This is a genomic window from Streptococcus oralis Uo5 (assembly GCF_000253155.1).
Taxonomy (GTDB): Bacteria; Bacillota; Bacilli; order Lactobacillales; family Streptococcaceae; genus Streptococcus; species Streptococcus oralis_L.
The window spans coordinates 1,327,277-1,383,699 of record NC_015291.1 but is presented as its reverse complement, the minus strand read 5'-3'; the positions used below and the strand labels follow the sequence as shown (position 1 = coordinate 1,383,699).

Annotated in this window: 59 protein-coding genes, 1 tRNA gene, 1 pseudogene and 3 riboswitches (2 of these 64 running past the window's edge); of the genes and pseudogenes, 53 read left to right on the top strand and 8 right to left on the bottom strand. The window is 41.0% G+C overall.

Features of this window, described 5'->3' with window-relative positions; translation table 11 throughout:
* The 8 genes from SOR_RS06980 to SOR_RS06945 form a co-directional block, all read left to right on the top strand.
* Positions 1–349 carry the 3' portion of a hypothetical protein gene (locus SOR_RS06980; RefSeq protein ID WP_000344039.1) on the top strand. Its footprint begins 2 nt before the window's first position, so 349 of the gene's 351 nt are visible here — the last part of the coding sequence; the start codon is cut by the window's left edge — 1 of its three bases falls inside, at position 1; it ends in the stop codon at positions 347–349.
* A gap of 14 nt (positions 350–363) precedes the next feature.
* Positions 364–570 carry a hypothetical protein gene (locus SOR_RS06975; RefSeq protein WP_001096802.1) on the top strand — a complete coding sequence of 69 codons (207 nt, stop codon included), beginning with the start codon at positions 364–366 and terminating at the stop codon, positions 568–570.
* 314 nt (positions 571–884) lie between these two features.
* Positions 885–1,877 (top strand): ABC transporter ATP-binding protein, encoded by a 993-nt coding sequence (locus tag SOR_RS06970; RefSeq protein WP_001240816.1) that lies wholly within the window; start codon positions 885–887, stop codon positions 1,875–1,877.
* A 1-nt stretch (position 1,878) separates the two neighbouring features.
* Positions 1,879–2,697 (top strand): ABC transporter permease, encoded by an 819-nt coding sequence (locus tag SOR_RS06965; protein WP_000240158.1) that lies wholly within the window; start codon positions 1,879–1,881, stop codon positions 2,695–2,697.
* Between the two features lies 1 nt (position 2,698).
* Positions 2,699–3,484: an ABC transporter permease gene (locus tag SOR_RS06960; RefSeq protein ID WP_000760729.1), complete on the top strand. Its 786-nt coding sequence runs from the start codon at positions 2,699–2,701 to the stop codon at positions 3,482–3,484.
* A gap of 99 nt (positions 3,485–3,583) precedes the next feature.
* Positions 3,584–3,656, top strand: a tRNA-Thr gene (locus SOR_RS06955).
* 294 nt (positions 3,657–3,950) lie between these two features.
* Positions 3,951–4,850 carry a DUF6287 domain-containing protein gene (locus SOR_RS06950; protein ID WP_001034436.1) on the top strand — a complete coding sequence of 300 codons (900 nt, stop codon included), beginning with the start codon at positions 3,951–3,953 and terminating at the stop codon, positions 4,848–4,850.
* A 225-nt stretch (positions 4,851–5,075) separates the two neighbouring features.
* Positions 5,076–5,393: a LiaF transmembrane domain-containing protein gene (locus SOR_RS06945; protein ID WP_000734662.1), complete on the top strand. Its 318-nt coding sequence runs from the start codon at positions 5,076–5,078 to the stop codon at positions 5,391–5,393.
* A 30-nt stretch (positions 5,394–5,423) separates the two neighbouring features.
* Here the strand turns inward: SOR_RS06945 and SOR_RS06940 are convergent, their stop codons facing one another.
* Positions 5,424–7,223: an N-acetylmuramoyl-L-alanine amidase gene (locus SOR_RS06940; protein ID WP_000722522.1), complete on the bottom strand. Its 1,800-nt coding sequence runs from the start codon at positions 7,221–7,223 to the stop codon at positions 5,424–5,426.
* Between the two features lie 44 nt (positions 7,224–7,267).
* Positions 7,268–8,176, bottom strand: coding sequence for a LysR family transcriptional regulator (locus tag SOR_RS06935; RefSeq protein ID WP_001222584.1), 909 nt, complete (start codon positions 8,174–8,176; stop codon positions 7,268–7,270).
* 102 nt (positions 8,177–8,278) lie between these two features.
* Here SOR_RS06935 and SOR_RS06930 point away from each other — a divergent pair, with 102 nt between their 5' ends.
* The 3 genes from SOR_RS06930 to SOR_RS06920 all read left to right on the top strand — a co-directional run bounded on the left by SOR_RS06930 (position 8,279) and on the right by SOR_RS06920 (position 9,215).
* Entirely contained in the window at positions 8,279–8,512 is a 234-nt protein-coding gene (locus SOR_RS06930) for a YqgQ family protein (protein ID WP_000646473.1), read from the top strand.
* Positions 8,509–8,889 carry a rhodanese-like domain-containing protein gene (locus SOR_RS06925; protein WP_000158118.1) on the top strand — a complete coding sequence of 127 codons (381 nt, stop codon included), beginning with the start codon at positions 8,509–8,511 and terminating at the stop codon, positions 8,887–8,889. Before SOR_RS06930 ends, SOR_RS06925 begins: the two co-directional genes overlap by 4 nt.
* Positions 8,890–8,975: 86 nt before the next feature.
* Positions 8,976–9,215 (top strand): hypothetical protein, encoded by a 240-nt coding sequence (locus SOR_RS06920; RefSeq protein WP_001088144.1) that lies wholly within the window; start codon positions 8,976–8,978, stop codon positions 9,213–9,215.
* A 43-nt stretch (positions 9,216–9,258) separates the two neighbouring features.
* On the opposite strand, the gene SOR_RS06915 is transcribed toward SOR_RS06920, so the two are convergent.
* Entirely contained in the window at positions 9,259–9,984 is a 726-nt protein-coding gene (locus tag SOR_RS06915; RefSeq protein WP_001235081.1) for a 16S rRNA pseudouridine(516) synthase, read from the bottom strand.
* Positions 9,985–10,142: 158 nt separating this feature from the next.
* On the opposite strand from SOR_RS06915, the gene typA reads away from it, so the two are divergent.
* The 16 genes from typA to thiE all read left to right on the top strand — a co-directional run bounded on the left by typA (position 10,143) and on the right by thiE (position 25,708).
* Complete coding sequence (typA, locus tag SOR_RS06910; RefSeq protein WP_000164111.1) at positions 10,143–11,984, top strand: translational GTPase TypA; 1,842 nt, start codon at positions 10,143–10,145, stop codon at positions 11,982–11,984.
* Positions 11,985–12,003: 19 nt separating this feature from the next.
* Positions 12,004–12,258, top strand: coding sequence for a DUF3165 family protein (locus SOR_RS06905; RefSeq protein WP_000262660.1), 255 nt, complete (start codon positions 12,004–12,006; stop codon positions 12,256–12,258).
* 117 nt (positions 12,259–12,375) lie between these two features.
* On the top strand, positions 12,376–13,728 hold the full coding sequence (gene murD, locus SOR_RS06900) for a UDP-N-acetylmuramoyl-L-alanine--D-glutamate ligase (RefSeq protein ID WP_000863063.1): 1,353 nt from the start codon (positions 12,376–12,378) through the stop codon (positions 13,726–13,728).
* 1 nt (position 13,729) lies between these two features.
* Positions 13,730–14,788, top strand: a complete 1,059-nt coding sequence (locus tag SOR_RS06895) for a UDP-N-acetylglucosamine--N-acetylmuramyl-(pentapeptide) pyrophosphoryl-undecaprenol N-acetylglucosamine transferase (RefSeq protein ID WP_000724795.1) — start codon at positions 13,730–13,732, stop codon at positions 14,786–14,788.
* 9 nt (positions 14,789–14,797) lie between these two features.
* On the top strand, positions 14,798–15,952 hold the full coding sequence (locus tag SOR_RS06890; protein WP_000031120.1) for a cell division protein FtsQ/DivIB: 1,155 nt from the start codon (positions 14,798–14,800) through the stop codon (positions 15,950–15,952).
* Positions 15,953–16,198: 246 nt separating this feature from the next.
* The gene (gene pyrF / locus SOR_RS06885; RefSeq protein WP_001206745.1) at positions 16,199–16,900 is read left to right on the top strand and encodes an orotidine-5'-phosphate decarboxylase; all 702 of its coding nucleotides are present in this window, start codon (positions 16,199–16,201) and stop codon (positions 16,898–16,900) included.
* A gap of 33 nt (positions 16,901–16,933) precedes the next feature.
* Positions 16,934–17,566 carry an orotate phosphoribosyltransferase gene (gene pyrE, locus SOR_RS06880; RefSeq protein ID WP_000170902.1) on the top strand — a complete coding sequence of 211 codons (633 nt, stop codon included), beginning with the start codon at positions 16,934–16,936 and terminating at the stop codon, positions 17,564–17,566.
* 243 nt (positions 17,567–17,809) lie between these two features.
* The gene (gene lctO, locus SOR_RS06875) at positions 17,810–18,946 is read left to right on the top strand and encodes an L-lactate oxidase (RefSeq protein WP_000120744.1); all 1,137 of its coding nucleotides are present in this window, start codon (positions 17,810–17,812) and stop codon (positions 18,944–18,946) included.
* Between the two features lie 158 nt (positions 18,947–19,104).
* Positions 19,105–19,193: riboswitch (TPP riboswitch) on the top strand.
* 218 nt (positions 19,194–19,411) lie between these two features.
* On the top strand, positions 19,412–20,080 hold the full coding sequence (locus SOR_RS06870; protein WP_000405339.1) for a TenA family protein: 669 nt from the start codon (positions 19,412–19,414) through the stop codon (positions 20,078–20,080).
* Positions 20,081–20,203: 123 nt separating this feature from the next.
* Positions 20,204–20,292: riboswitch (TPP riboswitch) on the top strand.
* A gap of 158 nt (positions 20,293–20,450) precedes the next feature.
* Positions 20,451–21,011: an ECF transporter S component gene (locus SOR_RS06865; protein WP_000915267.1), complete on the top strand. Its 561-nt coding sequence runs from the start codon at positions 20,451–20,453 to the stop codon at positions 21,009–21,011.
* A complete protein-coding gene (locus SOR_RS06860) occupies positions 21,012–22,397 on the top strand; it encodes an ATP-binding cassette domain-containing protein (protein WP_000522142.1) in 1,386 nt (461 codons plus the stop codon).
* 1 nt (position 22,398) lies between these two features.
* The gene (locus tag SOR_RS06855) at positions 22,399–23,049 is read left to right on the top strand and encodes an energy-coupling factor transporter transmembrane component T (protein WP_000598429.1); all 651 of its coding nucleotides are present in this window, start codon (positions 22,399–22,401) and stop codon (positions 23,047–23,049) included.
* A 10-nt stretch (positions 23,050–23,059) separates the two neighbouring features.
* Complete coding sequence (gene tenA / locus SOR_RS06850; RefSeq protein ID WP_000397184.1) at positions 23,060–23,752, top strand: thiaminase II; 693 nt, start codon at positions 23,060–23,062, stop codon at positions 23,750–23,752.
* A 3-nt stretch (positions 23,753–23,755) separates the two neighbouring features.
* Positions 23,756–24,280: an energy coupling factor transporter S component ThiW gene (gene thiW, locus SOR_RS06845; protein WP_001244051.1), complete on the top strand. Its 525-nt coding sequence runs from the start codon at positions 23,756–23,758 to the stop codon at positions 24,278–24,280.
* Positions 24,280–25,083, top strand: a complete 804-nt coding sequence (thiM, locus tag SOR_RS06840) for a hydroxyethylthiazole kinase (protein ID WP_001155201.1) — start codon at positions 24,280–24,282, stop codon at positions 25,081–25,083. The genes thiW and thiM overlap by 1 nt, the downstream gene beginning before the upstream one ends.
* Positions 25,076–25,708 (top strand): thiamine phosphate synthase, encoded by a 633-nt coding sequence (gene thiE, locus SOR_RS06835; protein ID WP_001078203.1) that lies wholly within the window; start codon positions 25,076–25,078, stop codon positions 25,706–25,708. The genes thiM and thiE overlap by 8 nt, the downstream gene beginning before the upstream one ends.
* A 47-nt stretch (positions 25,709–25,755) precedes the next feature.
* Here thiE and thiD read toward each other — a convergent pair whose 3' ends face one another.
* On the bottom strand, positions 25,756–26,547 hold the full coding sequence (gene thiD, locus SOR_RS06830) for a bifunctional hydroxymethylpyrimidine kinase/phosphomethylpyrimidine kinase (RefSeq protein ID WP_000221729.1): 792 nt from the start codon (positions 26,545–26,547) through the stop codon (positions 25,756–25,758).
* An 82-nt stretch (positions 26,548–26,629) separates the two neighbouring features.
* A riboswitch (TPP riboswitch) is annotated at positions 26,630–26,728 on the bottom strand.
* Positions 26,729–26,910: 182 nt separating this feature from the next.
* Between thiD and SOR_RS06825 the strand changes: the two genes are divergently transcribed.
* The 7 genes from SOR_RS06825 (at position 26,911) to manA (ending at position 34,102) form a co-directional block, all read left to right on the top strand.
* A complete protein-coding gene (locus SOR_RS06825) occupies positions 26,911–27,306 on the top strand; it encodes a CopY/TcrY family copper transport repressor (RefSeq protein WP_001167186.1) in 396 nt (131 codons plus the stop codon).
* Between the two features lie 10 nt (positions 27,307–27,316).
* Positions 27,317–27,688, top strand: coding sequence for a cupredoxin domain-containing protein (locus tag SOR_RS06820; protein ID WP_000933322.1), 372 nt, complete (start codon positions 27,317–27,319; stop codon positions 27,686–27,688).
* A gap of 9 nt (positions 27,689–27,697) precedes the next feature.
* Positions 27,698–29,920 carry a heavy metal translocating P-type ATPase gene (locus SOR_RS06815; RefSeq protein ID WP_000136342.1) on the top strand — a complete coding sequence of 741 codons (2,223 nt, stop codon included), beginning with the start codon at positions 27,698–27,700 and terminating at the stop codon, positions 29,918–29,920.
* A gap of 324 nt (positions 29,921–30,244) precedes the next feature.
* Complete coding sequence (spxB, locus tag SOR_RS06805; RefSeq protein WP_000191805.1) at positions 30,245–32,020, top strand: pyruvate oxidase; 1,776 nt, start codon at positions 30,245–30,247, stop codon at positions 32,018–32,020.
* 87 nt (positions 32,021–32,107) lie between these two features.
* Positions 32,108–32,455: a VOC family protein gene (locus SOR_RS06800; protein WP_001052636.1), complete on the top strand. Its 348-nt coding sequence runs from the start codon at positions 32,108–32,110 to the stop codon at positions 32,453–32,455.
* A gap of 216 nt (positions 32,456–32,671) precedes the next feature.
* Positions 32,672–32,932 carry a SemiSWEET family transporter gene (locus tag SOR_RS06795; RefSeq protein ID WP_001291476.1) on the top strand — a complete coding sequence of 87 codons (261 nt, stop codon included), beginning with the start codon at positions 32,672–32,674 and terminating at the stop codon, positions 32,930–32,932.
* 177 nt (positions 32,933–33,109) lie between these two features.
* Complete coding sequence (gene manA / locus SOR_RS06790) at positions 33,110–34,102, top strand: mannose-6-phosphate isomerase, class I (RefSeq protein WP_001294302.1); 993 nt, start codon at positions 33,110–33,112, stop codon at positions 34,100–34,102.
* Here the strand turns inward: manA and SOR_RS06785 are convergent.
* Entirely contained in the window at positions 34,095–35,435 is a 1,341-nt protein-coding gene (locus SOR_RS06785; protein WP_013670260.1) for a sodium-dependent transporter, read from the bottom strand. The two genes, manA and SOR_RS06785, sit on opposite strands and share 8 nt — an antisense overlap.
* A gap of 252 nt (positions 35,436–35,687) precedes the next feature.
* On the opposite strand from SOR_RS06785, the gene SOR_RS06780 reads away from it, so the two are divergent.
* The gene (locus SOR_RS06780) at positions 35,688–36,428 is read left to right on the top strand and encodes a MerR family transcriptional regulator (RefSeq protein ID WP_000274779.1); all 741 of its coding nucleotides are present in this window, start codon (positions 35,688–35,690) and stop codon (positions 36,426–36,428) included.
* A gap of 28 nt (positions 36,429–36,456) precedes the next feature.
* On the opposite strand, the gene SOR_RS06775 is transcribed toward SOR_RS06780, so the two are convergent.
* Genes SOR_RS06775 through SOR_RS06765 form a run of 3 tightly spaced genes read right to left on the bottom strand, consistent with a single transcriptional unit; the run spans position 36,457 to position 39,010 of the window.
* On the bottom strand, positions 36,457–36,912 hold the full coding sequence (locus SOR_RS06775; protein WP_013670258.1) for an 8-oxo-dGTP diphosphatase: 456 nt from the start codon (positions 36,910–36,912) through the stop codon (positions 36,457–36,459).
* A gap of 19 nt (positions 36,913–36,931) precedes the next feature.
* Positions 36,932–38,107, bottom strand: a complete 1,176-nt coding sequence (locus SOR_RS06770) for a BaiN/RdsA family NAD(P)/FAD-dependent oxidoreductase (RefSeq protein ID WP_013670257.1) — start codon at positions 38,105–38,107, stop codon at positions 36,932–36,934.
* 57 nt (positions 38,108–38,164) lie between these two features.
* A complete protein-coding gene (locus SOR_RS06765) occupies positions 38,165–39,010 on the bottom strand; it encodes a DegV family protein (protein WP_000219957.1) in 846 nt (281 codons plus the stop codon).
* Positions 39,011–39,134: 124 nt separating this feature from the next.
* On the opposite strand from SOR_RS06765, the gene SOR_RS06760 reads away from it, so the two are divergent.
* From SOR_RS06760 to SOR_RS06670, 18 genes and pseudogenes are all read left to right on the top strand, one after another.
* On the top strand, positions 39,135–39,692 hold the full coding sequence (locus SOR_RS06760) for a TetR/AcrR family transcriptional regulator (protein WP_000003897.1): 558 nt from the start codon (positions 39,135–39,137) through the stop codon (positions 39,690–39,692).
* Between the two features lie 18 nt (positions 39,693–39,710).
* On the top strand, positions 39,711–40,178 hold the full coding sequence (locus SOR_RS06755) for a deoxycytidylate deaminase (protein ID WP_000136982.1): 468 nt from the start codon (positions 39,711–39,713) through the stop codon (positions 40,176–40,178).
* A gap of 88 nt (positions 40,179–40,266) precedes the next feature.
* Positions 40,267–40,896, top strand: a complete 630-nt coding sequence (gene upp / locus SOR_RS06750) for a uracil phosphoribosyltransferase (protein WP_000515974.1) — start codon at positions 40,267–40,269, stop codon at positions 40,894–40,896.
* A 173-nt stretch (positions 40,897–41,069) separates the two neighbouring features.
* The gene (gene clpP, locus SOR_RS06745; RefSeq protein ID WP_000613467.1) at positions 41,070–41,660 is read left to right on the top strand and encodes an ATP-dependent Clp protease proteolytic subunit ClpP; all 591 of its coding nucleotides are present in this window, start codon (positions 41,070–41,072) and stop codon (positions 41,658–41,660) included.
* A gap of 78 nt (positions 41,661–41,738) precedes the next feature.
* Positions 41,739–41,990 carry a DUF2129 domain-containing protein gene (locus tag SOR_RS06740; RefSeq protein WP_000462102.1) on the top strand — a complete coding sequence of 84 codons (252 nt, stop codon included), beginning with the start codon at positions 41,739–41,741 and terminating at the stop codon, positions 41,988–41,990.
* 105 nt (positions 41,991–42,095) lie between these two features.
* Complete coding sequence (locus tag SOR_RS06735) at positions 42,096–43,256, top strand: ABC transporter substrate-binding protein (protein ID WP_000726134.1); 1,161 nt, start codon at positions 42,096–42,098, stop codon at positions 43,254–43,256.
* Positions 43,257–43,375: 119 nt separating this feature from the next.
* Positions 43,376–44,245: a branched-chain amino acid ABC transporter permease gene (locus tag SOR_RS06730; RefSeq protein ID WP_000941410.1), complete on the top strand. Its 870-nt coding sequence runs from the start codon at positions 43,376–43,378 to the stop codon at positions 44,243–44,245.
* A gap of 3 nt (positions 44,246–44,248) precedes the next feature.
* On the top strand, positions 44,249–45,205 hold the full coding sequence (locus SOR_RS06725; RefSeq protein ID WP_000856256.1) for a branched-chain amino acid ABC transporter permease: 957 nt from the start codon (positions 44,249–44,251) through the stop codon (positions 45,203–45,205).
* Entirely contained in the window at positions 45,205–45,969 is a 765-nt protein-coding gene (locus tag SOR_RS06720; RefSeq protein ID WP_001186014.1) for an ABC transporter ATP-binding protein, read from the top strand. The genes SOR_RS06725 and SOR_RS06720 overlap by 1 nt, the downstream gene beginning before the upstream one ends.
* Positions 45,969–46,679 carry an ABC transporter ATP-binding protein gene (locus tag SOR_RS06715; RefSeq protein ID WP_000062207.1) on the top strand — a complete coding sequence of 237 codons (711 nt, stop codon included), beginning with the start codon at positions 45,969–45,971 and terminating at the stop codon, positions 46,677–46,679. The genes SOR_RS06720 and SOR_RS06715 overlap by 1 nt, the downstream gene beginning before the upstream one ends.
* Before the next feature lie 517 nt (positions 46,680–47,196).
* Complete coding sequence (locus tag SOR_RS06710; RefSeq protein ID WP_000255709.1) at positions 47,197–48,975, top strand: phosphotransferase; 1,779 nt, start codon at positions 47,197–47,199, stop codon at positions 48,973–48,975.
* Between the two features lies 1 nt (position 48,976).
* Complete coding sequence (locus SOR_RS06705) at positions 48,977–49,162, top strand: hypothetical protein (RefSeq protein ID WP_001260989.1); 186 nt, start codon at positions 48,977–48,979, stop codon at positions 49,160–49,162.
* A 1-nt stretch (position 49,163) separates the two neighbouring features.
* Positions 49,164–50,592, top strand: a pseudogene (locus SOR_RS06700) (cytosine permease).
* A gap of 152 nt (positions 50,593–50,744) precedes the next feature.
* A complete protein-coding gene (locus tag SOR_RS06695; protein WP_000268644.1) occupies positions 50,745–51,401 on the top strand; it encodes a CBS domain-containing protein in 657 nt (218 codons plus the stop codon).
* A 110-nt stretch (positions 51,402–51,511) separates the two neighbouring features.
* A protein-coding gene (gene prfB / locus SOR_RS06685) for a peptide chain release factor 2 (protein ID WP_096753628.1) occupies positions 51,512–52,607 on the top strand; the annotation gives its coding sequence in 2 pieces (ribosomal slippage) (positions 51,512–51,583 and positions 51,585–52,607; 1,095 coding nt in all).
* 17 nt (positions 52,608–52,624) lie between these two features.
* Positions 52,625–53,317 (top strand): cell division ATP-binding protein FtsE, encoded by a 693-nt coding sequence (gene ftsE / locus SOR_RS06680; protein ID WP_000022275.1) that lies wholly within the window; start codon positions 52,625–52,627, stop codon positions 53,315–53,317.
* A complete protein-coding gene (gene ftsX, locus SOR_RS06675) occupies positions 53,310–54,236 on the top strand; it encodes a permease-like cell division protein FtsX (RefSeq protein ID WP_000625566.1) in 927 nt (308 codons plus the stop codon). The genes ftsE and ftsX overlap by 8 nt, the downstream gene beginning before the upstream one ends.
* 212 nt (positions 54,237–54,448) lie before the next feature.
* Positions 54,449–56,423, top strand: partial view of a PTS transporter subunit IIBC gene (locus SOR_RS06670; RefSeq protein WP_000973829.1) — the 5' portion only. 212 nt of this gene lie beyond the right edge of the window; the window shows 1,975 of its 2,187 coding nt (coding positions 1–1,975); its start codon is at positions 54,449–54,451; the stop codon falls past the right edge of the window.

Below are 56,423 nucleotides of genomic sequence, written 5' to 3'. Positions count from 1 at the left end.
GGATGAACTTGTTAGAAAAATAGCAGCTTTTGGTTTTCCATCTGTAATACTAATGATAGCTATGAGTGCGACAGGGTTAGCAGGTGGGGCAGCGCTAACAACAGCCTTAGCTGCTCTTGGACTTGGAGCATTTGGTATGGTTGGAGGATTAGTTCTTTTAGGAACTATAGGTTTATTAGCTGATAAAATAACTGAGTTTGGTATTGAAAATATTACAAAACTTGTTCTTAAAGAACATCTTAAAACAACTTCGAAAGAAGAACTCGTTGAATTGGTAAAAAAATCTCTAATCACAAAATCTATGAAATTAAAAATTATTGATTATATTGAAAATTTTAATGAAAATTAAAAAGAGGTAATATTATGGCAAAACTATACGAATGTAAAGAGTGTTTACAACAGTTTACAAAAAAGGAAATTGATTGGGAAGCTAGTGATGAAAGATATGAAGATTACTGCTGTCATGACTGTTCAAGATTTCTAGAACAATGTGGTATTGATGCAATGGATCCTGATGGATTTGGATATGATGAGTATGGCAATTGGGATCAAGAACGTTTAGGTTTTTAGATTTTTGTGAGTTTTGATTTACTACATTAGATATATTTTTAATTAATTTAATCAACCAACCTGCCCATTGGGCAGGTTTTTTGGTGTTTTAAGGAAACTACTAAACCAGAATTTTTGTTTAAAAGTATTATTTTAAGAGAGAAATCTCTAATTTCATAATCTATAGGCAAACGCTTGCATTCTATTTTTTATTGGACTATAATAGGTTGGTATAAAGCCTTCTGTAATAATATTGAGAAGGTGTAGAAAGTAAGGATTTAGATATTTGTAATCAAAAATACAATGTTGCAATTCCTTGCGATAGGGAGAGATTTATGGCAATGATAGAAGTGGAACATCTTCAGAAAAATTTTGTGAAGACAGTAAAGGAACCAGGCTTGAAGGGGGCTTTGCGCTCCTTTATTCATCCTGAAAAGCAGACCTTTGAAGCGGTCAAGGATTTGACCTTTGAAGTTCCAAAAGGCCAAATTTTAGGCTTTATCGGAGCAAATGGTGCTGGGAAGTCGACAACCATTAAAATGCTGACAGGAATTTTGAAGCCGACATCGGGTTATTGTCGAATCAATGGCAAGATTCCTCAGGACAATCGCCAAGATTATGTCAAGGATATTGGAGTTGTCTTTGGACAACGAACCCAGCTATGGTGGGATCTGGCCCTGCAAGAGACCTACACGGTCTTGAAAGAGATTTACGATGTGCCAGACTCGCTCTTTCATAAGCGCATGGATTTTTTGAATGAAGTCTTGGATTTGAAGGAATTTATCAAGGACCCCGTGCGGACTCTTTCACTGGGGCAACGGATGCGGGCGGATATTGCGGCTTCCTTGCTCCACAATCCCAAGGTTCTCTTTTTAGATGAACCGACCATTGGTCTGGATGTTTCCGTCAAGGACAATATTCGCCGGGCTATTACCCAGATCAATCAGGAGGAAGAAACAACTATCCTCTTGACCACTCACGACCTGAGCGACATTGAGCAACTCTGTGATCGAATTTTTATGATTGATAAGGGGCAAGAGATTTTTGATGGAACGGTTAGCCAGCTCAAGGAAACCTTTGGCAAGATGAAGACTCTTTCCTTTGAACTGCTACCAGGGCAAAGTCATCTTGTCTCTCACTATGAAGGCTCTTCGGATATGACCATTGATAGACAAGGAAACAGCCTCAGTATTGAATTCGACAGTTCTCGCTACCAGTCGGCTGAGATTATCAAGCAAACCCTGTCTGATTTTGAAATCCGCGATTTGAAGATGGTGGATACGGATATCGAGGATATTATCCGTCGCTTCTATCGAAAGGAGCTCTAAGATGGTCAAATTGTGGAGACGTTATAAACCCTTTATCAATGCAGGTGTTCAGGAGTTGATCACCTATCGAGTCAACTTTATTCTCTATCGGATTGGGGATGTTATGGGAGCTTTTGTCGCTTTCTATCTCTGGAAGGCGGTCTTTGATTCTTCGCAAGATTCTTTGATTCAGGGCTTCAGCATGGCAGATATCACCCTCTACATCATTATGAGTTTTGTGACTAATCTTCTGACTAGGTCAGATTCGTCCTTTATGATTGGGGAGGAGGTCAAGGATGGTTCCATTATCATGCGCTTGTTGCGACCAGTGCATTTTGCGGCCTCTTACCTCTTTACAGAGCTTGGATCCAAGTGGTTGATTTTTATCTCTGTTGGACTGCCATTTTTAAGTGTCATTGTCTTGATGAAAATCTTATCGGGGCAAGGGATTGTAGAAGTGCTGGGCTTAACTGTCCTTTATCTCTTTAGCTTAACCCTAGCCTACCTGATCAACTTTTTCTTTAATATCTGCTTTGGATTTTCAGCCTTTGTGTTTAAAAATCTATGGGGTTCCAATCTACTCAAGACTTCCATAGTGGCCTTTATGTCTGGAAGTTTGATTCCCTTGGCTTTCTTTCCAAAGATTGTTTCAGATATCCTGTCCTTCCTGCCTTTTTCATCCTTGATTTACACTCCGGTTATGATCATTGTTGGGAAATACGATGCCAGTCAGATTCTTCAGGCCATCTTGCTACAGTTCTTCTGGCTCATAGTGATGGTGGGCTTGTCTCAGTTGATTTGGAAACGGGTCCAGACATTCATCACCATTCAGGGAGGTTAGTATGAAAAAATATCAACGCATGCATTTGATTTTTATCAGACAATACATCAAGCAAATCATGGAGTACAAGGTTGATTTTGTGGTTGGTGTCTTGGGAGTCTTTCTGACCCAAGGCTTGAACCTCTTGTTTCTCAATGTCATCTTTCAACACATCCCTTCGCTAGAGGGTTGGACCTTTCAAGAGATTGCATTTATCTATGGATTTTCTTTGATTCCCAAGGGATTGGACCATCTCTTTTTTGACAATCTCTGGGCTTTAGGTCAACGACTAGTTCGAAAAGGGGAGTTTGACAAGTACCTGACGCGTCCCATCAATCCTCTCTTTCACATCCTTGTTGAGACCTTTCAGATTGATGCCTTAGGTGAACTTTTGGTCGGTGGAATTTTACTAGCGACAACAGTATCTAGTATTGCTTGGACTCTTCCTAAATTTCTGCTTTTTCTAGTTTGTATTCCCTTTGCGACCTTGATCTATACTTCCTTGAAAATCGCGACAGCCAGTATCGCCTTTTGGACCAAGCAGTCAGGAGCCATGATTTATATTTTTTATATGTTTAATGACTTTGCCAAGTATCCGATTTCCATTTACAATTCGCTTCTTCGTTGGTTGATTAGCTTTATCGTACCTTTCGCATTTACAGCCTACTATCCTGCCAGCTATTTCTTGCAGGACAAAGACGGGCTCTTTAATATTGGTGGATTAATTGTGATTTCTCTTGTCTTCTTTGTTATTTCTTTAAAACTCTGGGACAGGGGCCTGGATGCTTACGAAAGTGCAGGTTCGTAAAAGGAAGAAACTCAAAGCCTCGTCTCAGGACAGGCTTTTCTAATGGTGATGAAAATTTCTTGACATCTATTTTCAGAGTGCTATACTAAAAGGGTAATCGCCGATTTAGCTCAGTTGGTAGAGCAACGCACTCGTAACGCGTAGGTCACAGGTTCAAGCCCTGCAATCGGCAGAATTAAGAAGCCTATTAGGGCTTCTTTTTTTGTAACTATAGGAAAGGTAGAACGTTTGAGATAGGTTCTATTTAACGTCTGAAACTCCTGCTTATAAATAAAAACTAAAATTTATATTTTGTGGTATAATATATATTAATAAGCACTTGTTTTCGTTCCGTTTTAGAGGACTATAGGCTGTTAGTCATTCTAGAAATTTTTACATAGATTTTCTAAAAATTATAAAAATCCATGGATAATAACGGATGAAGTCTCGTAAGCTTGACTGAATATAAATCAAAAAGGAGAAAATTATGAACAAGAAAGAATGGGTAAAACAATTTGAGGAGACGAATGGCCGCAAGCCGACTGCATCAGAATTAGCAGAGGCGCAGTCAACTAAAAAGTTTGCGAGAGGAGCTAGAAATATCAAAATCTATATTGGGATAGTCCTCTGTATTTTGGTTGCTATAATCCTAGTAAGTGTTTTCTCGCATTCTCTGATTGGAAAGAAAGAGTCAAATCAAGCATCGTCTTCGGTTTCAACTACAGAGTCAACAAGTCAATCGTCTACAAGCCAAGGAAAAACAGATGAGACTGATAAGGATAAACAAGAGGAAATTCAGAAACTCAAGGATCAACTGACTGCTTTAGATACCAAAATTACTGAAGCAGAAGCACTTGTTAGCAAGTTGAAGAAAGAAACTACCGTTCCAAAACTAGATATTGAAGCAATCAAGAACAATGATTTGTCTAGTTTAGAAGGTACTTGGCGTAGTCAATCTGGTAATGAATACATTATTAATGATTCTGGAGAAGTACGTGCGACTTGGTTTACAAATGATCAAAAGTACGAATCTGTAGTTGGATTAAAGGTATCAAAAGGACAAGATAGTCGTAACCCTGAGACAGCGTCTATCAGTGCGTGGGTAAAAGATTCTGTTGCTGGAGGATTTGTAGTAGTAGCTGTACCAAGTGGAGTTGTTATGCAACCTGCTGATGACGGAAAGATTACGGATAAAAGCAATCATGCTGAGGAAAGACTACTTTCAGGACAAGATTATGGGTCTATGTTAATGAAACCAGAAAATGTTTATTATCGTGTGAAACCAGATACCAGTAAACTTGAGGAGGCAGAAAAGAACTTAGCTCAACTACAAGCAGACCGTGAATCAATCAAATCTTCTCTAGAGTCAAAGGAAAAGAAAAACTAGATGGTATTCGTTCAAAATACTGTTGCAATCGGCAGAATCAAGAAGCCCAAACGGGCTTCTTTTTCTTTTATCACTACTATTCAACCACTTAGACAGAGATATTGACCAGATAGGCAAAAGGGCTTGTTCTTGAAAAATTCCTCTGCTATAATGGTTCATGTAAGGGACGTGAGGGGTCAATATCAGACAACTCAAGAACCTAAAAAAGAAAATGGAGACAAAAAAATGAAAAAATTATTGGGCCTTGTATTTTTAGTAGCAGCAGCGCTAGTATTGTATTTCGGTTCTGTTGGATGGCCAAGTTTGGATGTTAACCTCTGGTCACTCATTCCGGTAGGATTGTTCCTTTATTTCACGCTAGAAAACTTTTTGAAAAAAGACTACAAGGGTAGTCTGATGTGCTTGATCATTGCCTTTATCATTGCAAATGCTATTTTTGATCTCTTGCCCATTTCAAGTGGTTTGGTGATTGGTGCCGGTGTGCTAGCTTGTGTAGGACTTGGCTACCTCTTTCCTGATAAGGATAAAAAAGAAGATAAATAAAAAAAAGTCTCGAGATTTCTCGAGACTTTTTTATCGACCAGCATAATATTTTTGGATCCCTTTCACGATGCCTGCGACCAGTTTATCTTGGTAGTGGCTATCTCTGATTTGTTGGTTTTCGGAGAAATTATCCATATAACCAAGTTCTAGGAGAACGGCTGGTTTGGCTGTTTCGCGTAGTACTGCATAGCTGCTTTCCAATAAGCCAGCATCCTTGGCCCCTGTTTCTGCTAGAAGAGAGGAGTGGATGGCAGCGGCGAGGCGTTTGCTTTCACTCATACGATCTGGGTGATTGTGCCAGTATTTATTAATCTTACTTGGATAATCAGGTTCATCGCTATAGGAGTAGGTTTGAATACCGCTCGCTTTTGAGTAGGTATTACCAGTAGCGTTGAAGTGAATACTGATAAAAATATCAGAGTTGGTCTTATTAACCATACGAGAACGTTCGGTAACAAAATCAACGTCAATATCACTATCACGAGAAGTGAGGACCTTGTAGCCTAGTTCTTCTAACTTAGTACGAAGCTTACGGTAAATCTGCATGTTGAGATCTTTTTCAGCTACATTGTAGTAAAAAGCTCCTGAATCTCGACCACCATGCCCAGGATCTAGGAAGATGGTATTGCTGTATAGTCCTTTTGTAAATCCGCCTTCAGTTGAAACTTCAGAAATCCATTGGCCGTATTTTTGGAACAGGTGTTCCTTACCGTCTATCTTGTAAGTTCCTGAAACATAATGGCCATTATCATCTAGGTAGTAGCGTGCTTTGTCAGAGTTATCGTAAATCCATTCGCTCTTTGCCATGTAACCACCTGACTTGAGGTAGTATGCTCCAATCCACTCCTGATTTGCATAACGACCATCCGCTTTTAGATAGAACCAGCTCTTGTAGGCTTTATCGAAGATCCACTCATTCTCCGCCATGGCTCCACTGGTTTTAAGGTAGTAGCTTTCTTTCCATTTGTCTGCTAGCATTCCACCATTTTGGTCAAATGAGTACCAGGAACCCTGAATCTTTTGCCAGTTTTCTTGGACATATCTCCCTGACCCGTTCGCATAGAACCAAGTATCCTTAATTTTGACCCAGTTGTTTTCTGCCATAGCTCCACTCTGGTTGAAGAGGTAGCCCTTGAAGGTTGTCGCACTCAGCATTCCACCGTCTTTGTCAAAGTAATACCAAGAACCGTTGATTTTCTCCCATTTATCCTGTGAGATCTTTCCAGAAGGAGCGACATAGTACCAAATTTGGTCTAATTTAGTCCAGCCCTTTTCTGCCATAGCTCCGCTTTTTGTGAGAAGATAGCCGTCAACGGCAGTGTTGCTGAGCATACTTCCAATTTGGTCAAAATAGTACCAAGAGCCGTTAATTTTTTTCCAGGTGTTCTGAGCTAGTCGTCCAGAGGAATCAGCATAATACCATTGATTGTCCAGTTTGGTCCAACTATTTTCTATCATGACACCATCTTGGTCAAAGGCATAGCCTTTGTAGATAGTAGAATGAAGACGATTACCATCTTGATCGAAGTAGTACCATTTGCCTTGGATTTGTTTCCAGTTCAAAGCAGGCTTATCATCTTGGTAAAAGCGCCAGTGGTGATTTTCTTGGTGCCATCCTTCTTTTTTGGGCTTGTCTTCTTGCACATCTACTTTCGGAAGAACTTCTGATTTAGAGTTTTCCTCAACACTCGACTCTTTCTTTTCTTCTTTGGCAATTGCTTCCTTGACAGCAGATGTGGATTGAGTTGTGTTTTCTTCTCCTAAGACGGATGCGGGTGCTAATCCTGCGATTGAAAGGATTAAAGCACTGGTCAGTAGTATCTTTTTCACTTTCTATTTCCTAACTTTTTCTTTTTCCCTTTTTCATTTTTCTATTAATTATCGAATTGAACTTCTTCTAGTAAGTATTCGATAAAGCGTTCGCCCATCTTAGATAGGCTAGTTTTTTCATGTTGGATATAGACTAGTTCAATCGGGTCGTCAATGTCCAGCGGAATGGAAACGATATTGTCTCCGTTGAGGTTACTGTTCAAAATCCCTGTTGCAATGGTGTAACCATCCAAACCAATCAAGAGGTTAAAGAGGGTGGCGCGGTCACTGACTACGATGGATTTCTTGTGGTGCTCTTGTGAAAGAATCTCCTCTGAAAAGTAGAAGGAGTTGTGCGTCCCCTGGTCATAACTCAGATAAGGAAAGTCTTCCAAATCAGCCAGTTTGACCTTATCTTTTTTAGCTAGAGGGTTGGTCTTGCTGACGAAGATATGGGGCTGAGCTGTAAAGAGATGGTGGGCTAAGAGGTGGTTGTCATCTAGCATTTTTGTTAAAACATCGCGATTGTAGCTGTTTAAAAAGAGGACACCGACCTCACTGCGGAAGTTCTTGACGTCATCGATAATCTCCCAAGTCCGAGTTTCACGAAGGAAGAGCTCGTATTTTTCCATATCACTTTTCTTGAGCAGAGAGACAAAGGCATTGACTACAAAGGCATAGTGTTGAGAAGAAACGCTAAAGAGTTCACGATGGGCGACAGGATTTTTATAGCGTTCCTCCAGAAGCTGGGTTTGCTCGACAACTTGACGGGCATAGGAGAGAAACTCCATCCCATCACGGGTCAAGGTAATGCCCTTGGGATTACGAATAAAAATTTCAATCCCCATTTCATTTTCCAAATCTCGAACGGCATTGGAGAGACTGGGTTGGGTGATAAAGAGCTGCTTGGCTGCCTCGTTCATAGAGCCAGTTTCGACAATTTTGATAATATAGTGTAGTTGTTGAATTCTCATGTTTTTATTGTACCACACTTGCGGAAGAATGGGCAATGAAGACGAAGAAAATAGGGGGAAAGAGCCGGTCCAGTATTGAAAAAAAGTCTAAAATCTGTTAGAATGAAAGCTATGAAAACATTCTATGATGTGCAGCAATTTCTCAAACAGTTTGGTATTATTGTTTACATGGGGAAGCGTTTGTATGATATTGAACTGATGAAGCTCGAACTCTCTCGGATCTATGATGCAGGTCTCATGGACAAGCTAGATTACCTAGAAGCGGAAGCTGTTCTCCGCAGGGAGCACAAGATAGAATTAGACTACATAGAGAAAAATGGAGATAAGAACTTATGACAATTTGGATTGTTTGGGGAATCGTATTGGCGATAGTGGCATGGATGGGGTATAACTACCTTCGTATTCGTCGTGCGGCTAAGATTGTGGACAATGCAGAATTTGAAGCCTTGATTCGGAAAGGGCAATTGATTGATGTCCGTGAACCAGCAGAATTTCACAGGAAACATATCCTCGGAGCCCGTAATATTCCTTCAAATCAGTTGAAGTCAAGCCTTGCAGCCCTTCGTAAGGATAAACCTGTCCTTCTCTACGAAAACCAACGCGGACAAGGAGTGACCAATGCAGCACTTTATTTGAAAAAACAAGGTTTCTCTGAGATTTATATCCTTTCTTATGGGTTGGATTCTTGGAACGGGAAGGTCAAGACGAGCTAATATTCTATTAAAACCTGTCGAATGATAGATAAAGCTAGCATTTTAAGGTATTATCATTTATAATAAATTTAAGGAGGTTTTATAATATGAATTCACAACAAAAGAAAAAATCTTCACTTATTTTAGGTATCTTATCTATCGTCCTTGGTTTGCTATTTCCAATAGTTGGTCTGATTTTGGGGATCATAGGATTGGTCTTGGCTTTTTCATACCAAAAAGAATCTGGACTGGACTATAAAACAGAAAAAATTCTCAACATCGTAGGTCTTGTAGTTTCTGTTCTTAACTGGATTCTAGCCATCGCGATATTTCTTAGAATTTCTTAGATAAGTAAAGATAAAAAAGCTTTAAACATAAAGCTTTTTTGTTTTATCCACTTTTTTCTAAGTGTTTTTTAATCAACTCTAATTCTTCTGGATTCAAGGAACGGAATTGACCTTCTGATAGTTCTGGGTCTAAAGTGAAATCACCGAACTGAACTCGTTTGAGAGAGGTCACCTTGACTCCTACTGAGAGGAACATTTTCTTAATCTGATGAAATTTCCCTTCTGAAATGGTGATGGAGGCATGGCTCTCTGTTGGGCTTGAGGACAGAATTTCGAGCTGAGCTGGTTTACAAGTGGTCCCATCTAAAAAGACGATTCCATCCTTGAATTTTTGGATATGTTCTGACGTGAGCGGTCCGTTTACTACCATTTGATAGGATTTATCGACATGGTACTGGGGATGAAGGAGCTGGAAGCCTAAAGGTCCATTGTCTGTCAAAAGGAGCAGTCCTGTCGTATCGCGGTCTAACCTGCCGACAGCATAGAGCTGGTAAGACTTGATGTCAGGTGGAAGGAGGTCCATTACGGTTGGCAGTTTCTTATCCTTGCTCGCTGTAACGACTCCGTTTGGCTTATGAAGCAGGAGGTAGGTGTGCTCGTAGCCTTGGATTTGCCGTCCTTGAAAGACTAATTTCTGCAACCCAGTGTCGACATTTTGAGACAGGGAGCTGGCTGGACAATTGTCCACTAGGATTTCTTTTTTTAATAGAGCCTGTTTCATAGCCTTGCGACTGACCTTTTCTTGGGCTAATAATCTATCTAAACGCATACCAGCCTATCTTATCATAAGTCTCTGACTTTGAAAAGAGTTGCCTTGACTAGAAAAGCAGAGTGAAAACATTTACACTTAGCTGAACTGTGATTTTTGAATGAGACTGTGGTATAATTGTTCAGTTAGAAATAAAAATTTAAATATTAGAGGAAATCATGACAAAATTAAGAGAAGATATCCGTAACATTGCGATTATCGCCCACGTTGACCACGGTAAAACAACCCTCGTTGACGAATTATTGAAACAATCAGAAACGCTTGATGCACGTACTGAATTGGCAGAGCGCGCTATGGACTCAAACGATATCGAAAAAGAGCGTGGAATTACCATCCTTGCGAAAAACACTGCCGTTGCCTACAACGGAACTCGTATCAATATCATGGATACACCAGGACACGCGGACTTCGGTGGAGAAGTTGAGCGTATCATGAAAATGGTTGACGGTGTTGTCTTGGTCGTAGATGCTTACGAAGGAACCATGCCACAAACTCGTTTCGTATTGAAAAAAGCCTTGGAACAAGACCTTGTTCCAATCGTGGTTGTCAACAAAATCGATAAACCATCAGCTCGTCCAGCAGAAGTAGTGGACGAAGTCTTGGAACTTTTCATTGAGCTTGGTGCAGATGATGATCAGCTTGACTTCCCAGTGGTGTATGCTTCAGCTATCAACGGAACATCTTCATTGTCAGATGATCCAGCTGACCAAGAAGCTACGATGGCGCCAATCTTTGACACGATTATCGACCATATCCCAGCTCCAGTAGACAACTCAGATGAGCCTTTGCAGTTCCAAGTGTCACTTTTGGACTACAATGACTTCGTTGGTCGTATCGGTATCGGTCGTGTCTTCCGTGGTACTGTTAAGGTTGGGGACCAAGTTACCCTTTCTAAACTAGATGGTACAACGAAGAACTTCCGTGTCACAAAACTCTTCGGTTTCTTTGGTTTGGAACGTCGTGAAATTCAAGAAGCCAAAGCGGGTGACTTGATTGCCGTATCAGGTATGGAAGACATCTTTGTCGGTGAAACGATCACTCCGACAGACGCAGTTGAAGCTCTTCCAATCCTACACATCGATGAGCCAACTCTTCAAATGACTTTCTTGGTCAACAACTCACCATTTGCTGGTAAAGAAGGTAAATGGGTAACTTCTCGTAAGGTGGAAGAACGCTTGCAAGCAGAATTGCAAACAGACGTTTCCCTTCGTGTTGACCCAACGGATTCACCAGATAAATGGACTGTCTCAGGACGTGGAGAATTGCACTTGTCAATCCTTATCGAAACTATGCGTCGTGAGGGTTATGAACTTCAAGTATCTCGTCCAGAAGTTATCGTAAAAGAAATCGACGGTGTTAAATGTGAGCCATTTGAACGTGTGCAAATCGATACTCCAGAAGAATACCAAGGATCTGTTATCCAAAGCCTTTCTGAACGTAAGGGTGAAATGTTGGATATGATTTCAACTGGTAATGGTCAAACTCGTTTGGTCTTCCTAGTTCCAGCGCGTGGATTGATTGGTTACTCAACTGAGTTCTTATCTATGACTCGTGGTTACGGTATCATGAACCATACCTTTGACCAATACTTGCCACTCATCCCAGGTGAAATTGGTGGACGTCACCGTGGTGCCCTTGTTTCTATCGATGCTGGTAAGGCTACAACTTACTCAATCATGTCTATCGAAGAACGTGGTACCATCTTTGTCAACCCAGGTACTGAGGTTTACGAAGGAATGATCATCGGTGAAAACTCTCGTGAGAACGACTTGACTGTTAATATCACGAAAGCAAAACAAATGACCAACGTCCGTTCAGCTACCAAGGATCAAACAGCGGTTATCAAGACACCTCGTATCTTGACCCTTGAAGAGTCTCTTGAGTTCTTGAATGACGATGAGTACATGGAAGTAACGCCTGAGTCTATCCGTTTGCGTAAGCAAATCCTCAACAAGGCAGAGCGCGAGAAAGCCAACAAAAAGAAAAAATCAGCTGAATAAGAGCTAGAAAGAGATAAAGATGGTCTATTTAATCATAGGGATACTCTTATTACTACTCTATGTATTTGCGACACCCCAAAGTATCAAAGGAACAGTCAACATCGTTATCTTGGTCTTTGTAGTTGTTGCACTCTTGATTTTGCTGATGTTGTCCATCTTGCAAATCTTCCAATTACCGACAGAATTCTTTGTCACAATCGCCATGCTGGCCCTAGCCTACTTTAGCTTGAGAGACATTACGCTCATGCCAGTAAAAAAGAGCAAAAGAAGATAAATAGAAAGAGAGCTATGGCTCTCTTTTTCTATGCTAGAATGAGGACTAGAGCATTTTCGTTTAGTATTATTTCCATAAAAATGGTAAAATAGTAGAAGTAGAAATGGAGTTTGAGACATGAAAGTAATCGATCAATTTAAAAATAAGAAAGTTCTTGTTTTAGGTTTGGCTAAGTCTGGTGAGTCTGCAGCTCGTTTGCTGGACAAGCTGGGTGCCATTGTGACGGTAAATGACGGCAAACCTTTTGAGGAAAATCCTGCTGCACAAAGTTTGCTAGAAGATGGAATCAAGGTTGTCACTGGTGGTCATCCTTTGGAATTATTGGATGAAGATTTCGCTCTGATGGTGAAAAATCCAGGTATCCCGTATAGCAATCCCATGATTGAAAAGGCTTTGGCAAAGGGGATTCCAGTCTTGACTGAGGTAGAGTTGGCCTACTTGATTTCAGATGCGCCGATTATCGGCATCACTGGTTCAAATGGGAAAACAACCACAACGACGATGATTGGGGAAGTTTTAACTGCTGCTGGTCAACGCGGTCTCTTGTCAGGGAACATCGGCTATCCTGCTAGTCAAGTGGCTCAAACTGCGACAGCTCAGGACACGCTTGTCATGGAACTTTCTTCTTTCCAACTGATGGGTGTCCAAGAATTCCATCCTGAGATTGCGGTTATTACCAACCTCATGCCAACTCATATCGACTATCATGGTTCTTTTGAGGAGTATGTGGCGGCTAAGTGGAATATCCAGAACAAGATGACAGCGGATGATTTCCTTGTCTTGAACTTTAACCAAGACTTGGCAAAAGAATTGGCTACTAAAACACAAGCCACTGTTGTTCCATTTTCAACACTTGAGAAGGTTGATGGAGCTTATCTGGAAGATGGTCAACTCTACTTCCGTGGGGAAGTGGTCATGGCAGCTGATGAAATCGGAGTTCCAGGTAGCCACAATGTGGAAAATGCCCTTGCGACCATTGCAGTAGCCAAGCTCCGTGGTGTGGACAACCAAATCATCAAGGAAATTCTTTCAGCCTTTGGTGGTGTCAAACACCGTCTCCAGTTTGTGGATGAAATCAAGGGGGTCAAATTCTATAACGATAGCAAATCAACCAATATCTTGGCTACTCAAAAAGCCTTATCAGGATTTGACAACAGCAAGGTCATCTTAATTGCAGGTGGTTTGGACCGTGGGAATGAGTTTGACGAATTGGTACCAGATATCACAGGGCTCAAGAAGATGGTCATCCTCGGTCAGTCTGCAGAACGTGTCAAACGGGCAGCAGAGAAGGCTGGTGTGACTTATGTAGATGCGACAGATATTGCTGATGCGACCCGCAAGGCCTATGAGCTAGCGACTCAAGGAGATGTGGTTCTTCTCAGCCCTGCTAATGCTAGCTGGGATATGTATGCTAACTTTGAAGTACGTGGCGACCTCTTTATCGACACAGTAGCGGAGTTAAAGGAATAATATGAAAAAAATTGTCTTTACAGGTGGGGGGACGGTTGGACACGTCACCCTCAACCTTTTGTTAATGCCTAAGTTCATCGAAGACGGCTGGGAAGTTCACTACATTGGTGATAAACACGGAATCGAACACCAAGAAATCCTCAAGTCAGGTTTGGATGTTACTTTCCATTCTATTGCGACTGGGAAGTTGCGTCGCTATTTTTCTTGGCAAAATATGCTGGATGTCTTCAAAGTTGGTTGGGGAATTGTCCAATCCCTCTTTATCATGTTACGACTGCGTCCACAGGCTCTTTTTTCTAAGGGGGGCTTTGTCTCAGTACCGCCGGTTATCGCAGCGCGAGTTTCTAGAGTTCCTGTCTTTATCCACGAATCGGACCTATCTATGGGCTTGGCCAATAAAATTGCCTATAAATTCGCAACCAAGATGTACTCAACCTTTGAGCAGCCTGCTGGTCTCACAAAAGTCGAGCATGTGGGGGCAGTGACCAAGGTAACAGGTCAAGAGACGCCAGAACCAGACGAGTTGGTGGATATCCAAACCCACTTTGATCCTAAATTGCCAACCGTATTATTTGTCGGAGGTTCTGCAGGAGCTCGTGTATTTAACCAATTGGTGACAGATCATAAGCAAGAACTGACCGAACGCTACAATATTATCAATCTCACTGGAGATTCTAGCCTCAATGAGTTGAGTCAAAATCTCTTTCGTGTTGATTATGTGACGGATCTCTATCAACCCTTGATGAAGATGGCAGATATGGTGGTGACGCGTGGTGGTGCCAATACGATTTTCGAGCTCTTGGCCATGACGAAACTCCAACTCATCGTACCATTGGGTCGTGAAGCAAGTCGAGGAGACCAGATTGAAAATGCAGCCTACTTTGTTAAGAAAGGCTATGCAGAAGAACTTCAAGAAAGTGACTTGACATTGGAAAGCTTGGAGGAGAAACTCAGTCACTTGCTTAGTCACAAGGACCAATACCAAGCTAGCATGAAAGCTTCGACTGAATTGAAATCTCTTGCAGATTTTTACGATCTATTAAGAAAAGACCTAGCATAAGGAATATCAATGTCAAAGGATAAGAAAAAAGAATCAAACCAGAAGCAAGAATTGTCTGAATGGCAGAAACGAAACCAGGAATATCTGAAGAAGAAGGCTGAGGAAGAAGCTGCCCTAGCTGAAGAGAAGGAAAAGGAAAAACAAGCTCGTAAGGAAGCCAACTCGAAACTATTGGAGGAATCCAAGAAATCATCGAGTGAGTCAGATGAGGAAGCCTCAAGTCCAAGCAAGGAACCATCCGAAAAAGAAGAAAAATCTCAAAAGGATGCCCATAAAGTCAAAGAGGAAAAAGAGAAGAAGAAAAAAGAGAAACCAGAAAAACCTGCCAAGCCTAAAATTGCGCCTGTTCATATTTGGAGAGCTGTGAGTATCTTGGTCCCCAGTGTCCTGGTCCTCCTTCTTTCAGTCTATCTATTGACTCCATTTTCGACCATCAAAAATATCGAAGTTAAGGGAAATAGTAACACCCAGGTTGATGATATCAAACAGGCTTCTGGAATTCAAGATAGCGACTATACCTTAGCCCTATTGTTGGATAAGGAAACATACGCTGAGCGAATCAAGTCCAATCATTGGATAGAATCGGCGAAGATTGACTATCAATTTCCGACTAACTTTACGATTGAGGTTAAGGAGTTTGATATTGTCGGTTATTATGTGTCTGGTGAAGAACATTATCCTATTCTTTCTAGTGGTACAGTAGAGTCAACTCCTATTGATCGCTTAAACTTGCCTGAGACTTATCTGACAGTTACCTTTAACGATGAGCAGCAGGTGAAAGAACTGATCAAAGGATTGTCTACCATCAGTGAGGATATCAAGAGCCAAATCCAGAAAATCGAATTAGCGCCGAGCAAGGCAACAGCAGATCTTTTAAAAATTACCATGCTGGATACAGATGAGATTTTGGTTCCCCTATCAGAATTGAGCAAGAAATTGCCTTATTACAGCAAAATTAAGCCACAATTGTCAGAGCCGAGTGTAGTCGATATGGAAGCTGGAGTATACAGCTACACGATAGCGGATAAACTGATAGAAGAGGCTGAGGAAAAAGCCAAACAAGAGGCCAAGGAAGCTGAGAAGAAAAAACAGGAAGAAGAAAAGAAAAAACAAGAAGAACAAGGAAATCAAAGCCAAACGAGCCAGCAATCACAGAGTCGTTAGATTAACTTTTCCTCTTGATTTTGAATGGTATAAAAGTCCAGTTTCGAGTTTTTGCTTGACAAGTCCTACTATAAATAATAGAATAGAAAAAAACCTTTAAAAGCAGTCCAGAGAGGCAGCTAAGGTTAGACGGTGAAAGGGTGGAGACTACCCATTTTTCGTGGAACCTTGCTGTTGGAAGGTTCCTTTTTTCGTGGTTTATTTTTAACCATACTCTCTTGCTAGCTAAGGTAAAAGGAGAAAGGTATGCGTGAACATCGTCCAGTTATTGCTCTTGATTTTCCTAGTTTTGAGGCGGTCAAGGAATTTTTATCTCTTTTCCCGGCAGAAGAAAGTCTTTATCTAAAAGTAGGGATGGAGCTTTATTATGCGGAAGGTCCAGAAGTTGTCCGTTATTTGAAGTCACTGGGGCATAGTGTCTTTTTGGACCTCAAGCTACATGACATTCCCAATACAGTTAAATCTGCCATGAAGGTCTTATCTCAGCTTGGTGTAGACATGACCAATGTTCATGCTGCTGGTGGTGTGGAGATGATGAAGGCTGCACGTGAAGGTCTTGGGACACAAGCCAAATTGATCGCTGTGACCCAGCTTACATCAACGTCGGAAAGCCAGATGCAAGATTTTCAAAATATCCAAACCAGTCTGCAAGAGTCTGTGATTCACTATGCCAAAAAGACAGCTGAAGCAGGCTTGGACGGTGTCGTTTGCTCGGCTCAGGAAGTGCAACTCATCAAGCAGGCCACCAATCCAGATTTTATCTGTCTGACGCCAGGAATTCGTTCTGCGGGAGCTGCGGTTGGAGATCAAAAGCGCGTCATGACGCCAGCGGATGCTTATCAAATCGGTAGTGACTATATCGTAGTGGGACGTCCCATTACCCAAGTTGAGGATCCTGTTGCAGCTTATCATGCTATCAAAGATGAATGGAACCAAGACAGAAATTAAAGAAATAGATTTTAAAAATAAAAGGAGAATACTATGACACTTGCTAAAGATATCGCTAGCCACCTCTTGAAAATTCAAGCAGTTTACCTCAAACCAGAGGAGCCTTTTACTTGGGCATCTGGTATCAAATCGCCGATTTATACTGATAACCGTGTGACGCTAGCCTATCCAGAGACTCGTACCCTAATTGAAAATGGTTTTGTAGATGCTATCAAGACAGCCTTTCCAGAGGTAGAAGTGATTGCAGGAACTGCGACAGCAGGAATTCCTCACGGAGCTATCATCGCTGACAAGATGAACTTGCCTTTTGCCTACATCCGCAGCAAACCAAAAGACCACGGAGCTGGTAATCAAATCGAAGGTCGCGTAGCTCAGGGGCAAAAGATGGTTGTTGTTGAAGACCTCATTTCAACGGGTGGGTCTGTTCTTGAAGCCGTAGCAGCTGCTAAACACGAAGGAGCCGATGTTCTTGGTGTCGTAGCGATTTTCAGTTATCAATTGCCAAAAGCAGATAAGAACTTCTCAGACGCAGGTGTCAAACTTGTGACGCTTTCTAACTACAGTGAACTAATCCACTTAGCCCAAGAAGAAGGTTACATCACTCCAGAAGGGCTCGACCTCCTAAAACGCTTTAAAGAAGACCAAGAAAATTGGCAAAATGCCTAAAACATAGAAAATCAGGTAGTCACTAGGATTGCCTGATTTTTTATATGTGGGCAATAAAACTATGATTCCTAAAGGTAAAGATGAATATAGGATAATGGTAGAATGAGAGACCTTCTTTTTTTGCGGCATATTCAGATAATCAGTTTGAAATTTTCAGACAAAATTTTTGAAAGGATTTTGAAAAAGAGGTAAGATAGTTAATGTAAGAAAAAGTAAACGCTTACTTAACAAGGAGGACATTTTATGTCATATAAAACAAGCAATGCAGAAGGACCTGTAGATTTTATTAACACTTATGATTTGGAGCCAATGGCACAACAAGTCATTCCTAAAGCTGCCTTTGGTTATATCGCTAGTGGAGCAGAGGATACTTTCACTTTACGCGAGAACATCCGTGCCTTTAACCACAAACTCATCGTTCCACATACGCTTTGTGATGTTGAAAATCCAAGTACAGAGATTGAATTTGCAGGTGAAAAATTATCTTCACCAATCATTATGGCGCCTGTTGCGGCTCATAAATTGGCGAATGAGCAGGGTGAAGTGGCTACTGCGCGTGGTGTGCATGAGTTTGGTTCTCTTTACACAACTAGCTCTTACTCTACTGTAGATCTTCCAGAAATTACAGAAGCCCTTCAAGGGACACCTCATTGGTTCCAATTTTATTTTAGTAAGGATGACGGTATCAACCGCCATATCATGGACCGTGTGAAGGCTGAAGGTTACAAAGCGATTGTCTTGACAGCAGATGCTACTGTAGGGGGCAATCGTGAGGTCGACAAGCGCAATGGTTTTGTCTTCCCCGTTGGTATGCCTATTGTTGAGGAATACCTGCCAGAAGGTGCTGGTAAATCAATGGACTTTGTTTACAAGTCAGCCAAACAACGCTTGTCTCCACGCGATGTAGAATTTATCTCTACATACTCAGGACTTCCTGTGTATGTCAAGGGGCCACAATGCCGTGAGGACGTTGAACGCTCTCTTGCCGCAGGTGCTTCTGGTATCTGGGTAACCAACCACGGTGGCCGCCAAATCGACGGTGGACCAGCATCCTTTGATTCGCTTCAAGAAGTGGCTGAAGCAGTTGATAAACGTGTGCCGATTGTCTTTGACTCTGGTGTTCGTCGCGGTCAGCATGTCTTTAAAGCCTTGGCTTCAGGAGCAGACTTGGTAGCTATTGGCCGCCCTGTGATCTATGGCTTGGCTCTTGGTGGTAGTGTGGGTGTACGTCAAGTCTTTGAACACTTGAACGCGGAATTGAAGACAGTCATGCAGTTATCTGGAACTCAGACTATTGAGGATGTCAAACACTTCAAACTCCGTCATAACCCATACAATCCATCCTTCCCAGTTGATTCACGTGATTTGAAGTTGTATTGATAAAGTAGAAAGTCTCCATTTGATGTGGAGGTTTTTCTCGTCTTGAGGAAGGGTGACATATCATAACAAAGGAGGAAAAAACTATATAAATATATTTTTCAGTCAAATATCTTGCTAGGGCTTTCAAATTCTGTTATACTGGTCCAGTAATAAAATAATAAAGACATTTGGGGTGCCTTAGGCTGAGATGATACCCATTGAACCTGATACAGTTAATACTGGCGAAGGGAAATGTGAAAAGGTTTTTTTCGTATGTCGAAAAGAACTGTCTAATCTTGTAAGGTAAACTCTAATTCTTAATTGTAATTGGAGTTTTTTTGTTTATACAAACTGGATAGGCTTGTTTAGGTAGCTCTCTGCAAATGCCCTCGATGTTCTTAAAAAGTATCAAGTGGAATTACGATTTTGCTTGGTATTTCTTGATACTTTATTGATTACTAAGGAGTAAAGAAAGGAAAAATAAATATGGAAATACAAGACTATGCATTTCAGCCAGGTTTGACCGTTGGAGAATTATTAAAAAGCAGTCAGAAGGATTGGCAGGCTGCAATCAATCATCGTTTTATTAAGGAACTTTTTGCGGGGACAATTGAGAATAAGGTCTTAAAAGACTACCTGATTCAAGATTATCATTTCTTTGATGCTTTCTTATCCATGCTGGGTGCTTGTGTAGCTCACGCAGATCAGCTTGAATCCAAACTTCGTTTTGCCAAGCAACTAGGCTTTCTTGAAGCAGATGAAGATGGTTATTTCCAAAAGGCTTTCAAAGAGTTAAAAGTAGCAGAGAATGACTATCTAGAAGTGACCTTGCACCCTGTAACAAAAGCGTTTCAGGAGCTAATGTATTCGGCTGTGGCTTCATCAGACTATGCTCATCTTTTGGTCATGCTGGTCATTGCAGAAGGTCTCTATTTAGACTGGGGTTCTAAAGATTTGGCACTACCTGAAGCCTATATTCATTCGGAATGGATCAATCTCCACAGAGGTCCTTTCTTTACAGAGTGGGTTCAATTTCTGGTTGACGAACTCAATCGTGTCGGGAAAAATCGAGAAGATTTGACAGAACTTCAGCAACGCTGGAATCAAGCAGTTGCTTTGGAATTAGCCTTTTTTGATATTGGTTATGAATTATAGGATAAATTCAATCCTTTTATGTAGATTAAAAGAATGAACAAACAAACTATATAAATATATTTTCCAGTCAAATATCTTGCTAGGGCTTTCAATTTCTGTTATACTGGTCCAGTAATAAAATAATAAAGACATTTGGGGTGCTTTAGGCTGAGATGATACCCATTGAACCTGATACAGTTAAGACTGGCGAAGGGAAATGTGAAAAGGTTTTTTTCGTATGTCGAAAAGAACTGTCTAATCTTGTAAGGTAAACTCTAATTCTCGTTTGTAATTGGAGTTTTTTTGTTTATCAAAAGAGGATAGGCTTGACGGCAAGCCTTTTGGTAGCTCTTCTTGAATGCCCCACTTTTCTTTAAAAAAGGAGTTTTTTATGTTGAAAAAATGGCAGTTAAAAGATGTTATCTTGCTTGCTTTCTTGTCTATCTTTTTTGGTGGCGTTTTTGTGGGTTCAGGCTATCTGTTTGATATTCTCACCCTGATCTTGGCCCCTCTTGGTTTACAGGCTTTTGCCAATGAAATCCTCTTTGGTCTCTGGTGTATGGCTGCGCCCATTGCGGCCATCTTTGTTCCAAGAGTCGGAAGTGCAACGATTGGAGAAGTGCTCGCTGCGCTTGCTGAAGTTCTTTATGGTAGCCAATTCGGTCTAGGCGCTCTTTTGTCCGGCTTGGTTCAAGGTTTGGGAAGTGAATTTGGTTTTATCGTAACCAAGAATCGCTATGAAAGTTGGCTCTCTCTAACTGCTAATAGTATTGGGATTACCCTTTTTAGCTTTGTCTATGAATACATTAAATTAGGTTATTACGCCTTTTCCCTTCCTTTTGTCCTTTCCTTGCTTGTGGTTCGTTTTATTTCCGTCTTTTTCTTCTGTACCATCTTGGTTCGTGCCATTGTCAAACTCTATCATCAGTTTGCAGCTGGAGGAAAGGCATAGATGGGCCTGGAATTAAGAGGGATTCAGTCCCCAATCTTCTCAGAGCCAATTGATTTTACTTTTCATGATCAAGCCTTTACCTTGTTAGTTGGGAGTAGTGGTTCAGGAAAATCCAGTCTCTTTCAAGTCATTGCCCAAGTCAGTTCTCTTCCCTATAGTGGTCAAGTCCAGATAGATGGAAGCGAGGTCAGTCAGCTTTCTATCGTTGAACGTGTCCAGACGGTTGGCATTCTCTTTCAAAATCCCAATCATCAATTTACCATGGAGAACTTGTTTGAGGAACTGATTTTTACCTTGGAGAATATCGGCCATCCCGTGCAAGAGATTGATGCTAAAATAGCAGAGGTGGTCCAGCAATGTCGCTGTGAGAAAATCTTGCACCGTCCCATACATCACTTATCAGGTGGGGAAAAGCAAAAGGCTGCTTTGGCTGTTCTCTTTGCCATGAATCCTAGGGTCTATCTCTTGGATGAGCCTTTTGCTTCCATTGACCGCAAGAGCAGGTTAGAGATATTGGAGATTCTAAAAGAGTTGGCTCTTGATGGGAAGACAGTCATCCTGTGCGACCATGATTTATCAGACTATGAAGCCTATATCGACCATATGGTGGAGCTAAGAGACGGTCAACTAAGAGAAGTGTTTCAAATCCCTTCCTCTGAGATGATACAGGTCGCTTCAAAGGAAGTTGCTTCTAGCCAAGGACTATTCCATATGGACCGTGTGACTTGTGAGCTGGATCATCGCCCCCTCTTTTCCATTGCGGATTTTACATTCTACCAAGGAATTTCCTGTATCTTGGGTGACAATGGTGTCGGGAAATCAACCCTCTTTCGGTCTATTCTTCAATTTCAGAAGTATAAGGGGAGAATTACTTGGAAGGGTTGGGTTCTGAAAAAGAAAAAGAGTTTGTATCGTGATCTGACGGGTGTTGTTCAGGAAGCTGAAAAGCAATTTATCCGAGTCAGTCTGCGAGAGGAACTACAATTAGATAGTCCAGACTCTGAAAGAAATCAGCGGATACTCCAAGCTTTACGATATTTTGATCTGGAGCAGGCGCTTGATAAGAGTCCCTATCAATTAAGTGGTGGCCAACAAAAGATTCTTCAGCTTTTGACCATCTTGACCAGCAAGGCTTCTGTGATCTTGCTAGATGAGCCATTTGCTGGTTTGGATGATAGAGCATGCCATTATTTTTGTCAGTGGATGTTGGAGGATAGAAATCAAGGAAGAAGTTTTTTGATCATTAGCCATCGTTTAGATCCCTTGATCTCTGTGGTTGATTATTGGATTGAGATGACGAGTGAGGGGCTCAGTCATCTCAAAGACGTGACCATCAGCAAACCACTCCCATCTCTGAAAAATGATACTTTAGGGGAGGTGAGGTAGTATGATCAAAGTAGCAACCAAGACACCGGTTATCAGTCTTTTCTTGCTGATTTTATCCTTGGAAACATCTTTCATTCCTTCGATTGCTCTGAATCTTTCGGTAGCCGCATTTTGCATCCTCTTCATGCTCTATTATCGTCGATTTAAAATGTTGGCTTGGATGCTCTTGCTCGCCATTTTACCATCTTTGGCTAATTACTGGGCAGTTCAGTTACATGGGGATGCTTCGCAGGCAGTGATACTTGGGACGAGGGCTTTTGTGACGGTTTGTATCGGCCTTGTCTTTGTTTCCAGTATTTCCCTAAAAGAGCTTCTCTTGTACTTGGCTCAAAAGGGGTTATCGCGTTCTTGGGCCTATGCCTTAATTGTGGTATTTAATTCCTTTCCCCTTATTCAGAAAGAAATCAAGTCCCTCAAAGAAGCTTGCCTATTACGTGGTCAAGAACTGCATGTTTGGTCTCCCTTGATTTACAGCAAGGTTCTGATGACAGTCTTTAGGTGGCGCCATCTTTATCTGAGAGCTCTGTCGGCGCATGGATATGACGAACATGCACAGGTGGAGAATAGCTATCGGACTTTTTATATTCCTAAAAAAACAAAATTAATCTACCTGCTTTTCTTTTTATTGCTTCAAATCAGTCTATTTTTATAAAGGAGTTATTATGGAATTTACAGATATTGCGATGGAATTATCCAAGGAAGCTTGGCAGGCTTCTTTTCATCATCCCTTTATTTTACAATTACAAGAGGGAAATTTAGAACCTGATATTTTCCGCTATTACCTGATTCAAGATGCCTACTATCTGAAGGCCTTCTCAGAAATCTATCACCTCTTGGCTGATAAGACTTCGAATCAAGAGATGAAAAGACTCTTGAAACAAAATGCCCAGAGTCTAGTGGAGGGTGAGTTGTTTATCCGCCAACAATTTTTCAAGGAATTAGGAATCAGCGACCAGGAAATGGAGGAGCAACCGATTGCTCCAACCTGTTATCATTACATTTCTCATATTTATCGCCAGTTTGCAGAGCCAAACTTGGGCATTGCTTTTGCTAGTTTGCTCCCATGTCCGTGGTTATACCATGATTTGGGCAAGGCACTTAATCGCAAACCATCCCCGAATCCTCTTTATCAACAGTGGATTGAAACCTATATCACCGATGAATTAGAACAGCAGATTAAAGAAGAAGAAGCCCTAGTTAATCAGCTCTATCGCGAAAGCGACGAGACGGACAAACAAAAAATGCTAGAGGCATTCCACCGAAGTGTCCACATGGAAGCCAAGTTTTGGGAGATGGCTTACCAACATCAAACCTGGACGAGTGATTTGCAGTCCTTAGGAAAAGAGAAGAAATAGAAAATGAGAAACCACCAACTACAAGTTCACAAATTAACTATTTTATCCATGATGATTGCCCTTGACGTAGTTCTTACACCCATCTTTCGAATTGAGGGAATGGCACCGATGTCCAGTGTAGTCAATATCCTAGCAGGAATTTTGATGGGGCCTGTTTATGCCTTGATCATGGCTACAGCCACAGCCTTTATCCGTATGTCAACTCAGGGGATTCCTCCTTTGGCCCTCACAGGAGCTACTTTCGGAGCCCTCCTTGCAGGTCTCTTTTATAAGTATGGTAGAAAATTTCACTATTCTGCCCTAGGAGAAATCTTGGGAACGGGTATAATCGGTTCCATTGTTTCCTATCCTGTCATGGTTCTCTTTACAGGATCTGCGGCCAAGCTTAGTTGGTTTATCTATACTCCGCGATTTTTCGGAGCGACCTTGATCGGTACAGCCATAGCTTTTCTCGCCTTTCGATTTTTAATCAAGCAGGAATTCTTTAAAAAAGTACAAGGATATTTCTTTGGTGAAAGGATAGACTGATGCAGGAATTTACAAATCCCTTTCCTCTAGGCTCTAGCTCCTTGATTCACTGCATTACCAATGAGATTTCCTGTGAGATGTTAGCCAATGGCATTCTAGCTCTGGGATCTAAACCTGTCATGGCAGATGATCCCCGTGAGGTCCTTGATTTTACCAAACAAAGCCAGGCTCTCTTCATCAATTTGGGGCATTTGTTTGCTGAGAAGGAGAAAGCAATCCGCATGGCAGCTACTTATGCAGCTCAAGCTTGTCTCCCAATGGTAGTAGATGCAGTTGGCGTAGCGGCTTCCCCCATTCGTAAGGATCTAGTCAGAGATCTTTTTGAATACAAGCCCACGGTCCTTAAAGGAAATATGTCGGAAATCCGAAGTCTTGTTGGTTTAAAGCACCACGGAGTTGGAGTTGATGCTAGCCATAAGGATCAAGAAACTGAGGACCTGCTTCAAGCCTTGAAAGACTGGTGTCAGACCTATCCTGGTATGTCATTTTTAGTCACTGGCCCCAAGGACCTCATTGTTTCGGAGAATCAGGTTGCAATATTGGGAAATGGCTGTGACGAATTAGACTGGATAACAGGGACAGGAGACTTGGTTGGAGCCTTGACCGCCGTTTTTCTCAGTCAAGGAAAGATCGCATTTGAAGCTTCTTGCCTAGCAGTTTCTTATCTCAATATCTCTGCTGAGAGAATTCTTGTTCAAGGAATGGGATTGGAAGATTTCCGCTTTCAAACTCTCAATCAGCTCTCTCTTCTAAAAAGAGACGAAAATTGGCTAGAAGCCATCAAAGGAGACTTTTATGAATAGAGAAGCACTTAGACTGTATCTAGTAACCAATCGCTACCAAGATTCCTTGGAAAACTTTCTTGAAAAAGTCGAGACGGCCTGCCGTTCAGGTGTTACCATTGTCCAATTACGAGAAAAAAATCTCACTACCAATCAATACTATCAACTGGCCAAACAAGTCAAGGAAATAACAGACGCCTATCAGGTGCCCTTGATTATCGATGATCGTTTGGATGTTTGTCTAGCAGTCGATGCTGCTGGGTTGCATATAGGCGACGATGAACTACCGGTTTCGGTTGCCCGCAAAGTCTTGGGGCCTGAAAAAATCCTCGGTGTTACTGCTAAAACAGTAAAAAGGGCTCTTGAGGCGGAAACATGGGGTGCGGATTACTTGGGAACAGGAGCCATTTTCCCGACTACGACCAAAGAAAATGCACCTATCACCTTGATTTCAACCTTGAAAACAATTTGCCAAACGGTCGCCATTCCAGTAGTTGCTATTGGAGGCTTGACGTCAGAGAACATTGACCAACTTGCTGCAACTGGCATAGCTGGTGTAGCTGTAGTCCGTGATTTGATGCAGGCAGAAGATATTGAAGCAAAAACGCAAGCATTTTTAACAAAGCTGGATGACATTATTTTCTAATCAAAAACTCTCTAATTCCCTTAAAGTGGGAACTAGAGAGTTTTTTCTTAATCTTTAAAGCTTGTATGGTTGACTGGGCCAGAACCATGACCGAGTTGAGGAGCTTCTTGGATGGCTTTTGTGATAAAGGCCTTGGCCTTATCGACTGCCTGATAAAGGGTTTTCCCCTTGGCTAGTTCAGCCGTAATCACTGCAGCAAAAGTACATCCAGTGCCATGGGTGTGACAGGTTTGAATTCTAGGACTTTCCCAGACAAATTGCTCCTCCTTAGTAAAGAGGAAATCCTTGGCACCGCCTTCGAGATGGCCACCTTTGATTACCACAGACTGAGGACCAAATTCTTTTAAAATCAGGCGACCAGCACGTTGCATGTCTTCTGGATCATGGATTGAAAAACCAACAATCTCTTCTGCCTCAGGAAGATTGGGTGTAATGATGCTTGCAAGAGGAAGCAGGTTTGTTTTTAGGTAGCTTCTCGCACTAGTATCTATCAGGGTATCACCGCTTGTTGCGACCATAACAGGGTCCAGCACGTAGGGACAGTCCAGCTTTTTAAGATAGGGTTGGATGATTTCCATGATTTCAGTAGTTGCCAACATACCAGTTTTTACAGCCTGAGGTTTGATATCCGAAAAGACACTCTCCAATTGAGCTTTCAGCATTTGGTTAGAGACGTGCTCGATTAATTGAACACCTCTGGTATTTTGAGCGACAAGGCTGGTCACAACGGCCATTCCATAGACATCTCTAGCTTGGAACGACTTCAAATCAGCCATAATGCCAGCACCGCCACTAGGGTCTGTCCCAGCAATGGTTAGAGCAACGGGTAAATAAGTCATCTAAAACCTCCCAACCAACTGAAGTTTGTATTCTTAAGAACAAGCAAGTCTGTTTTAGGAAGGAAATAGAAGACTGGGTAGTCCTCACTATTTTCCACTTCCATCAGCCAGCATTACCTAGATTGAGTCAAAGGGATCTAACAGTCGTTAATCTCAGCTTTACGCACCCCTAGTGGTTGTTTTCTTTTTTCTTCAGTATAGCATATTTTTATAGTTTATATAGTAAAATTTGATTGCAAATCTCTCGTTACAGGATTAAAATTCTATTTTTCGAAAAATAATAAAAATTATAGTTGACAAATGTAGATTTTCGGAGTATACTAATAACTGTAATCGACAAATGTAGATTTAGGAGGTGTGATTATGCAGATTTCAGATGCAGAATGGCAGGTCATGAAGATTATTTGGATGCAAGGAGAGCAGACCAGTAGCGATTTGATCAGGGTTCTGGCGGAGCGGTTCGACTGGTCCAAGTCAACCATTCAAACTCTTTTGGCTCGTTTGGTTGAGAAAGAGTGTCTGACAAGGAAAAAAGAGGGCAAGTCCTTTATTTATTCAGCCCTTTTAACTCTAGACCAAAGCCGAGACTTGCTTGTCCAAGATATCAAAGACAAGGTTTGTTCTCGTAGGATTAAGAACTTGTTGGCTGATTTGATTGTGGAATGTGATTTCACTCAGGCTGACTTGGAAGGCTTGGAAGAAGTGATTTCTAAGAAGAAATCAAGCGCTGTAACAGAAGTAAGATGTAATTGTATGTAAAGGAGACGCTATGTTAAATCTATTTGTATCTATTGTTGTTTTAGGAATGATTGCTTTTATCCTCTTTTGGTTTTTCAAAAAACCGCAAGAAGATGCTAAGAGAGCTCAGCAAAAGAATGGCTATCAAGAAATTCGAGTGGAGGTCATGGGAGGATATACTCCAGAAACCATTATCCTCAAAAAATCGCAACCTGCTCGCATTATTTTTGATCGAAAAGATCCTTCACCTTGCTTGGATCAAATCGTTTTTCCAGACTTTGGAGTGCATGCAGATCTGCCTATGGGAGACCAATATGTGGTTGAAATCACACCTGAAGAAGCAGGTGAGTATGGTTTCTCTTGTGGCATGAATATGATGCACGGTAAGATGATTGTAGAATAGGAGAATATTATGACTGAAATTGTAAAAGCAAGCCTTGAAAATGGTGTTCAAAAAATCCGTATCACGGCAGACAAAGGCTACCATCCAGCCCACATTCAACTGCAAAAAGGGATTCCTGCTGAGATTACCTTTCATCGTGTGACACCATCAAACTGTTATAAAGAAGTTCTCTTCGAAGAAGAAGGGATCCTAGAACCAATCGGCGTAGATGAGGAGAAAGTCATTCGCTTTACTCCTCAAGAATTGGGTGAGCATGAATTTTCATGTGGCATGAAGATGCAAAAGGGGAGTTATACCGTAGTTGAGAAGACTCGAAAATCTCTATCACTTTTACAGCGTTTTTGGATTACTAGTATCTTTACTGTGCCTCTTGTGATTCTCATGATTGGGATGTCTACAGGAGGAATTAGTCACCAAGTCATGCGTTGGGGAACCTTTTTAGCCACAACACCGATTATGCTAGTAGCTGGAGTTCCATATATCAGAAGCGCCTGGGCTAGTTTTAAAAAGCACAATTCCAACATGGATACCTTGGTTGCTCTGGGAACCCTAGTGGCCTATTTCTATAGCTTAGTTGCCCTCTTCACTGGTCTGCCCGTTTACTTTGAAAGTGCTGCATTTATCCTCTTCTTCATTCTTTTGGGAGCAGTTTTTGAGGAAAAAATGCGAAAAAATACTTCGCAAGCAGTCGAAAAATTATTAGACCTACAAGCAAAAACAGCAGAGGTTTTGCGTGATGATGTTTATGTTCAAATACCTCTAGAACAAGTCAAAGTTGGGGATCTCATTCGCGTTCGACCAGGTGAAAAAATTGCCGTTGATGGTATTGTTTTAGAAGGTGAAACTAGTATTGATGAGTCAATGGTGACTGGGGAAAGTATTCCAGTAGATAAGTCTGCCGGTGATACTGTCATTGGTTCAACCATCAATAATAGTGGTACGATCATCTTTAGAGCTGAAAAAGTTGGTTCTGAGACTATGTTGGCTCAGATTGTGGACTTTGTGAAGAAAGCGCAAACGAGTCGTGCTCCTATTCAAGATTTGACCGACAAGATTTCTGGGATTTTTGTACCAGCAGTTGTCATTTTAGGACTTCTTACTTTTTGGGTCTGGTTTGTTTTACTTGGAGATAGCTTTGTGACTTCTCTTCTTTATGGAGTAGCAGTTTTGATAATTGCCTGTCCTTGTGCACTAGGACTCGCGACACCGACAGCACTCATGGTTGGAACAGGACGAAGTGCCAAGATGGGGGTTCTTCTCAAAAATGGTACAGTTCTACAGGAAATCCAAAAAGTCCAAACGGTTGTTTTTGATAAGACAGGAACCTTGACCGAAGGGAAGCCAGTAGTGACAGATGTTGTCGGAGATGAAGGAGAAGTGATCAGCTTGGCTGCTTCACTGGAAGATGTATCTCAACACCCGCTAGCTCAAGCTATTGTTAATCGTGCATCTGAACTAGGAATTAGCCTTTACCCAGTGGAAAACTTCCAAGCCTTGCATGGAAAAGGTGTGACTGGGATTATTAATGGTAAACAAGTCTTGCTGGGGAATGCTAAGCTCTTAGCTGACCTTGCTATTCCACATGATTATCAAGAACGATTTGATTTGCTTGAGAAAGAAGCAAAAACAGTTGTCTTCCTATCCGTGGATGGTCAGTTAAAAGGCTTAATTGCCTTGCAGGATGTCCCTAAGGAAAATGCTCGAGAAGCTATTGCTAAATTGAAAAAACGTGGTCTTAGAACGGTCATGCTTACCGGAGATAATGCTGGAGTAGCGCATGCGATTGCAGAGCAAATTGGAATTGAAGAAGTGATTGCAAATGTCTTGCCAGAGGAAAAGGCACATGAAATTCACAAGCTTCAAAAGAATGGTAAACTTGCCTTTGTTGGAGATGGCATCAATGATGCGCCAGCCCTCAGTGTAGCGGATGTCGGAATTGCCATGGGCTCTGGGACAGATATTGCCATTGAATCCGCAGATCTTGTCCTTACAACCAACAATTTACTAGGATTGGCACGTGCTTTTGATATGAGTAAGAAGACCTTTAATCGTATTCTACTCAATCTTTTCTGGGCTTCTATCTATAACCTCATTGGTATTCCGATTGCAGCAGGAGTTTTTTCAGGAATTGGTCTCGTTCTCAATCCAGAACTGGCTGGTCTAGCCATGGCCTTTAGTTCTGTATCTGTTTTGATTAGTTCACTCATGCTCAATGTTACTAAGATAGACTAAAAAGCGGGCTTGCTCGCTTTTTATACTCTTCGAAAATCTATTCAAACCACGTCAACTTTATCTTCAAACTCAAATCTGTGTTTTGAGCAACTTGTGGCTAGTTTCCTAGTGTGCTCTTTAATTTTCATTGAGTATTATAAAACAGTTCTAAAAAACGCTTTCGAACTGTACTGTAATAGAGAATAAAAACTTCTGAGCACATTCTTAGGAGACCCAAAACAAATGTGGTAAAGTAGTAGAGTAAAAATTTGCTGAAACGTTTCCAATTAGTATATGAAAACGGATTTATCAAGTTTTAAAAATATTTGAAGGAGAGTTATCATTATGACTCAAGGGAAAATTACTGCATCTGCAGCAATGCTCAACGTATTGAAAACATGGGGCGTAGACACAATCTACGGTATCCCATCAGGAACACTCAGCTCATTGATGGACGCTTTGGCTGAAGACAAAGATATCCGCTTCTTGCAAGTTCGCCACGAAGAAACAGGTGCTCTTGCTGCGGTCATGCAAGCTAAATTCGGCGGCTCAATCGGGGTTGCAGTAGGTTCAGGTGGTCCAGGTGCGACTCACTTGATTAACGGTGTTTACGATGCAGCTATGGATAACACTCCATTCCTTGCTATCCTTGGATCACGTCCTGTTAACGAACTCAACATGGATGCCTTCCAAGAATTGAACCAAAACCCAATGTACAACGGTATCGCTGTCTACAACAAACGTGTCGCTTACGCTGAGCAATTACCAAAAGTAATTGACGAAGCTTGCCGTGCTGCAGTTTCTAAAAAAGGTCCAGCTGTTGTTGAAATTCCAGTAAACTTCGGTTTCCAAGAAATCGATGAAAACTCATACTATGGTTCAGGTTCATACGAACGTTCATTCATCGCTCCTGCTTTGAACGAAGTTGAAATTGACAAAGCAGTTGAAATCTTGAACAATGCTGAACGCCCAGTTATCTACGCTGGTTACGGTGGTGTTAAAGCTGGTGAAGTCATTACTGAATTGTCACGTAAAATCAAAGCACCAATCATCACAACTGGTAAAAACTTTGAAGCTTTTGAATGGAACTACGAAGGTTTGACAGGTTCTGCTTACCGTGTTGGTTGGAAACCAGCCAACGAAGTGGTCTTTGAAGCAGACACAGTTCTTTTCCTTGGTTCAAACTTCCCATTTGCTGAAGTTTACGAAGCCTTCAAGAACACTGAAAAATTCATCCAAGTCGATATCGACCCTTACAAACTTGGTAAACGTCATGCCCTTGACGCTTCTATCCTTGGTGATGCAGGTCAAGCAGCGAAAGCAATCCTTGACAAAGTAAACCCAGTAGAATCTACTCCATGGTGGCGTGCAAACGTTAAGAACAACCAAAACTGGCGTGATTACATGAACAAACTCGAAGGTAAAACTGAGGGTGAATTGCAATTGTACCAAGTTTACAATGCAATCAACAAACATGCTGATCAAGACGCTATCTACTCAATCGACGTAGGTGACACTACTCAAACATCTACTCGTCACCTTCACATGACACCTAAGAACATGTGGCGTACATCTCCACTCTTTGCGACAATGGGTATTGCCCTTCCTGGTGGTATCGCTGCTAAGAAAGACAATCCAGATCGCCAAGTATGGAACATCATGGGTGACGGTGCATTCAACATGTGCTACCCAGACGTTATCACAAACGTTCAATACGACCTTCCAGTTATCAACGTTGTCTTCTCAAATGGTAAATATGCCTTCATCAAGGACAAATACGAAGACACAAACAAACACTTGTTTGGTTGTGACTTCCCTAATGCTGACTATGCGAAAATCGCTGAAGCGCAAGGTGCTGTAGGATTTACAGTTGACCGTATCGAAGATATCGATGCAGTTGTTGCAGAAGCTGTTAAATTGAACAAAGAAGGTAAAACTATTGTTATCGATGCTCACATCACTCCACATCGTCCACTTCCAGTAGAAGTACTTGAGTTGGATCCAAAACAACACTCAGAAGAAGCAATCAAATCCTTCAAGGAAAAATACGAAGCTGAAGAGCTTGTACCATTCCGCCTCTTCTTGGAAGAAGAAGGGTTGCAATCACGCGCAATCAAATAATTTCTCTCGTCGAATTTAATCTTTGATTTTCATAGAGAGAAACTTAAAAAGATCGGAGTAATCCGGTCTTTTTCTGGAGGAGAGTAAATGAATTTAAATCAATTAGATATCATCGTTTCAGATGTTCCTCAAGTCTGTGCTGACTTGGAGCGTATTTTGGATAAAAAAGCCGATTATGTTGATGACAGTTTTGCTCAGTTCACGATTGGCAGTCATTGTCTCATGTTGTCAGAGAAACATTTGATTCCTTTGGAAAATTTTCAGTCAGGAATCATTCTACACATTGAGGTTGAGGATGTCGACCAGAATTACCAACGATTGAAAGAGCTTGGTACCGAGATTTTACACGGTCCTTGTGAAACGGATTGGGGAACAGAGTCCTTATTAGTTAGAGGACCTGCTGGTTTAGTGATTGATTTTTATCGAATGAAATAGAGCGATTAGTCATTTGAAGTTAATCTTAATCATTCTTAAAACAGAATGTGAGAATAGGAACTATTGAAAGATCGGAGAAACCCGGTCTTTTTCTGTTTCCTTTTTTTATCACAAGATTGTGATAGTTTACATCTTCATAACAAAAGCTTCAAAGTCTTGATTGTTTTGAAAAAAGATTATAAAATATGATTCATAAAAATGAAAGAGGTTTTGAAAATGTCTGAAAAACAAATGAAAGTTTTGGGTTGGGTAGCGACCTTCATGTCTGTTATGATGTACGTCTCTTACTTCCCACAAATCATGAACAACCTGGCTGGTCAAAAAGGGAACTTTATCCAACCCTTAGTCGCAGCCATCAACTGTAGTCTCTGGGTTTACTACGGTCTTTTCAAAAAGGAAAGAGATATTCCCCTCGCGGCTGCTAATGCACCGGGTATCGTTTTTGGTCTAGTAACGGCTATTACGGCATTGATTTAAAAAGAAGACTGGTTTCAGTCTTTTTTTTTTGTACATAAAAATAGATTCTCAAGTAAAAGATTATTTCGTTACTATTTTTACAAAATCTTCTCCCTACTTTATAAGATCGGAAAAAGAGTTCAATTCGAACTCTTTTTTTGCTATAATGAGGGGAGAAAAATCAGACAGGAGATTGACATGTCAGAACCATTATTTTTACAATCAGTTATGCAAGAAAAAATCTGGGGTGGTACCAAGCTACGTGATGAGTTTGGTTACGACATTCCAAGTGAAAAAATCGGAGAATACTGGGCTATCTCAGCTCACCCAAATGGAGTTTCTAAGGTTGCAAATGGACGCTACGAGGGAACAGACCTTGCTACTTTGTATGCGGAACACCGTGAGTTGTTTGGCAACCGTCCAGATCCTGTATTTCCACTGTTGACCAAAATTCTCGATGCCAACGACTGGCTCAGTGTCCAAGTTCACCCAGACGATGCTTACGGGCTCGAGCATGAAGGCGAACTTGGAAAAACAGAATGCTGGTATATCATCGCTGCAGATGAAGGATCAGAGATTATCTATGGCCACAATGCCAAGTCAAAAGAAGAACTCCGCCAGCAAATCGAAGCTAAAGACTGGGATGGTCTATTAACAAAAGTTCCTGTCAAAGCTGGTGATTTCTTCTATGTACCAAGTGGAACTATGCACGCTATCGGAGCAGGTATCTTGATTCTTGAAACCCAGCAGTCTAGCGATACCACCTACCGTGTCTATGACTTTGACCGCAAGGACGACAAGGGCAACTTGCGTGAACTTCACCTTGAAAAATCTATCGATGTTTTAAACATTGGTGAGCCTGCTAATAGCCGTCCTGTAACTATCAAAGCTGATGATTTACGTTCCACTCTCCTTGTTTCTAATGATTTCTTCGCAGTTTACAAATGGGAAATTACTGGAAAAGTTGATTTTGAAAAGACAGCTGACTACAGCTTGTATAGCGTCTTGGCTGGTCAAGGTCAGCTTACTGTTGACGAAAAAAACTATCCAATCCAAAAAGGCAGCCACTTTATCCTACCAAGTGATGTTGAATCTTGGACCTTGGAAGGAAAAGGTTTAGAATTGATTGTAGCCATCCATAAAAAAAGAAAGGGCCTGAGTTCATTACTCAAGTCCTTTTTGATTACATAAATTGGGCGATAAAGACCACGATGATGATGATAGGAATGATAAAACGAAGAAGGAAAAGCCAAACTTGGAAAAGTCCTTGTTTCCATACTCTTTCATCAAGATGGAGTTCCTCCATGGCAAGGGCCTTTTTAAAGATGTAGCCTGTAAAAAGTGACAGGCAGAGAGCTCCAAATGGCATGAGGAGATTGGAAACCAAGAAATCCATGGCATCAAAGAAGGTCTTTCCAAAAATATGAATATCTGCCATAACTCCATAGGATAGGGCTGAAGGAATTCCAAAGGCGAAGGTCAAGATTCCTAAAATGGCACTCCATTTGGCACGCTTGCTGTTGTCCTGATTGGTGATATTTCCCACATTGATCTCCAGCATCACGACAGAAGAAGTGACCGTCGCAAAGAGGAAGAGCAAGAGGAAGAGGATATAGAAAATGGTTCCAAAAGGCATCTTGTCAAAGAGTTGAGGCAAGACGATAAAGAGCAGGCTTGGTCCCCCTTCAGACTGGATGTTGAAGGCTGACATGGCTGGGAAAATGGCTAGACCTGCCATGATGGATACCGAGATGTTCATGGCTACAATGGAGATTCCTGATTGGACTAGATTGGTTTTCTTGTCCAAGTAGGACGCATAGGTCAGCATGGCTGTAACCCCTAGTGAGAGGGCAAAGAAAGATTGTCCCAGAGCATAGAGGAGACCAGCACTGGTCAGTTTTGAAAAGTCTGGTTTGAGGAAGTAGAGAACGCCTTCCATGGCATTTGGCAAACTGAGAGAGCGCCCAATGATCACGACAAAAATGATAAAGAGCAGGGGCATCATGACTTTCGAAGCTCTTTCGATCCCTTTTTGGACCCCACGTGATACAATAAAGATATTCAATAAGATAAAGGCAGCTTGAGCTCCTAGGGCAATGGCTGGATTTGAAATGATTGAAGTAAATAACTGAGCATAATCACCCGTTCCGCTAAGTTGGAACAATTTTCCAAACTCAATGCCTAGATAGACTAGAATCCATCCTCCAATGACACTGTAAAAGGATAGGAGGATAAAGAGGGCAAAGGCACCAATCCAACCAATAAAATTGTATTTGCTATTGTTGCCCAGTTTTCCAAAGGTTTTGATAGCGGAAACGCCAGCACTACGACCAAGGGCAAATTCAGCAAGCAGGAGCGGGAAACCGATTAAAATAGTGGAAATGAGAAAGACCAACAAAAAGCCTCCTCCGCCATTAGCAGCAGTCATATAGGGAAACTTCCAAACGGCACCAAGCCCGATGGCTGAGCCAGCAGATGCTAGAATAAAGCCTAGTTTCGATCCCCATTGTGATTTTTCTGACATAGTTGAAACTCCAATCTCGTTTTTTAAAATAAGAAAAGGCTACTTGAGTTGTCAAATAGCCTTCCCTCAATGGCTCTTTACGAGCCTTCTGTTTGATTGATAGACTTGACTATCCTATCATGTTTTCTAAGGTCTGTCAAGAAAACCATTTTCAAGTTTTCACACCTTTCTCAAAAAGTTAAAAATTTTTCGCAAAAACACTTGACTCTGACCTAAGGAGAGGGTTTATACTATCTATGTAAGGAGGAAATCATGTACCATATAAAAGAAGCTGCGCAGCTTTCAGGTGTCTCTGTCAAGACCCTGCACCACTATGACAAGATAGGACTCTTGGTCCCCTTAAAGTCGGAAAACGGCTATCGAACTTACAGTCAAGAGGATTTGGAACGCCTTCAGGTCATTCTTTACTACAAATATCTAGGCTTTTCTTTAGAAAAAATAGCAGAGCTATTAAAGGAAGAAAGGACAGATTTATTGCCCCATTTGACTAGACAGTTGGACTATTTGACCCAAGAAAGACAACATCTGGATACCTTGATTTCCACCTTGCAAAAAACCATTCAAGAACAAAAAGGAGAAAGAAAAATGACCATTGAGGAAAAATTCACTGGATTTAGCTATCAAGACAATCAAAAATACCATCAAAAGGCGGTAGAAGAGTATGGACAAGAAGTCATGGATCAGGCTCTCGAGCGCCAAAAAGGTCGTGAAGATGAGGCTACGGCCGCCTTTAACCAAGTTTTTCAAGCTTTAGCTCAAAACCTTAAAAATGGACTAGCTGCAACAGCAGCTGAAAACCAAGAGCAAGCAGCTAAGCTCTTGCAAGCCATTCGCACTTATGGATTTGACTGCTCTATTGAGGTATTCGGTCATATCGGTAAAGGTTACGTCTACAACCCAGAGTTTAAGGAAAACATTGACAAGTTTGGTTCTGGAACAGCCCAGTACACATCAGATGTCATTGCTGCTTACGTTCAGATAAATGCAGAATAAATAGGCTAGGAATTTCCTAGCCTATTTTTTACTTCAAGTCATAAAGCCAGTCGTCACCGTCTTTATAGTAAAAGAATTCACTGAGATTCTCTTCTAAAAAAACACGAAGCATATCAGACATATCATCAGTAGCAAGTTTTAGATGAGATAGATTGTCAAAATCTTCCCACCAAACCTTCCCTTCGTATGAAGACTGGAGTTCACCAGTAAAGTGTTTTGTCTTGTAAAAAAGGACGACATAACGATAATCCTTGTCATCATACCAGTTTTTGATACCACAGAGTTGGGGTTTGGAAATGGTCAGACCAGTTTCTTCTTTCACTTCACGAATGACAGCTTCGACAAAGGATTCGCCACGTTCAACATGCCCGCCAGGAAAAGTAATACCAGGCCAGTCAGGGCTAACTCTGTCTTGGACCAGAACCTTGTCTCCGTTTTGAATCATACACATGTTGACAAATTCAACTGATTCTCTTCTATTCATTTTTTACAACCTTTGATCTTTAATCATAATGCAGACTTCCTGCCACCCAGCCGGTACAGAGGGCAGAAGTGATGTTAAATCCCCCCGTGTGGGCATTGATATCCAGTACCTCGCCAGCAAAGTGGAGGCCAGGTACCAGCTTACTTTCAAGGGTTTTGGGATTGATTTCCTTGAGACTGACACCGCCTTTGGTGACAAAGGACTTGGCAAGAGACATTTTTCCAGTCACAGGGATTTTGAGGGTCTTGATAGACTGGAGCAGTTGGTCACGTTCTTTTTCAGTTAGCTGTTTGACTTTTTCAGGAAATCCTTTTACAAAAAAATCAGCCAAGCGTTCCGGAAGCAAAGTTTTCAAAGCATTTTTCAAGGATTTTTCCCGATTTTCTTCTATAAATGCAGCCAAGTCCCTCTCAGAAAGTTGAGGCAAAACATCGAGTGAGAGAACCTCTCCGCCCTTGACAAAGCTAGATATACGCAGAGCAGCTGGACCAGATAAACCAAAGTGGGTAAAGAGCAGATCATGAGTGATGACATGCTTGCCGTAGCTTAAGGTCACATCGTCTAGTGAAATTCCCTGCAAGGCCTTATGCGGAAAATCTGTTAACAAAGGACTTTCAGCAGCCTCAAGCTCGGTAATAGTATGTTTAAAATGACGGGCGATTTCATGTCCAAAACCAGTAGAACCAGTAGAAGGATAGGATTTACCACCAGTTGTGACAATGAGTTTGTCACAAGTGAAGTTTTGGTCTGCGGACTTGAGGACAAACTGGTCGTCTATCTTTTTAACCGAAACAATTTCTGTTTGAGTAGCAACTTGACCTCCTAGCTCAGTGATTTTCTTTTCTAAGGCTTCAATAATGGTTCGAGATTTGTTAGTAGCAGGAAAGACACGTCCGTGGTCCTCGACCTTAAGCTTAACACCATTTTCCGTGAAAAAGTTGATGATATCATGGTTATCAAACTGGGAAAAGACACTGTATAGAAAGCGTCCATTTCCAGGGATGCCAGCTAGTAGGTCATCTAGACTACCGTTGTTAGTCACATTGCAACGTCCCCCACCTGTTCCAGCTAATTTTTTGCCAAGTTTCCGATTTTTTTCGATGAGAAGAGTTTTCTGACCATAAAAGCTACTGGAAATGGTAGCCATCATGCCCGCAGGTCCTCCACCGATGACAATAGTATCAAAATGTTTCATAGCTCTATTGTACCACAAAAAACAAGAGATTCTTGGCATCTCTTGTTGCTCATAATCTTAGTTAATTTCATATCCCATCAACAAGCCGCCATCTTCTGCATAGAAACTGCAGAGACCAGACGTAGGAATGATTTTGATATTGGCTTGTGGGAAGGTTTCCTGCAAGCGTTCTGACAATTGCTGACAGAATTTTTCATTGCTGCGATGAGCCATGACGATACGGCCACCAGCATAGCCAGCCTTGATGACTTCTTCATAGGCTGCTTGAAGGGATTTTTTTGGTCCACGAGCCTTTTGGAGCAGTTCTAGTGTTCCAGTATTACTCGCCTCTCCGACCATACGGATGTTGAGAAGACCAACAACTGTACCGATAAGCTTGCTTAAACGACCATTTTTTACCAAGTTATCAACCTTAGCGAGGACAAAGAGCAACTTCGTTTTTTCTTGGTAGGCAGTAATAGCTTCAACAATTTTCTCAAAAGAAAGTCCTTGATCAATCAAGTCATTGATTTTTTCGACAATTAGGTCAACTTCCCCACCAGCAGATAAACTATCAATCACATGAATCTGAGTGTCAGGGTGTTCTTCAAGATAGATATTCTTAGCGAGCTGTGCACTATTATGGCTACCTGAAAGAGTACCAGTAATGGTAACGACAAAGATATGCTTAGCACCTTCAAATGCACGCAGGTAATCATCAGGGCTAGGACAGGCTGATTTTGAAGCCTCAGAAGTCGCATACATGGTTTCCATCATGTGGTTAATGTCGAGATTGGCATCATCAATAAAGACCTGATCAGCTACTTGAATGGTTAAAGGAACACTCACAAATTCAGTATCGATAGCAAGGGTAGGCAGTTGACGATAATCACAACCAGAGTCAGCTACAATCTTCCAAGTCATAGAAATTCTCCATCTTTGTCACTTATACATTGACAAAGGTTCTGTCTTTTTTTACAATTATATCATGAAAGCCCTTGAAACAAAAGTACCACCTCTCTGTTGTCACAAGTAGAAAGAAATTGTTATGTCTGAACGTAAAATATCTGAAAAATCTCTTGAAAATCTCAGAAAATCAAATCAAGAATCCAATTTTTTAACCAGAGAAGCAATCGAGACGGCTCTTTTGCAACTTCTAGAGAAAAAAGATTTGGCCAAGATCAGCATTTCGGAGCTGGTCAAACGAGCGGGCGTCTCTCGTGCCGCCTTCTATCGTAACTATGACTCTAAAGAAGAAATTTTGGAAAGCGTCTTTAAACGCAGTGTCCATAACATTATGGAACAGTTGAGCCACTACGATGTCAAAACAGACCTTTATCTGGTCTGGGTACACCTTTTCCGCGCAGCCAAGAAAGAAGCCAAGGTTATCCAACTTGCCCTGGACTACCACTTGGAAAAGATTTTCGTCCAAGCCATGCAGGAATTTCTGGAAAAATACCACGGAAAATCAAAAGGCGTTAGCAGCTACCTTCATTCCTTTTGGAGTTCTGCCATCGTATCGGTTTTGCTCAAATGGATCAAGGATGGCATGAAGGTTCCGGCTGAAAAGATTGCAGATTTACGCTTGCCATTTTTCAAAAAATAGGAGATAAGGAGAAGAATTATGACAGAAAAAAGACTGGCTTGGGATGAGTACTTTGCTGCCCAGGCCTTACTGATTGCCAATCGTTCGACCTGCAAACGCGCCAAGGTGGGAGCTGTTCTAGTTAAGGATAATAAGGTGATTTCAACAGGCTACAATGGTTCCGTATCAGGAACGGAGCACTGTATCGATCACGACTGTTTAGTCATTGAAGGTCACTGTGTTCGAACACTTCACGCTGAGGTTAATGCTATTCTCCAGGGGGCTGAACGGGGGGTTCCAAGAGGATTTACAGCCTATGTGACCCATTTCCCTTGTCTGAACTGCACCAAACAACTGCTTCAAGTTGGTTGCAAGCGCGTGGTTTATATCAACCAGTACCGTATGGACGACTATGCCAAATACCTCTATCAAGAAAAAGGCATCGAGTTAACTTATTTACCACTTGAGACTGTTCAGACAGCTCTTCAAGAGGCAGATTTGATTTAAAAATTAATTAAAATAAATGGTTTAGAAAGCTTTTTAAACCGTTTTTTGATATAATAAGAAGAATAAATTGAAAGAAGGAACTCAGAAAATGGGAAAAATTGAAGTCATTAATCATCCACTCATTCAACACAAGTTGTCTATTTTGCGTCGTACAGACACTTCCACAAAAGCTTTCCGTGAGCTAGTAGATGAGATCGCAATGTTGATGGGATATGAAGTACTTCGTGATCTTCCACTTGAAGATGTGGAAATCGAAACACCTATCACAAAGACCGTTCAAAAACAATTGGCTGGGAAAAAATTGGCGATTGTCCCAATATTGCGTGCAGGTATCGGGATGGTAGATGGCCTCTTGAGCTTGGTTCCTGCAGCCAAAGTTGGTCATATCGGTATGTACCGTGATGAAGAAACCCTTCAACCAGTTGAATACTTGGTGAAATTACCTGAGGATATTGACCAACGTCAGATTTTTGTCGTTGATCCAATGTTGGCAACAGGTGGCTCAGCAATCTTGGCAGTAGATTCCCTTAAAAAACGTGGTGCTTCAAATATCAAGTTTGTCTGCCTAGTATCTGCTCCGGAAGGAGTGAAAGCCCTTCAAGAAGCACACCCAGATGTAGAAATTTTTACTGCGGCCTTGGATGAACGCTTGAACGAACACGGTTATATCGTTCCAGGTCTTGGAGATGCTGGAGACCGCTTGTTTGGTACGAAATAAAATTCCAAAGTAAATATTGAAACTAGAAGTTCGTTTTTGACTTGAAAGGAGGTTGAGTTTTTGTTTCTGTTTAGGTAATAGAGCAAAGATTTGACCTTTTTTGACCAAAAAGATATAATAGTTCTGTATTGAGTCGTAAGACTAAGAAAATTCAACATTAAAAGGAGAAATGAATGATTCCTGTAGTTATTGAACAAACAAGCCGTGGAGAACGTTCCTATGATATTTACTCTCGTCTTCTGAAAGACCGCATTATCATGCTAACAGGTCCAGTTGAAGACAACATGGCCAACTCCGTTATTGCCCAATTACTTTTCTTGGATGCCCAAGATAGCACAAAAGATATTTATCTTTATGTCAACACACCTGGAGGATCTGTTTCAGCTGGTTTGGCAATCGTTGATACCATGAACTTTATCAAGGCAGATGTCCAAACTATCGTTATGGGGATGGCTGCATCTATGGGTACTGTCATCGCATCAAGCGGTGCAAAAGGCAAACGTTTCATGCTTCCAAATGCAGAGTACATGATTCACCAACCAATGGGTGGTACAGGTGGTGGTACCCAACAAACCGATATGGCAATCGCTGCAGAGCACTTGCTTAAAACTCGTAAGACTTTGGAGCAAATCCTTGCAGATAACTCTGGTAAATCAGTTGAGCAAATTCATGCAGATGCGGAACGTGATTACTGGATGAGTGCCCAAGAAACGCTTGAATATGGCTTTATTGATGAAATTATGGCCAACAATTCGTTAAGCTAAGCAACTTAGAAAGCAAACTCGACGGAGTTTGCTTTTTTTGGTATAATAGGGGAAGATTTCTTAGAAAGAGGATTCCTCATGTTTGAAAAAACAAATCGATCAGGATTAATTATCTATCTCTACTATAATCGAGATGCAAAAAAAATTCAGGAATACGGTGATATCTGTTACCATTCCAAAAAACATCGTTATTTGCAGCTCTATGTTCAAACTGTGGAGTTAGATGACTTAGTTGAGAGATTAGGTAAGGAAAGATATATCAAGAAAATTAGACGTTGCCATATTCAAGAGCTAGAAACTCCCTTCGTTGGCAATCTCTATCGTAACTAAGAAAACGTTATCATTTAAAAAGTTAAACAAATACATTGACAATTTTCTGATAATTCGGTATATTCTTAACATACAATTTTTGAAACAACTATAAGGAGATTAAAAATGAAGAAAAAATTTGCCCTATCTTTTGTGGCTCTTGCTAGTGTGGCTCTTCTTGCTGCATGTGGAGAGGTCAAGTCAGGAGCGTCAAACACAACTGGAAATCCAGTAGACGAAAAAACAATTAAAATCGGTTTTAACTTTGAGGAGACAGGTGCTGTGGCAGCTTACGGTACAGCTGAACAAAAAGGTGCCCAGCTTGCTGTAGACGAAATCAACGCTGCAGGTGGAATTGATGGAAAACAAATCGAAGTTGTAGACAAAGACAACAAGTCAGAAACTGCTGAAGCAGCTTCTGTTACAACAAACCTTGTTACCCAATCAAAAGTAGCAGCTATTGTAGGACCTGCGACATCTGGTGCAACTGCTGCAGCCGTACCTAATGCTACTAAAGCTGGAGTGCCATTGATTTCACCAAGTGCTACTCAAGACGGTTTGACTAAAGGTCAAGATTACCTATTTATCGGAACATTCCAAGATAGCTTCCAAGGGAAGATTATTTCTAACTATGTAACAAATAAATTGAATGCCAAGAAGGTTATTCTTTATACTGACAACGCTAGTGACTATGCTAAAGGTATTGCTAAATCTTTCCGCGAAGCCTATAAGGGTGAAATTGTAGCAGATGAAACGTTTGTAGCAGGTGATACTGACTTCCAAGCAGCCCTTACTAAAATGAAAGGGAAAGAGTTTGACGCTATCGTTGTTCCAGGTTACTACACTGAAGCTGGTAAAATTGTAAACCAAGCACGTGGTATGGGAATTGATAAACCAATCGTTGGTGGTGATGGATTTAACGGTGAAGAATTTGTTCAACAAGCAACTGCTGAAAGAGCATCAAACATTTACTTCATCTCAGGATTCTCAACTACAGTTGATGTTTCTGCAAAAGCTAAAGCTTTCCTTGAAGCATACCGTGCTAAATACAACGAAGAGCCTTCAACATTCTCAGCTTTAGCCTATGACTCAGTTTACCTAGTAGCAAATGCTGCAAAAGGTGCTAAAAACTCAGGTGAAATCAAGGACAACCTTGCTAAAACCAAAGATTTTGATGGTGTAACTGGTCAAACAAGCTTTGATGCTGACCACAATACAGTGAAAACTGCTTACATGATGACCATGAACAATGGTAAAGTTGAAGAAGCAGAAGTTGTAAAACCATAACATTAGAATAGTAATTGAAATGGGGAATGAGCCTTTGACTCACTCCCTGTTTCGGTGTTTATGAACTTGTGAAAATAATGAAATTTTCTAAAAAATTACGATAGAAAAGAGTGAATGCTATGCTCCAACAACTTGTGAATGGTCTAATTCTGGGTAGTGTTTATGCACTGTTAGCTCTGGGTTATACCATGGTTTATGGAATTATCAAACTCATCAACTTCGCCCATGGCGATATTTACATGATGGGTGCCTTTATTGGTTACTTTTTGATTAATTCTTTCCAAATGGATTTCTTTTTAGCTTTAATTATTTCAATGGCTGGAACTGCACTACTTGGTGTTGTGATTGAGTTTCTTGCCTACCGTCCTTTGCGACACTCTACACGTATTGCTGTATTGATTACTGCCATCGGAGTCTCTTTCCTACTGGAATACGGAATGGTTTATCTAGTAGGTGCCAATACTCGTGCCTTTCCTCAAGCAATTGAAACAGTCCGCTTTGACTTGGGACCAATTAGCTTGACAAATGTTCAATTGATGATTTTAGCAGTTTCTATATTCTTGATGGTTTTATTGCAATTGATCGTCCAAAAAACAAAAATGGGGAAAGCCATGCGTGCGGTATCAGTTGATAGTGACGCAGCTCAATTGATGGGAATTAATGTAAATCGCACAATCAGCTTTACCTTTGCTTTGGGTTCAGCTCTTGCTGGTGCAGCAGGTGTCCTCATTGCCCTTTACTACAACTCTCTGGAACCTTTGATGGGTGTGACTCCAGGTCTAAAATCATTCGTTGCGGCCGTACTTGGTGGTATCGGGATTATTCCTGGTGCAGCTCTAGGTGGATTTGTGATTGGTTTGTTGGAAACATTTGCTACTGCCTTCGGTATGTCTGATTTCCGTGATGCTATCGTATATGGTATCTTGCTTTTGATTCTGATTGTTCGACCTGCAGGTATCCTTGGTAAGAATGTGAAAGAGAAGGTGTAAACAATGAAGACAAATCTTAAAGTAAATATTCTCTGGTTATTCCTTCTGTTAGCGGGTTATGGATTGATTAGTGTACTGGTTTCTGCTGGTGTTCTCAATCTATTCCATGTCCAAATTTTAGAACAAATTGGGATTAATATCATCCTTGCAGTAGGCTTGAACTTAATCGTTGGTTTTTCAGGACAATTCTCACTTGGTCATGCAGGTTTTATGGCGATTGGGGCCTATGCAGCAGCGATTATTGGTTCAAAATCACCAACCTATGGTGCCTTCTTTGGAGCAATGGCCTTGGGCGCCTTGATTTCTGGTGCAGTCGCCTTGCTCGTTGGGATTCCAACACTCCGTTTAAAGGGTGACTACCTGGCTGTTGCGACACTAGGTGTTTCAGAAATCATTCGTATCTTTATCATTAATGGTGGAAGTTTGACCAACGGTGCCGCTGGTATCTTGGGTATTCCAAACTTTACCAACTGGCAAATGGTTTATCTATTTGTGGTGATCACAACTATTGCAACTCTCAACTTCTTACGTAGTCCAATTGGACGCTCTACTCTATCTGTTCGTGAGGATGAGATTGCTGCTGAATCCGTTGGAGTAAACACTACAAAGATCAAGATTATCGCTTTTGTCTTTGGTGCCATTACAGCAAGTATTGCTGGTTCACTTCAGGCTGGTTTTATCGGATCTGTTGTGCCAAAAGATTACACCTTTATTAATTCCATCAATGTGTTGATTATCGTTGTATTTGGTGGACTTGGATCTATTACTGGTACCATCGTTTCAGCGATTGTTTTAGGAATTTTAAATATGCTCCTTCAAGATGTAGCTAGCGTACGTATGATCATCTACGCCTTGGCTCTTGTATTGGTGATGATTTTCAGACCAGGTGGACTTCTTGGGACATGGGAATTGAGTCTATCACGTTTCTTTAAAAAATCGAAGAAGGAGGGACAAAACTAATGGCATTACTTGAAGTTAAACAGTTAACCAAACATTTTGGCGGTCTAACAGCTGTTGGAGATGTCACTCTTGAATTGAACGAGGGAGAATTGGTTGGTCTGATTGGACCAAACGGGGCTGGTAAAACAACCCTTTTCAATCTCTTGACTGGTGTTTATGAACCAAGCGAAGGTACTGTGACACTAGATGGTCACCTCCTAAATGGGAAAACTCCCTATAAGATTGCTTCACTTGGACTCAGTCGTACTTTCCAAAATATTCGTTTGTTCAAGGACCTGACAGTTTTGGAAAATGTTTTGATTGCGTTTAGCAATCATCATAAACAACATGTCCTTGCAAGCTTTCTACGTTTACCAGCTTTTTATAAGAATGAGGAAGAATTAAAAAGCAAAGCTTTGGACTTGCTGAAGATTTTTGATTTGGATGGTGACGCAGATACTCTTGCGAAGAATCTAGCCTATGGCCAACAACGTCGATTGGAAATCGTTCGTGCTCTGGCAACAGAACCTAAAATCCTCTTTTTGGATGAACCTGCAGCTGGGATGAATCCTCAAGAAACAGCTGAATTGACAGAATTGATCCGTCGTATCAAAGATGAATTTAAAATTACCATCATGCTCATCGAACACGACATGAATTTGGTTATGGAAGTCACTGAGCGTATCTATGTTCTTGAATATGGTCGGTTGATTGCTCATGGGACTCCGGATGAGATCAAGAACAACAAACGCGTTATCGAAGCTTATCTAGGAGGTGAAGCCTAATGTCTATGTTAAAAGTTGAAAACCTCTCTGTGCATTACGGTATGATCCAAGCAGTTCGTGATGTAAGTTTCGAGGTTAATGAAGGTGAAGTTGTTTCCTTGATTGGTGCCAATGGTGCTGGTAAAACAACCATTCTTCGTACCCTTTCAGGTTTGGTTCGTCCAAGTGCTGGTAAAATTCAGTTTTTAGGAAAAGAAATTCAAAAGTTGCCAGCTCAAAAAATTGTAGCAGGTGGCCTTTCACAAGTTCCTGAAGGACGCCATGTTTTCCCAGGTTTGACTGTTATGGAAAACTTAGAAATGGGAGCCTTTTTAAAGAAAAATCGTGAAGAAAATCAAGCCAACTTGAAAAAAGTCTTTTCACGTTTCCCTCGTCTGGAAGAACGTAAAAACCAAGATGCGGCAACTCTTTCAGGTGGTGAACAGCAGATGCTGGCTATGGGACGCGCTCTCATGTCTACACCTAAGCTCCTTCTCTTGGATGAGCCGTCAATGGGACTTGCCCCAATCTTTATCCAGGAAATTTTTGATATCATTCAAGATATTCAGAAGCAAGGAACAACGGTTCTCCTAATTGAACAGAACGCTAACAAGGCCCTCGCTATCTCTGACCGTGGTTATGTACTTGAAACAGGAAAGATTGTCCTATCAGGAACAGGAAAAGAACTCGCAGCATCAGATGAAGTCAGAAAAGCATATCTAGGTGGCTAAAACAATCCAGTGGATTGTTTTAGTCGTCAGATAAGGATTGCGCAAGAAATTTTCCTCTAGTCTGGAAGACTAGTTTAGGTTGTGGATGGAGATTGCGCACGCAATCCCTCTATAGTCCGAGTGACCTTTTTAGCCGGCAGATAAGGATTACGTAAGTAATCATCCAATCCAGTGGATTGTTTTAGTCGCCAGATGAGGATTGCGCAAGAAATTCTCCTCTAGTCTGGGAGCCTAGTTTAGGTTGCGGACGGAGATTGCGCACGCAATCCCTCTATAGTCCGGGGGACCCTTTTAGTCGGCAGATAAGGATTGCAACCAAGCGAAACCTAATACGACTACTTATCAAAAATATAAAATATTTCAGGGCTCCAGAATAAGGAGCTCTTTTATGTATATGTTTTTTGAGAAAGGGGAAGAAGGTCTTAATTTTTACTAATTGTTTCCCTATTTGAATTGACAGTTATTTTTGTTCATATTATAATATGAGTAAGAAAAAATTGAACAGGAGGACTGAGAAATGGTAACAGAAAAACAATTTAAACTTTTGCGTTTTATGTTGACACATAAAGAAAAGACATTTACTCAGAGACAGTTAGCTGAAGAGTTAGATCTATCTTTGGGAACAATTAACACATTATTGAAAAAACTGAAAGAAGAGAAGTGGGTTGATGAGGAGCATCACTTAACAGAACTAGGCCAGGAAGTTTTAGAACCCTATCGAGTAGAAAATGCTATTATAATGGCTGCTGGCATGAGTAGCCGTTTTGCTCCTTTGTCTTATGAAATTCCTAAAGGATTGCTTCAAGTCAAGGGGGAACGCTTGATAGAGAGGGAAATCAGACAACTTCAAGAAGCAGGAATAGAAGATATAACCGTTATCGTAGGCTATCTACAAGAAAAAATGTTCTATCTTGCAGAGAAGTTTGGTGTAAAAATTGTAGTGAATAATAATTACTACAAATACAATAACTGTTCGTCTCTTATGTTGGTTAAAGATCAACTTTCCAACACTTATATTTGTTCATCGGATAATTATTTTGTGGAAAATCCGTTTGAGCAATATATTTATAGGGGTTACTACTCGACGATATTTGCAGAAGGTCAAACAGACGAATATTGTGCTATAGAGGATTCGAATCACACCATCATTGATATCCAGATTGGTGGAAAAAATACTTGGGCAATGGTGGGGCACGTTTATTTCGACCGTGCATTTAGCGAGAAATTCAAGGAAATTTTAGAAAACGAGTTTAAGCACGAACCTTATCGGGAACAGCTTTGGGAGGATTATTATAGTCGGCATGTCAAGGAACTCCTTTTAGAAGCTCGTCACTATTCAGCGGATATTGTTAAAGAATTTGATTCACTAGATGAACTCCGTCAATTTGATGAACGTTATTTGGTAAATGCAGATTCGGCCATTATTGATAATATCTGTAAGACATTAAAGTGTGTGGCTTCAGATATTGTCAATATCAAACCACTAAAAGATGGATTAACCAACACATCATTTTCATTTGACTGTCTAGGGAAAAAATATGTTTACCGTCATCCAGGTAGGGGAACGGAAAATTATATTGACCGAGCTAGTGAAGCAGCTTCTATGGAAATTGCTGCAAAATTAAAGATTGACCGTACCTTTGTAGCTATGAACAAGGATGAGGGCTGGAAAATTTCAGAATTTATTCCCAATGCTAAGCAACTGGATTATGATAATTGGGATGATGTGGCACAAGCAATGGACCTCTTGAGACGGTTACACCAATCTGGAGAAAAAACGGGACATTCCTTTGACCAATTTGAGGGAATTGATGATTTTAGAGAAAAATTGAAGGCTAGAAATCGATTTGAATTTGATGGTCTCGAGGAATTGGATGAAACTGTCTCACTTCTCAAAAAATATTTACAGAATGATCCGAAACAGGTTGTCCTTTGTCACGGAGATTCCTATAGTCCTAATTTTTTGTTGAATGAAGTAGGCGAAATGAGCTTGATTGATTGGGAATATTCTGGAATGGGAGAGCCAGCAGGAGATTTGGGGACCTTCATTGCGTGTTCCAATTATACCGTAGAGGATGCTGAAAAAGTACTGGAATTGTATCTACAAAAAGTACCAGATAAGAAAACCAAACGTCACTACTTGGCTTATGTAGCAGTGACCTCATATTATTGGTTCTTGTGGGCTTTGTTCCAGGAGAGTGTCGGAAAACCAGTCGGTGAGTTTCTCTACATCTGGTATCGCTATACCAAACAATATGGACAACTGGCTCTTGATTTGTATTTGGAGGAAAACTAAGATGAGAACGACATCTGAGATTGAAGAATTAGTAGCAACTGAAACAAAGAGAAGATTGGAAGAAATGGAGTCGCCAAACTACGAGTTTGTTCAACCCTTCCTAAAAAGTGATTTCATTTTAATCATCTCCATAGTCCTAATCAACCTTATTTTGATTATCTTAGCAATGACGGGAGGAATTCAATAACATGTCTAAAATGAATGACTATATCCAACAAGAAACCATAACAGGAATTGTTCCCATGACCAATAAGGATCGTCAGTATTCTTTCTGGGATCTCTTTCTATCGACAAGTGGTTTTGCCATTGCTACTTGGTGTTATACCCAAGGGGCTTATGTAGCTCAATATTTGACCTTTAATCAAATGTTGGTAAATATTTTTAGCTTTAACATTATCTGGGTCTTTATTGAATGTCTCCCTATTTTGTTTGCAGTTAAGTATGGAATTGATTTGTGGATTTGGTTGAGAGCTGTTCTGGGAAAAAGAGGTGTAGCCTTGTTATCAACCATTATTAGCTTGGCTAACTTTGGATGGTATGCTGTTGCGGCCAATCTTTTTGCCAGTTCCATGATTCATTTGGCAAATAATTTTGGTCTTGGTTTGGACAAGGGAATATGGGCACCTATTCTTGGTACCCTCTGTGTTCTTCTTGGGACTCTCATTGCTCTTGGAGGCCCGGAAGTGATTAAATGGACCAATCGCTTCTTGGTTATCGCCTTATTGATTGTCGGTCTCATCATCGTTGGAATCTGCTTTGTCGCCGTTCCTATAACGGATATTATGAACATCCAACCAGCCACCCAAGGAGATTTGACGCCATTAGAACGCTTCATGCTCTCTGGAGAAGGAAATGTTGCCTTTGCTTTCTCTTGGTCTACACAGGCATTGGTTTTACCACGTTTAGCAAAATCAGAACGCAGTGGTTATTGGGCTACAGCCTTATCATACGGAGTTGTGGCTCCATTCTTCGTTGCGACAGGTGGAGTCATGGCTCTAGCCATGTTTGTCAAAACAGGCGTGTATGAAAGTGATCCAACAACCATGCTATCAACTCTAAGCACCCCAGCCTTTGCTCTCTTAAGTCTACTACTAGTAGCCTTTGCTAATATTGGAACCCAGGGGACAGGATCATACGTGAACTGTATGATTGTCAAAAGCGGGATGCCAAAAGTAAGCTATAAACTAATGGTTTGGATTGCCATGGTTTACGTGAGTCTACTCACTATCTGGGGAGGAGTAGAAGAGTATTTCGGATCCTTCATCTCCCTAGCAGCCTATATTCAGGGGCCAATTATTGGTATGATTGTTGTCGACTATTTTATCTTAAGAAAACGAAAACTCGACTTGCGTTCAGCCTATTTCCTTGAAGGGCATGACGCCTACGAATTTACTAAAGGATTTAACTTAGTTGGCTTGTCTTGCGTATTTATCTCCTTATTGGTAGCGGTACTATTTGTCTACAACCCTGTAACTGCACAAATTCAAAGTCCAATCTTTTTTAATTACAACGGGTAGCGGATTTACTGCGCTATTTGGTGGTCTACTATACTGGCTAGCCAGTCTTAGCCCACTGAAACGTTATATGATAAAAGATCGAGACACTGTTACTATTTAAGAAGAGAGGGGACTACGGTTCCCTCTTAATTTATACTGGCATTTTATGCAAATTTCTCAGATTATTCAAAATCTTGAAAAAGAGATGAAAGCGTTTGATAGATTTTCTAAGAAAGTGTATAATAAAAGTAGCAATATAGAAGGAGAAGTCTCATGGCAGTTAAAGATTTTATGACCCGTAAGGTAGTTTATATCAGTCCAGATACGACTGTAGCACACGCAGCAGATTTGATGCGCGAGCAAGGTTTGCACCGTTTACCTGTTATCGAAAACGATCAATTAGTCGGATTGGTAACAGAAGGAACCATCGCGGAAGCCAGCCCATCTAAAGCAACCAGTCTCTCTATCTATGAGATGAATTATCTTCTGAATAAAACCAAAGTAAAAGATGTAATGATTCGAGATGTCGTGACGGTTTCTGGCTATGCTAGTCTAGAAGATGCGACCTACCTGATGCTGAAAAATAAAATTGGGATATTGCCAGTCGTAGACAATCATCAGGTCTACGGCGTCATTACAGACCGCGATGTTTTTCAGGCTTTCTTGGAAATCGCTGGATACGGAGAAGAGGGGATTCGTGTTCGTTTCATTACAGAAAATGAAGTCGGAGTACTGGGAAAAATTGTAGCTCTAATTGTAGAAGAGGATTTAAATATTTCTCATACTGTCAACATTCCACGTAAGGATGGCAAGGTCGTCATCGAAGTTCAAATTGATGGAAAAATCGATTTGACTGCGTTAAAGGAAAAGTTTGAAAAAGAAGGAATTCAAGTGGAGGAGATCACTCATACCTCTGCTAAAGTCCTTTAAACAAGAGGCTTTAGAGCCTCTTTTCTTCTGCCATCAAAAGCGGTGAAAAGCAAAATATGGAAAGAAATGAGAGATTATGGTATAATAAAACGATATGAGAAGGAGTATCTATGGACATTTCAGAAATTCGTCAAAAAATTGACGCAAATCGTGAAAAATTAGCTTCTTTTAGGGGGTCTCTTTGACCTCGAAGGCTTAGAGGAAGAGATTGCCATCTTGGAAAACAAGATGACAGAACCTGATTTTTGGAACGATAATATCGCGGCCCAAAAAACGTCGCAAGAATTAAATGAATTAAAAAACACCTACAACACCTTCCGTAAAATGGAAGAGTTGCAGGATGAAGTTGAGATTTTATTGGACTTTTTAGCAGAAGACGAGTCAGTCCATGATGAACTGGTCGAACAGTTGACGGAATTGGATAAGATGATGACCAGCTACGAGATGACCCTTCTCTTGTCAGAACCTTATGACCATAATAATGCAATCTTGGAAATCCATCCAGGATCTGGTGGTACTGAGGCACAGGACTGGGGCGATATGTTGCTTCGTATGTATACTCGTTATGGAAATGCCAAAGGCTTTAAAGTAGAAGTCTTGGATTACCAGGCTGGTGATGAAGCAGGTATCAAGTCTGTGACCTTGTCTTTTGAAGGACCTAATGCTTATGGCCTACTTAAATCAGAAATGGGTGTTCACCGTTTGGTCCGTATTTCTCCATTTGACTCTGCCAAACGTCGCCATACTTCATTTACATCCGTAGAGGTTATGCCTGAGTTGGATGATACCATCGAAGTGGAGATTCGTGAAGATGATATCAAAATGGATACCTTCCGTTCAGGTGGTGCTGGTGGGCAAAACGTCAATAAGGTTTCAACAGGTGTGCGTTTGACACACATTCCTACGGGAACTGTCGTCCAATCAACGGTCGATCGTACCCAGTATGGAAATAGAGATCGTGCCATGAAGATGTTGCAGGCTAAGCTCTATCAAATGGAGCAAGAAAAGAAAGCTGCGGAAGTTGATTCCCTTAAAGGTGAGAAAAAAGAAATCACATGGGGAAGCCAAATCCGTTCTTATGTTTTCACGCCTTATACTATGGTAAAAGATCACCGTACAAGCTTTGAAGTTGCTCAGGTAGATAAGGTGATGGATGGAGACCTTGATGGTTTTATCGATGCCTACCTCAAGTGGCGAATCAGCTAAGATAGAAAGGAACTCATATGTCAATCATTGAAATGAGAGATGTTGTCAAAAAGTATGACAATGGAACGACTGCCCTGCGTGGAGTGTCTGTTACCATTGAACCAGGAGAGTTTGCCTATATCGTAGGACCTTCTGGGGCAGGTAAGTCAACCTTTATTCGAGCTTTATACCGAGAAGTAAAGATCGAAAAAGGAAGCCTAACAGTTGCAGGCTTTAATTTAGTTAAAATTAAGAAGAAAGATGTCCCACTGCTACGTCGTAGTGTTGGGGTAGTCTTTCAGGATTACAAACTCTTGCCTAAGAAGACTGTTTATGAGAATATTGCCTATGCAATGGAAGTAATCGGTGAGAGCCGTCGCAACATCAAAAAACGTGTTATGGAAGTATTGGACCTGGTTGGTTTGAAACATAAGGTTCGCTCTTTCCCTAATGAACTCTCAGGTGGAGAGCAGCAACGGATTGCGATTGCGCGTGCGATTGTCAACAATCCTAAAGTATTGATTGCCGATGAGCCAACAGGAAACTTGGACCCAGATAATTCATGGGAAATTATGAATCTGTTGGAACGCATCAATCTCCAAGGTACTACAGTATTGATGGCTACCCATAATAGTCAGATTGTAAACACCTTGCGCCACCGTGTCATTGCCATTGAAAATGGTCGTGTCGTTCGTGACGAAGCTAAAGGAGAATATGGATACGATGATTAGTAGATTTTTTCGCCATTTATTTGAATCATTAAAAAGTTTAAAACGAAATGGCTGGATGACAGTAGCAGCAGTGAGTTCGGTTATGATTACCTTGACCCTCGTTGCCCTGTTTGCATCTGTAATTTTTAATACAGCGAAACTGGCTACCGATATTGAAAACAACGTTCGGGTCATGGTATACATTCGTAAAGATGTAGCTGATAACAGTGAGACGATTGTAAAAGAAGGTCAGACAGTTACCAACAATGACTACCACAAGGTCTATGATGCTTTGAAAGCTATACCTGCTGTTAAGAGTGTTACCTTCTCAAGTAAAGAAGAACAGTACGAAAAACTGACGGAAACAATGGGTGACGATTGGAAGGTCTTTGAAGGGGATGCAAACCCTCTCTATGATGCTTATATCGTTGATACAAATTCTCCAAGTGATGTTAAAACGGTAGCTGAAGAAGCTAAGAAAATTGAGGGAGTATCAGAAGTTCAAGATGGTGGAGCCAACACTCAACGACTTTTTGAACTAGCTTCCTTTATCCGTGTTTGGGGATTGGTTATTGCAGGGCTTTTGATTTTTATCGCAGTCTTCCTTATTTCCAATACCATCCGTATCACCATTATTTCACGTAGTCGTGAGATTCAGATCATGCGTCTGGTAGGAGCGAGAAATGGCTATATCCGTGGTCCATTCTTGCTAGAAGGTGCTTTTATTGGCTTGTTTGGTGCAGCGATCCCTTCTGTTCTTGTTTTCTTTGTTTACAATATGGTCTATCAATCGGTCAATAAATCCTTGGTAGGTCAAAACTTGTCAATGATTACACCAGATGTGTTTATTCCTCTGATGACGGTCCTATTATTTATAATCGGAATTTTCATTGGTTCAATTGGTTCGGGGATTTCGATGCGTCGATTCTTGAAGATCTAGTTGGATTTAAATGCAAATTGCAGAACAAATCAGAAAAATAATACATATTTAAAAGAGAAGTTTTTGTAAACTTCTCTTTTTTAAAAATTTAAAAAATAGACAATTTTTTTATAAAAGCCTTTACAAAAAAAATAAAAGTGGTATAATTAATACATAACCAAATGCAAACGTTTTCGTAAAACGTTTGCCTAAATAAAATAAAGGAGATTTGAATGATGAAAGCTACATTCAAAAATGTCTTGTCTTTCGAATTTTGGCAAAAATTCGGTAAGGCTTTAATGGTGGTTATCGCCGTTATGCCAGCGGCGGGATTGATGATCTCAATCGGTAAATCAATCGTGATGATCGACCCAAACCTTGCTCCTCTAGTGATTACAGGTGGAATCCTTGAGCAAATTGGTTGGGGGGTTATCGGTAACCTTCATATCTTGTTTGCCCTTGCTATTGGGGGAAGCTGGGCAAAAGAACGTGCAGGTGGTGCATTTGCAGCCGGACTTGCCTTTATCTTGATTAACCGTATTACAGGTACTATCTTCGGTGTTACAGGTGATATGTTGAAAAACCCTGAAGCAATGGTTACGACCTTCTTTGGTGGTTCAATCAAGGTTGCTGACTACTTTATCAGCGTTCTTGAGGCACCAGCGCTTAACATGGGGGTTTTCGTAGGGATTATCTCTGGTTTTGTTGGAGCAACAGCTTATAACAAATACTACAACTTCCGTAAACTTCCTGATGCCCTTTCATTCTTCAATGGTAAACGTTTCGTACCATTCGTCGTTATTCTTCGTTCAACTATTGCTGCAATTCTACTTGCTGCCTTTTGGCCAGTAGTTCAAACAGGTATCAACAACTTTGGTATTTGGATTGCCAACTCACAAGAAACTGCTTCAGTCCTTGCACCATTCTTGTATGGTACTTTGGAACGTTTGCTCTTGCCATTCGGTCTTCACCACATGTTGACAATCCCAATGAACTACACAGCTCTTGGTGGAACATACGAAGTGTTAACTGGTGCAGCAAAAGGAACACAAGTATTTGGTCAAGATCCACTTTGGCTTGCATGGGTAACTGACCTTGTTAACCTTAAAGGTTCAAATGCTGACCAATACCAACACCTTCTTACAACAGTCACTCCAGCTCGTTTCAAAGTTGGACAAATGATCGGTTCATTTGGTATCTTGATGGGTGTCATCGTTGCTATCTACCGCAATGTTGATGCTGACAAGAAACACCAATACAAGGGTATGATGATTGCAACAGCTCTTGCAACATTCTTGACAGGGGTTACTGAACCAATCGAGTACATGTTCATGTTCATCGCGACTCCTCTTTACCTTGTATACTCACTAGTTCAAGGTGCTGCCTTTGCTATGGCAGATATTGTTCACCTTCGTGTCCACTCATTCGGTTCAATTGAATTCTTGACTCGTACACCATTGGCAATTAATGCTGGTATTGGTATGGATATCGTTAACTTTATCTGGGTAACTGTTCTCTTTGCGGTTATCATGTACTTCATTGCCAACTTCATGATCAAGAAATTCAACTACGCAACTCCAGGACGTAACGGAAACTACGAAACAGCTGAAGGAGCATCAGAAGAAGCAGCTCCTGGAACTCCAAAAGTTGCAGCAGCTTCTCAAGCCGTAAATATCATTAACCTTCTTGGTGGTCGTGCAAATATCGTAGATGTGGATGCATGTATGACTCGTCTTCGTGTAACTGTTAAAGATGCAGATCGCGTTGGTACTGAGGAACAATGGAAAGCAGAAGGAGCTATGGGTCTTGTCATGAAAGGACAAGGTGTCCAAGCTATCTACGGACCAAAAGCTGACGTATTGAAATCTGATATCCAAGATATTCTTGACTCAGGTGAAATTATTCCTGAAACTCTTCCAAGCCAAATGACGGAAAACCAACAAAATACTGTACACTACAAAGGTGTAACTGAAGAAGTTTACTCAGTAGCTGACGGTCAAGTTGTTGCTTTGGAACAAGTGGAAGATCCAGTTTTTGCTCAAAAAATGATGGGTGATGGATTTGCAGTAGAACCAGCAAATGGTAACATTGTATCTCCAGTTACTGGTACTGTATCAAGTATCTTCCCAACAAAACACGCTCTTGGTCTTGTCACTGACTCAGGTCTTGAAGTGCTTGTTCATATTGGTTTGGATACAGTAAGTCTTG

What these genes read in the sequence shown, in the direction of transcription:
- SOR_RS06975 (WP_001096802.1), top strand. Translation starts at nt 364, where the DNA reads ATGGCAAAACTATACGAATGTAAAGAGTGTTTACAACAGTTTACAAAA.
- SOR_RS06970 (WP_001240816.1), top strand. Translation starts at nt 885, where the DNA reads ATGGCAATGATAGAAGTGGAACATCTTCAGAAAAATTTTGTGAAGACA.
- SOR_RS06965 (WP_000240158.1), top strand. Translation starts at nt 1,879, where the DNA reads ATGGTCAAATTGTGGAGACGTTATAAACCCTTTATCAATGCAGGTGTT.
- SOR_RS06960 (WP_000760729.1), top strand. Translation starts at nt 2,699, where the DNA reads ATGAAAAAATATCAACGCATGCATTTGATTTTTATCAGACAATACATC.
- SOR_RS06950 (WP_001034436.1), top strand. Translation starts at nt 3,951, where the DNA reads ATGAACAAGAAAGAATGGGTAAAACAATTTGAGGAGACGAATGGCCGC.
- SOR_RS06945 (WP_000734662.1), top strand. Translation starts at nt 5,076, where the DNA reads ATGAAAAAATTATTGGGCCTTGTATTTTTAGTAGCAGCAGCGCTAGTA.
- SOR_RS06935 (WP_001222584.1), bottom strand. Translation starts at nt 8,176, where the DNA reads ATGAGAATTCAACAACTACACTATATTATCAAAATTGTCGAAACTGGC.
- SOR_RS06930 (WP_000646473.1), top strand. Translation starts at nt 8,279, where the DNA reads ATGAAAGCTATGAAAACATTCTATGATGTGCAGCAATTTCTCAAACAG.
- SOR_RS06925 (WP_000158118.1), top strand. Translation starts at nt 8,509, where the DNA reads ATGACAATTTGGATTGTTTGGGGAATCGTATTGGCGATAGTGGCATGG.
- SOR_RS06920 (WP_001088144.1), top strand. Translation starts at nt 8,976, where the DNA reads ATGAATTCACAACAAAAGAAAAAATCTTCACTTATTTTAGGTATCTTA.
- SOR_RS06915 (WP_001235081.1), bottom strand. Translation starts at nt 9,984, where the DNA reads ATGCGTTTAGATAGATTATTAGCCCAAGAAAAGGTCAGTCGCAAGGCT.
- typA (WP_000164111.1), top strand. Translation starts at nt 10,143, where the DNA reads ATGACAAAATTAAGAGAAGATATCCGTAACATTGCGATTATCGCCCAC.
- SOR_RS06905 (WP_000262660.1), top strand. Translation starts at nt 12,004, where the DNA reads ATGGTCTATTTAATCATAGGGATACTCTTATTACTACTCTATGTATTT.
- murD (WP_000863063.1), top strand. Translation starts at nt 12,376, where the DNA reads ATGAAAGTAATCGATCAATTTAAAAATAAGAAAGTTCTTGTTTTAGGT.
- SOR_RS06895 (WP_000724795.1), top strand. Translation starts at nt 13,730, where the DNA reads ATGAAAAAAATTGTCTTTACAGGTGGGGGGACGGTTGGACACGTCACC.
- SOR_RS06890 (WP_000031120.1), top strand. Translation starts at nt 14,798, where the DNA reads ATGTCAAAGGATAAGAAAAAAGAATCAAACCAGAAGCAAGAATTGTCT.
- pyrF (WP_001206745.1), top strand. Translation starts at nt 16,199, where the DNA reads ATGCGTGAACATCGTCCAGTTATTGCTCTTGATTTTCCTAGTTTTGAG.
- pyrE (WP_000170902.1), top strand. Translation starts at nt 16,934, where the DNA reads ATGACACTTGCTAAAGATATCGCTAGCCACCTCTTGAAAATTCAAGCA.
- lctO (WP_000120744.1), top strand. Translation starts at nt 17,810, where the DNA reads ATGTCATATAAAACAAGCAATGCAGAAGGACCTGTAGATTTTATTAAC.
- SOR_RS06870 (WP_000405339.1), top strand. Translation starts at nt 19,412, where the DNA reads ATGGAAATACAAGACTATGCATTTCAGCCAGGTTTGACCGTTGGAGAA.
- SOR_RS06865 (WP_000915267.1), top strand. Translation starts at nt 20,451, where the DNA reads ATGTTGAAAAAATGGCAGTTAAAAGATGTTATCTTGCTTGCTTTCTTG.
- SOR_RS06860 (WP_000522142.1), top strand. Translation starts at nt 21,012, where the DNA reads ATGGGCCTGGAATTAAGAGGGATTCAGTCCCCAATCTTCTCAGAGCCA.
- SOR_RS06855 (WP_000598429.1), top strand. Translation starts at nt 22,399, where the DNA reads ATGATCAAAGTAGCAACCAAGACACCGGTTATCAGTCTTTTCTTGCTG.
- tenA (WP_000397184.1), top strand. Translation starts at nt 23,060, where the DNA reads ATGGAATTTACAGATATTGCGATGGAATTATCCAAGGAAGCTTGGCAG.
- thiW (WP_001244051.1), top strand. Translation starts at nt 23,756, where the DNA reads ATGAGAAACCACCAACTACAAGTTCACAAATTAACTATTTTATCCATG.
- thiM (WP_001155201.1), top strand. Translation starts at nt 24,280, where the DNA reads ATGCAGGAATTTACAAATCCCTTTCCTCTAGGCTCTAGCTCCTTGATT.
- thiE (WP_001078203.1), top strand. Translation starts at nt 25,076, where the DNA reads ATGAATAGAGAAGCACTTAGACTGTATCTAGTAACCAATCGCTACCAA.
- thiD (WP_000221729.1), bottom strand. Translation starts at nt 26,547, where the DNA reads ATGACTTATTTACCCGTTGCTCTAACCATTGCTGGGACAGACCCTAGT.
- SOR_RS06825 (WP_001167186.1), top strand. Translation starts at nt 26,911, where the DNA reads ATGCAGATTTCAGATGCAGAATGGCAGGTCATGAAGATTATTTGGATG.
- SOR_RS06820 (WP_000933322.1), top strand. Translation starts at nt 27,317, where the DNA reads ATGTTAAATCTATTTGTATCTATTGTTGTTTTAGGAATGATTGCTTTT.
- SOR_RS06815 (WP_000136342.1), top strand. Translation starts at nt 27,698, where the DNA reads ATGACTGAAATTGTAAAAGCAAGCCTTGAAAATGGTGTTCAAAAAATC.
- spxB (WP_000191805.1), top strand. Translation starts at nt 30,245, where the DNA reads ATGACTCAAGGGAAAATTACTGCATCTGCAGCAATGCTCAACGTATTG.
- SOR_RS06800 (WP_001052636.1), top strand. Translation starts at nt 32,108, where the DNA reads ATGAATTTAAATCAATTAGATATCATCGTTTCAGATGTTCCTCAAGTC.
- SOR_RS06795 (WP_001291476.1), top strand. Translation starts at nt 32,672, where the DNA reads ATGTCTGAAAAACAAATGAAAGTTTTGGGTTGGGTAGCGACCTTCATG.
- manA (WP_001294302.1), top strand. Translation starts at nt 33,110, where the DNA reads ATGTCAGAACCATTATTTTTACAATCAGTTATGCAAGAAAAAATCTGG.
- SOR_RS06785 (WP_013670260.1), bottom strand. Translation starts at nt 35,435, where the DNA reads ATGTCAGAAAAATCACAATGGGGATCGAAACTAGGCTTTATTCTAGCA.
- SOR_RS06780 (WP_000274779.1), top strand. Translation starts at nt 35,688, where the DNA reads ATGTACCATATAAAAGAAGCTGCGCAGCTTTCAGGTGTCTCTGTCAAG.
- SOR_RS06775 (WP_013670258.1), bottom strand. Translation starts at nt 36,912, where the DNA reads ATGAATAGAAGAGAATCAGTTGAATTTGTCAACATGTGTATGATTCAA.
- SOR_RS06770 (WP_013670257.1), bottom strand. Translation starts at nt 38,107, where the DNA reads ATGAAACATTTTGATACTATTGTCATCGGTGGAGGACCTGCGGGCATG.
- SOR_RS06765 (WP_000219957.1), bottom strand. Translation starts at nt 39,010, where the DNA reads ATGACTTGGAAGATTGTAGCTGACTCTGGTTGTGATTATCGTCAACTG.
- SOR_RS06760 (WP_000003897.1), top strand. Translation starts at nt 39,135, where the DNA reads ATGTCTGAACGTAAAATATCTGAAAAATCTCTTGAAAATCTCAGAAAA.
- SOR_RS06755 (WP_000136982.1), top strand. Translation starts at nt 39,711, where the DNA reads ATGACAGAAAAAAGACTGGCTTGGGATGAGTACTTTGCTGCCCAGGCC.
- upp (WP_000515974.1), top strand. Translation starts at nt 40,267, where the DNA reads ATGGGAAAAATTGAAGTCATTAATCATCCACTCATTCAACACAAGTTG.
- clpP (WP_000613467.1), top strand. Translation starts at nt 41,070, where the DNA reads ATGATTCCTGTAGTTATTGAACAAACAAGCCGTGGAGAACGTTCCTAT.
- SOR_RS06740 (WP_000462102.1), top strand. Translation starts at nt 41,739, where the DNA reads ATGTTTGAAAAAACAAATCGATCAGGATTAATTATCTATCTCTACTAT.
- SOR_RS06735 (WP_000726134.1), top strand. Translation starts at nt 42,096, where the DNA reads ATGAAGAAAAAATTTGCCCTATCTTTTGTGGCTCTTGCTAGTGTGGCT.
- SOR_RS06730 (WP_000941410.1), top strand. Translation starts at nt 43,376, where the DNA reads ATGCTCCAACAACTTGTGAATGGTCTAATTCTGGGTAGTGTTTATGCA.
- SOR_RS06725 (WP_000856256.1), top strand. Translation starts at nt 44,249, where the DNA reads ATGAAGACAAATCTTAAAGTAAATATTCTCTGGTTATTCCTTCTGTTA.
- SOR_RS06720 (WP_001186014.1), top strand. Translation starts at nt 45,205, where the DNA reads ATGGCATTACTTGAAGTTAAACAGTTAACCAAACATTTTGGCGGTCTA.
- SOR_RS06715 (WP_000062207.1), top strand. Translation starts at nt 45,969, where the DNA reads ATGTCTATGTTAAAAGTTGAAAACCTCTCTGTGCATTACGGTATGATC.
- SOR_RS06710 (WP_000255709.1), top strand. Translation starts at nt 47,197, where the DNA reads ATGGTAACAGAAAAACAATTTAAACTTTTGCGTTTTATGTTGACACAT.
- SOR_RS06705 (WP_001260989.1), top strand. Translation starts at nt 48,977, where the DNA reads ATGAGAACGACATCTGAGATTGAAGAATTAGTAGCAACTGAAACAAAG.
- SOR_RS06695 (WP_000268644.1), top strand. Translation starts at nt 50,745, where the DNA reads ATGGCAGTTAAAGATTTTATGACCCGTAAGGTAGTTTATATCAGTCCA.
- ftsE (WP_000022275.1), top strand. Translation starts at nt 52,625, where the DNA reads ATGTCAATCATTGAAATGAGAGATGTTGTCAAAAAGTATGACAATGGA.
- ftsX (WP_000625566.1), top strand. Translation starts at nt 53,310, where the DNA reads ATGATTAGTAGATTTTTTCGCCATTTATTTGAATCATTAAAAAGTTTA.